Consider the following 55,920-nt stretch of genomic DNA (forward strand, 5'->3'; position numbering starts at 1 on the left):
CGCCGCCCCGCCCGCCCCGGTATGACCCCGGCCTCCTTCGGAACGTGGTCCGGGCCACATCCGACCGGGCGCCCCGTCCGCCCGGAGTGTTCCGGCACCCCCGGGGGCACCCGAGGGCCATGGACGTACTCAGCCGCCCTTTGATCGACCGCACCCTGCCGCTGCTGGCCGAGGGTTACGCCTGGCTGCCCAACCGGATGCGCGACACTCCCGGCCCCGTGGTCCGCACCAGGATCCTGGGCCGGCCCGCGCTCGCCCTGCGCGGCCCCGAAGCGGTGCGGTTCTTCTACGACGAACGGAACGTGCACCGGCACCGCGCCATCCCCGAACCCGTACTCGCCACCCTGTTCGGCCACGAGGCGGTGCACACCCTGGACGGCGTCGCCCACCGCACCCGCAAGTCCCTGTTCCTGCCACTGCTCGAACCCGGCCGGATCGCCGGCCTCGTCGACCGTGTCACCGCCGCCTGGGACGAGGCCGTACCCGCCTGGAGCCGGCGCGGCTCGGTCGTGCTCTTCGACGAGGCGAGCACGGTGCTCGCCACCGGGGCCCACCGGTGGGCCGGCATACCCCTGGACGACGCCGACGCCGAGGCGACGGCCCGCGACATGACCGCCATGGTCGACGGCTTCGCCACCGCCGGACCGCGCCATCTGAGGGCCCGGCGCGCCCGCTCCCGGCAGGAGGAACGGCTGGGTCGGCTGGTTGGGGACGTACGGTCCGGCACGGTCACCGCCCCCGCGGGCTCGGTCCTCGACCTGGTGTGCCGGCACCGCGACGCGGACGGCGAACCGCTCGACGAGAAGACCGCCGGGGTGGAACTGCTCAACGTCGTCCGCCCGACGACCGCCGTCGCCTGGTTCGTCGCCTTCACCGCGCACGCCCTGCACAAGTGGCCCGAGCACCGCGCGCCCCTGGCGGACGGCGACATGCGGTTCACCGCCGCGTTCGCCCACGAGGTGCGCCGCTTCTATCCGTTCGTGCCGTTCCTCGGCGGCCTGGCCGCCCGGGACCTGTACTGGCGAGGCGAGTGGGTTCCGGCCGGCGGGCTGGTGATGCTCGACGTGTACGGGCAGAACCACGACGAGTCGCTGTGGGGCGATCCGTACGCCTTCCGCCCGCAGCGCTTCCTCGAACGGTCCGCGGAGCGCGACGAACTGATCCCGCAGGGCGGCGGGGACCCGGGCGCCGGCCACCGCTGCCCCGGCGAGGGCATCACCGTCGGCGTGCTGGAGGCGCTCGCGGTGCGGCTCGCCCGGACGGAGTACACGGTGCCGGAGCAGAACCTCACGATCCCGCTGCACCGGGTCCCGACCCGCCCGCACAGCGGCGTACTCCTGTCCGGCGTACGCCCGCCCGCCGTCGCCCCGTGATCCCGTCGCCCCCTCGGCACGCCGAGGGGGCGACGGGATCACGTCGGGGAGAAGCGGCGCGCCTCGTCCGGCGCCGGCGGGGGACCGGTCACACCGTCACAGCCGTTGCCACAGCGCAGGGGTGCCGGCGGGCGCCCACGCGTCCTGCGCCTGGTGGGTCTGCAGGCACTGGTAGCGCACACCGTCACGGGTCACCGTGGCACCCACCTCGTAGACCCGGCCCGCGGCCCACGCCTGCGCTCCGTCGTCCTGGCCGCCCGGCGTGGTCCGCGCCGCGGCGGCGGTGGTCAGGGTGAGACCGAAGTCGCCGAGGATCGGGTTGACCGGCTGGTAGAACGTCGTACCGCCGTCGGTGCAGTCGCCGGATCCGCCGGAGGTGACGCCCTGCGCCTGGGCGCCCGCCACGAACGGCCCGCCGGAGTCGCCCGGTTCCGCGCACACCGTCGTCCTGGTCAGCCCGTCGACCGTGCCCTCCGCGTAACGGACGCTGGTGTCGTGCTGTTCGATGACTCCGCAGTGCCAGCCGGTGGTCGAGCCGGAACGGCACACCGACGCCCCGACGAGCGCCTGCGCCGAACCGGTGACCTGCACCTTCTGGCCCTCCTGCGCCCTGACGTCCGGCGTGGGCGTCCACTGGGCGTCGGTGGCCACCCACGCCATGTCCTCGCCGGGGAACACGGAGGCCCGGAAGACGCCCTGCGCGGTGCGGTCGTACCCGGTGGTGGTCGCGCCGGCCCTGCCGCAGTGACCGGCGGTGACGAACCCGCCCTGCTCGCCCTCGGTGACGGAGAAGCCCACGGAGCAGCGCGCGGAGCCGTCGACGTGGAAGGCGTCGCCGCCGGTGATGTCCTGCAGCAGGCGCGGCCGTGCCGTCGTCGTCCGGATGCCGATGTCCTCGCTCTCCAGTCCCGCGGCCCTGACGAAGGCGGCGCCGGCCTCCTGGCTGATCGCCTGCACCATGACTTGGTTCTTCGGCACGTCGACGTACCAGACGGGCGTGTCGAGGGACCGGGCGCGCTCGGCCGCCGCGTCCAGCTTCGCCTTGGCCGCCTCCAGTCCGGCCAGCGTCCGCCGCACCACCTTGGCCGTGGCGCCCTGGGCCTCGATGGCCGGCACGTCCCCGGCGGCGGTGGTCGCGACCGTGAGCTCCTCGGACGTGGCGCCCTGCACCCAGGCGCCGGCGAACCGGTCGCCGAGCGCGTTGCGCAGCCGGCCCGCGCGGGTGCCCGCCTCGGCCTCGTTGACCAGCCGCTCGGAGGCCTGGGTTTCGTCCAGCCGCAGATCGCGCCGGAGGGCGGCGAGCAGGTGGGGCGACGGCCGGTCGGCGCCGAGGGTCTGGGCGGCGCCGGGCGCCGGCTCCGCCGCGGGCATGGGGCCGGCCGCCGCGGCACAGGGGAGTCCGACGAGGACGAGGATGCCGAGCGCCGTGAACGCCGACCGGCGTGCGGCCCGGGCGTGTCTGAGGACCATTCGGTGCGTCTCCTTCGTTCGTGGTGCGGAGCTGCGGAGGGGACTCAGTCCTTGCCCGTGGCATCCGGCACGATGCCAGGACACGCCGGGATTACCGCGTTCGGGACACGTGCGGACGCCAAGTGCAGTACACGTGTACGACTTCGGACACCCGGACGGGTCAGGCCGGCGTCAGACCGGGTGAGCCCACCTCGGTGACGAAGGAGGCGGCCGTGGAGACGGGGGCGCCGGGCGTCGTGACGACCGGGACGATCCGGTAGTCGGCCCGGGCGTTCTCCCGGCCCAGCTCGACGCGCACATAGCCGCGCCGGCCGTCGTAGAACCTCAGGTGGGGGTTGGCCCGCAGGTAGGTGTCCCAGTTGGCCGGGTGCTCCACGCCGTCACCGCCGCTGGTGACGGAGGTGCAGGTCAGCTCCGTGCCCAGGACGGCGGAGCCGGGGTCGTCGAAGTCGTCCTTGATGTCGAAGGCGTACGCGACGTGGACGTCGCCGGTGAGGACCAGCCAGTTGGCGACACCGGCCGCCTTCGCGCCCGCCACCAGACGGCCGCGACCGGCGCGGTAGCCGTCCCAGGCGTCCATGGAGACCTTCGCCTCGGCGTTCAGGTCCAGTCTGCGCTGCGAGAAGCACACCTGCTGGGGCATCACGTTCCACAGCGCCGTCGACGTGCCCCACCCGTCGAGCAGCCAGCGCTCCTGGGCGTCCCCGGTGAGGGTGCGCGCCGGGTCGTCCGACTCGGGGCCGGGAACGTGCGGGGCGTCGCCGTAGGCCTGGTCGGAGCGGTACTGGCGGGTGTCGAGGACGTCGAACTGGGCGAGGCCGCCCCAGTGCAGCCGGCGGAACAGCCGGGCGTCGGGGCCCTTGGGGAGCTGGTCGGCGCGCAGCGGCTGGTTCTCCCAGTAGGCGCGGTAGGCGGCGGCGCGGCGGGGCAGGAACAGCGCCGGGTCGCTGTCGTTCTCGTCGATCGCGCCCGCGTAGTTGTTCTCGGTCTCGTGGTCGTCCCAGGTGACGACGAACGGGTGCGCGGCGTGCGCGGCCCGCAGGTCGGGGTCGCTCTTGTAGAGCGCGTAGCGCATCCGGTAGTCCGCCAGCGTCGTCGCCTCGCGGTCGAACACGGTCGGCAGCGCGACCTCGGTGTAGCCGCGGGCGCCGCCCGCGGAGTCGACGGCGTACTCGTACAGGTAGTCGCCGAGGTGGAACACCACGTCGACGTCCTCCTGCGCGAGGTGCCGGTGCGCCGTGTAGTAGCCGTCGTGGTACGCCTGGCAGGCGACCGCCGCCAGTCTCAGGCTCGCGGTGTCCGCGCCGGCCGGAGGAGCGGTGCGGGTACGGCCGGCGGGGCTGATCCAGGTGCCCGTGCGGAACCGGTAGTAGTAGTGGCCGCCCGGGGTCAGGCCCTGTACGTCGACGCGCACGCTGTGCCCGTACTCGGGGTGGGCGAGGGCGGTGCCCCGCTGCACGAGCAGGGAGAAGGACTCGTCGGCGGCGACCTCCCAGGAGACCTCCACCTGCTGCTGTCCGAGGCCCCCGTCCGGTTCGAAGGGGGCCGGGGCCAGCCGGGTCCAGATGAGCACCGAGCCGGGCAGCGGGTCCCCGGAGGCGACGCCGAGCGTGAACGGGTCCCGGGTGATCCGGGCCGCGGCGAGCCGGGGCGTGGCGAAGGCGCCGCGCGCGGGGAGGCTGGTGGTGAAGGCGAGGGCGGCGGCCGCGGCGGTGACGGTGAGGAAGCGGCGGCGGGCCGGATGCCGTGCGGCAGCGCGCAGTTCGGCGTCGTGCGGGGTGGGGACGAGGTCGGACGGCGGTCCGGTACGGCCCGACGGCGCCATCGGGTGTCCTCTCGTACGGGTCGGGCGGGTGGACGGAGGGCGCAGGCCGACGACGGCGCGGACAGGCGAGCGCGGCCGTGCCCCGGGCGCGTGTGTGGCGACTCGGGCCACGGGACACGGAGCCTGCATGCTAAGCGGACAGAATGCGCGAAACGTGCGCGCCTTGCCGGGCGTTCACACGGGAGGCGGTACGCGGGCCCGGTCCGGGACAGAGAAAAGCGCCGCCGGTGCGACCGGCGGCGCTGGGGCGTCGGGTCAGACGGTCGTCGCTCCCGAACCGGCGCCCGCGCGGTCGCGGACCGGCAGATGGTAGACGTGGAAGGCGCGGCCGATGACCGGCTGGGCCACGTTGCGCACCTTCACGCCTCCCGTCGTCATGCCGTGCTCGCTGCCGGCGTGCGCGTGCCCGTGCACGGCGAGGTCGGCGCCGGCCGTGTCGATCGCCTCCGCCAGCAGGTAGCTGCCCAGGAACGGATAGATCTCCAGCGGCTCCCCGGCCAGGGTCTCCGGCACGGGGGAGTAGTGGGTGAGGGCGATCCGGACGTCGCAGCCCTCCTGGTCCAGTTTCTCCAGCGAGGCCCGCAGACCGTCGGCGCACCGGCGGGAGACCCGGACGAACTCCTTCATCACCGGCTCGCCGAACTCCCCGGCGCTCGCCCCGACGAATCCGCCGCCGAACCCCTTGGTGCCGGCCACCCCGACGCGTGCGTCGCCGGCCCGCACCACCGCCGACTCGCCCTCCAGGACATGGGCGCCGGCGTCCCGCAGGACGGCCGTGACCTCGTCCTGCCGGTCGTCGTGGTGGTCGTGGTTGCCGAGCACGGCGATCACGGGGACGCCCAGGCCCCGGATCTCGTCGGCCACCACGCGGGCCTCCCCGACGGTGCCGTGCCGGGTGAGGTCCCCGGCCAGCAGCAGCAGGTCGGCGCACCCGGGCAGGGTGTCGAACGCGGGGCGCAGCGTGCCCCGGGTGTCGGGCCCCATGTGGATGTCGCCGACGGCGGCGATCCGGATCATGACAGCTCCTCCGCGTGATCGGGCGACGCGGTCTCGCTGACCACGATGTCGCAGTGCACCTCGAGTCCGGTGAGCTCCTCGCGCACCGTGCCGAGGACCTCCTCGCGGCAGTGGGCCGAGGGGACGGTCCCGGTGACCAGTACGGCCCCGCCGCGGACCTCGACCCGCACGCCGAGTTCGCCGAGCTCGCCGGAGGCGAGACGGTCCTGGAGGTGGGCGATGCGGTACTCCGGGCCCGCTGCCGCCGGTGCGCCGCCCGCCGGTCCGGCGTCGTGGGTGTTCATGAGCGCTCCTTCCGCGGACGTTCAGATGACGTTCAGGCGTTCCAGGAGGAAGAAGAAGGCGGCCGGCATGGGATCGTCCCCGCAGTCGCGCCGCACCCGCTCCCAGTCGACCTTCTCGCGCAGGGCGCGGGCGATGGGCAGGACGGCCCCGAAGTCGCAGTGGTGCTCCGAGAAGGCGGCCAGCAGGCCGGTCAGCAGGTCGGTGGGCGCCAGGACCGGCATGCGCACCGACTCCACCGGCAGTTCCGGCGCCCGCCGGAGCATCTCGGTGGAGACGGGCCGGTGCGCCAGTTCGAAGATGAGGTCGACGTCCTGGCCGAAGCAGGTGGCCTTGATCAGCCAGTCCTCGGGAGGGGCGTACACCGTCAGCCCGGCCTCGCGGAGCGTGGCGGCCACCGACTCGGCGTCCTCGGGCCGGACGCAGAAGTCGACGTCGTGCTGGAGGTTCCCGCTGCCGCCGTGGGCGTGGACGGCGACGCTGCCGGCCAGCGCGAACAGGTGCCCGCCCCGTTTGAGCACCGCGCCGACCTGCTTGGCCGCCTCCAGGATCGCCTGATTGCGGTCGCGGGGCAGTTCAGGGTCGTCCTCCTGGGCGCGTGCGCCGCTCCGCACGGCGTGCGCCGGCACCGGTCCCGGGGGGTCCGTGGCCAGGCGGAGCTCCCGGGACCCCGAGGGCCGGGCGGGTGTGGCGTCCTCGCCGTTCTCCGTCATGACCACTCCCTTCGGGGACCGGGCGGTCCGCACGGCCGCCGGGTGCCCGCCCCTAGTACCCGGCGTACCCGTTCCGACACGGGCGCGGGCGAAAGGCGGAGCCCGGACCGGGGTGCCGCACGGCGGTCTCGCAGCCATGGGCGTACAAAAAGAGCATTTACGATGATAAGGGCGGAATATGGATCAAAGGGCGGGGAAGGTGATGGGTGCCCGTGCGGGACCCGCTCATGGAGGCCGACATGGACCAGGACACGTCTCGTCCGTCCGATCTTCCGCAGCCCCTGCGGGCCGTCACCTCGGGCCTGCGGCGACTGCCCGGCATCGAGCAGGCGGGGAGGGTGGCCGGCGGCGCCCTGGACGCGATCGGCGCGGTGTCCCCGCGCGGGCGCCGGATGGCCGTCTACGCCGGAGCCGGTGTGCTCGGCGCGACCGGCGTCGTCGAATGGCCGGTGGCGCTGACCGGCGCGGCCGTCGCCTGGCTCACCCGGCCGCGCCCCGTACGGCCGGACGGCGGGCAGGACTCCGGGGCGCCGGCCGGCGCGGACGGACGGCACGGAACACCGGCCGGGAACGGCACACCCGGCGACCGGCAGCCCGCGGGGCCCGGCGACCGGCTCGCCCCCTTCCGCGACCGCGACGACCGGGCGGAGCGCCCCGTGCGCGAACAGCCCGCCAAGGTGGGCGACACCTCCACCGCCTCGGCCCTGAAACAGGTCGCCGGCGCCACCCGGCGCCACGGCACGCACCCCGACCCCCGACCGGGCCCGGGCGCCGCCCCCGGACAGCCGCGCGACGCCCGGCACACCGGCTGAGCCGCGGCCGACGGGATCCCCGCAGATGCTCACACGTTTCGACGTCGCCCCCCTGGCCGGGGCCGTGGCGGGAGCCGCCGCAGACGCCGCCCGCGGCACCGCACAGGGCATGACGTCCGCCCACGACACGACGCGCCGCCTCGGCCACGTCGCCCGCAACGCCCTCGGCGGCGACCGGCACTGGCGGGCCGGGCACCGCGTCCACCTGGCCCTGCGGCACCAGGACGGCGCCGTCGCCCCGCTCGCCCGCGAGGTCGCCGCCGAACTGCTCGACCACCCCGACGTGCTGTCCGCGTACTGGGACGAAGGGCTGGCCCGGCTCGTGGTGACCGCCGTGACGGACGCGGCCGGCGACCGCGTGGGCGAGCGTGCCGTCGCGCTCGCCGCCCGCCTCGGACTGACCGAGGACGCCGGCCCCGAGGACGAGGGCGACCCGGTCCACCCCGGCGACGCCCGCGAGGTGCGGGTCGCCGCCGCCGCGCTGCTGCTGGACGCCGTCGGCGCGGCCGGCGCTCTGGCGGGCCGGTCCCTGCGCCTGCCGCCGACCCCCAAGCCGGTCACCGCCGCCGTCACACTGCTGCGCGAGAACCCCCGCTTCCGCGCCCTGCTGCGGCAGCGGTTCGGCCGCGGCGGCGCGGAACTCCTTCTCGCCGCCGCCAACGCCGCCGCACACGGCGCCGGGCAGTCCCCCGTGTCACTGGTGCTCGACGGACTGCTGCGCCTCGGCCAGCTGACCGAGGCGGCCGCCCGGGCCGCCGCCTTCGAATCCCTGCACGACGACGTCTGCCTCGAACGGCGCACCAGCCTCCCCCGCCCCACCGGCATCCGCCCGCCCCTGCGGGTGACACCCGCCCAGGCGTACGCGGCACACGCCGGCACCGGCAGTGTCGCGGGCGCGGCCGCCACCCTCCTCGTCACCCACGACACCCGGGAGGCGGCCGAAGCCGTCCTCGCCGGATCCCCCAAGGCGGCGCGCTACGGACCCGCCGCCTTCGACGCGGTCCTCGGCACCCATCTCGCCAGGTCCGGTGTCCTCGTCCGCGGCGGGGACCGGCTGCGGCAGCTGGGGATCGCCGACTCCCTGGTCCTGCACGCCGACGCCCTGCGCGGCCGGGCGCGGCCCGCCGACGGCGCGTCCGCGGGGTTCGAGGATCCCGTCGACCCCTGCGCCGAAGCGGTCCTCGACGCGGCCCGCCGGGCCGGGCTGCACGTCGTGGTCGCCGGCGGCTTTGGCCTGAAGGACATCACCCGCCTCGCCGACGAGGTCGCCCCCGCCGGCCTGCCGTTCGGCGACGTCGTACGGGCGCTGCAGAACGACGGGCACATCGTGGTGAGCGTCGCCCGCGTGGCCGCGCACGGCGCCGGCGACGTGGCGGACGGGCTGCCCGCCGGCGATGTGGCGATCGCCCTCACGGACGCGCGCTCGGCGCTCGCCTGGGGCGCCGACGCGCTCGCCCCGAACGGACTGACCGACGTCTGGCGCCTGCTGACGGCCGTCCCGGCGGCCCGCCGGGTCGGCCGCCGCTCGCAGACCCTGGCCCGGGCCGGCGCCGCCCTGTCCGGTCTGATGGTGGCCCGCGGCGGTACACCCGGCGGCCGGCTGTGGCAGCGGCTCACCCGGCACGCCCCGGTGAACGTCGCGGCGGCGGGCGCCCTGCTCAGCGGCTGGACGGAGGCCCTGCGGGTGGCCCGTGCCACGCCGCCGGAGCCCCGGCTGCACGTGCCCTGGCACGCCCTGGAACCGCACGAGGCGCAGGAGCTGCTGCGCGACACCCGTACCGGGGCCGAACCCGGCGGACTCGCCCTGCTCGCCGAACGCTCCCGGCAGCGGGCCGCGCGGCTCGCCCGCACGCCCGCGGCCGCCCCCGCCCGCTGGACCTGGCAGGCGGCCGGCGCCGTCCGCCGCGAACTCGACGACCCGCTCACCCCCGTCCTGGCCACCGGGGCGGTCGCCTCGGCGCTGCTCGGCTCGCTCGTCGACGCGCTGCTCGTCGTCGGGGCCATGGACATCAACGCGGTCGCGGGCGGCCTCCAGCGGCTGCGCGCCGAACGGGCGCTCGCCCGGCTCGCCGCGCACCAGCGACCCAAGGCCCGCCGCCAGGTCGCCCACGGCCGTACGGTCACCGTCGACGCCGCCCGGCTGCGGCCGGGGGACCGGATCAGCCTCGGCGTCGGCGACGTCGTACCGGCGGACGCCCGGCTGCTGGAGGCGGACGGGCTGGAGGTCGACGAGTCGTCGCTCACCGGCGAGTCGTTGCCCGTCACCAAGGACCTGGCCCCCACCCCGGGCGCGCCGGTCGCCGGGCGGACCTGCATGGTCTTCGAGGGCACCACCGTCGTGGCCGGCCGCGCCGACGCGCTCGTCGTGGACACCGGCGACCGCACCGAGGCGGGCCGCGCCGTCGCCCTGGCCGCCCGCACCCCGCCGCCCGCCGGAGTCCAGGCGCGCCTGCAGGAACTGACCCGCAAGGCCCTCCCGGTGACCCTCACCGGCGGTGCGCTGGTGACCGGCCTGTCCCTGCTGCGCGGCAGCCCGCTCCGGCGTGCCGTCAGCGGCGGTGTCGCCGTGGCCGTCGCCGCCGTCCCCGAGGGGCTGCCGCTGGTCGCCACCGTCGCCCAGACGGCCGCCGCCCGCCGGCTCTCCCGCAGGGGCGTGCTGGTCCGCACTCCGCGCACCCTGGAGGCGCTCGGCCGGGTCGACACCGTCTGCTTCGACAAGACCGGCACCCTCACCGAGAACCGGCTCCGCCTGGTCCGGGTGGCCACCGCCGACGGCTCCGTCCTCGCCCCGCACGCCGAGGACGCCGCAGCGGTCGTACGGTTCGCCGCGCGGGCCTGCCCGCAGGAGGAGACCGGCGAGGGTCGCCGGGTCGCCCACGCCACCGACGAGGCCGTCCTCGATGTCGCCCCGCCCGATGCCGACTGGACCGCCGAGGGCGAGCTGGCCTTCGAGGCCAGCCGCGGCTACGCGGCGGCCGTCGGCCGGGACGGCGACGCCGCGCTCCTCGTCGTCAAGGGCGCCCCCGAGACGGTGCTCCCCGCCTGCCGGGACCTTCCCGAAGAGGTGGCCGACACCGCCCACACCCTGGCGGGCCAGGGGCTGCGCGTCCTCGCCGTCGCCCGGCGCCCCCGCCGGGGGAGCGACGTGGACGCCGAACTCGACGCGGACCTCGCCGACCTGGAGTTCGCCGGACTGGTCGCCCTGGCCGACGTACCCCGCGACACCTCGCGGGAACTGCTCACGGAGCTGCGCCGGGTCGGCATCCTGCCCGTCATGCTCACCGGCGACCACCCGGAGACCGCCCGCGCCATCGCCCTGCAACTGGGCTGGCCCGAGGAGACGGAGGTGGTCACCGGGGACGACCTGGTCGCCATGGGCCGTTCGGACCGGGTGCGCGCGCTGCACGGCGCCGGAGTCGTCGCCCGGGTCGCCCCGGAGCAGAAACTCCACGTCGTCGAGGCCCTGCAACAGGCCGGCCGGGTGGTGGCGATGGCGGGCGACGGCGCCAACGACGCCGCCGCCATCCGCGCCGCCGACGTCGGCGTCGGCATCGAGGCCCGCGGCTCCGCCGCCGCCCGCAACGCCGCCGACCTGGTGCTCACCACCGGCGACCTGTCCGTCCTGGTGGACGCCGTCGGCGAGGGCCGCGCGCTGTGGCGCAGCGTCGCCGACGCGGTCAGCATCCTCATCGGCGGCAACGCGGGCGAGGTCGGCTTCAGCGTGCTGGGCACCCTGCTCGCCGGGTCCTCGCCGCTGTCGACCCGTCAGCTGCTCCTGGTCAACCTGCTCACCGACATGTTCCCCGCCATGGCGGTGGCGGTGACGCCGAGCGACGACCCGTCGACGGCGGCGCACGCCGCGAGCGGCCCGATGGGCCTCGACGTCCTGGGCGCGCCCCTGCTGCGCTCCATCCGGCGCCGGGGCGTCACCACCTGCCTCGGCGCGGTCACCGCCTACCTGATCGGCCGCCTCACCCCCGGCACCGAACGCCGCTCCACCACGATGGCCCTGTGCGGGGTGGTCGGCGCCCAGCTGGCGCAGACCCTCTCCGGGCGCCGCCACAGCCCTCTGGTGTGGACGACGGCCCTGGGCTCGGCAGCCGTGCTCGCCGCCCTCGTCCAGACCCCGGGCGTCAGCCACTTCTTCGGCTGCGTCCCGCTCGGCCCCGTCGCCTGGGCGGGCGTCGCCCTGGCCATCACCCTGTCGGTCCTCGCCCCGCGCCTGGAACGCCTCCGGGCGGTACACCACCTGTACGAAACCGCGGCCCGCCTCGCCCTGCGCCTCGGCGACGCCGCCGAACGGGCCCGCCACCTCCCGCACACGGGCCTCGCCCGCCCGGTGGCCTGACGGTCCGTCCCACCCCGGCGGATCCGCCTCCGTGCCGCCGGACTGGAAGTGCGGGGCGGTCCCGGAACCCGACCGGGGCCCGCAGGCGGGCGCGGGCGCGCCCGGCGCCGAGCGAGAAGGGTGAGGACCGGCGTGAAGGGTTACGTCTTCCACGGCCCCGGGCGGTCCGCCTGGGAGGAGGTCCCCGACCCGGCCGTCGAGGAACCCGGCGACGCCATCGTGCGCGTCGACGCCGTCACCATCTGCGGCACGGACCTGCACATCCTCAGGGGCGACGTGCCCGAGATCCGCCCAGGCACCGTCCTGGGCCACGAGGCGGTCGGCGAGACCGTCGGGACCGGCGGCGACATCCGCGCGTGCGCCCGGGGGACCGCGTCCTGGTCTCCTGCATCTCCGCCTGCACTGCCGGGAGGGCGTGTACGGCCAGTGCCGGGGCGGCGGGGGCCGGGTCCTCGGCCACCTCGTCGACGGCACCCGGGCCGAATACGTGCGTGTCCCGTACGCCGACCTGTCGGTGCACCCGCTGCCCGGTGCGGTGGCCGACGAGGACGCCGTGCTGCTCGCCGACATCTTCCCCACCGCCTACGAGGTGGGCGTGCTCAACGGGCGGGTGCGTCCCGGTGACACGGTCGTCGTGGTCGGTGCCGGGTCCGTCGGGCTCGCCACCGCCCGGCTGTTCGGACCCGAACGCGTGGTCGCCGTGGACGTGGCGGCCTCCCGGCTGCAGGCCGCGACGGAGCTCGGGGCCGAGGCCGTCGCCGACGCCGGTGAGGGCCCCGAGCGGCTGATCGCGGACCTCACCGGCGGGCTCGGCGCGGACGTCGGACGTGGTCGTCGAGAGCGGGCCACCCCCGTCCCCGCCGTACTGGCCGAGGACGCCGTCGGGCTGTCCGCGTCGGTGACGGAGAGCGGGGACGGCGGCGTATGGGCCAAGGTGCGGTGGACCGCTTCCGACGGCACCGACCGCACGGGCCGCGCGGAGGTCGAACCGGGGAGCCCGGCGGGCACGGAGGTCACCGTGTGGACGGACCCCGCGGGTAGGCCGGTCCCCGCACCGCCCGAGGGCGCGGAAGCACGGTTCCGGACCGTCGTGGCCGGCACCACGGCCGCCGGGGGGCTGGTCCTGCTCGGCGGCCGGCTGGTCCGCGCCCGGCTGCACCTGCGGCGCCTGGCCGAATGGGAGGCCGAGTGGCGCCGGGTGGAGCCGAGGTGGCGCAAGCGCATGACGGGCTGAGGCGACCTCGGAACGGGGCGGCCACCGCCGGGGCCTCGGCGGCCGTGCCCGACGGGTCCGGCCTCCAGACCGCCGGGTGGGCCGAAGTATCTGCCGTGGACGGCAGCGGTCCCGGCCCGAAGGCCGGGACCGCGAGGGCCGTCGTGCCGGGCGGAGCCGGGACGACGGGAGGGGCGGGGCGCCGCCTTGCGGCGGTCAGACCTCGCCGCGCCAGGTGCCCGTCTCCAGACCGCGCCGCTCGATGAACTCCTTGAACCGCTTCAGGTCGCCGCTGACCTGCCGCTTGACGAAGCCGAGCTTGTCGCCCGCGCTCTCGGTCACACCCTGCGGGTCGAAGTCCATCTGCAGCATCACCTTGGTGGTGGTGTCCCGCAGACGGTGGAAGGTGACGACGCCGGCCTGCCTCGCCTCGCCGCCGACCGTGGTCCAGGCGACGCGCTCGTCAGGGATCTGCTCGGTGATCTCGGCGTCGAACTCCCGCTCCACGCCCCCGACCCTGGTCACCCAGTGGGTCAGCGTGTCGCTGCGCTGCTCGATGCGCTCGACGCCGTCCATGAACTCCGGAAAGCTCTCGAACTGGGTCCACTGGTTGTAGGCGGTGCGGACGGGGACGTCGACCTCGATGGATTCCTCTACCTGCGACATGCGCCGGCTACCTCGCTTTCCGATGGGGAACGGAGGTGCGGGTACCTGTTTGCGCGCCGGACAATCCTGACGACCCGTCACACCGACCGCCGAGGAGTCACGCCCCCTCGCGGCGGCAGTGCAGGAAGAGCTGTGGCTCCGGCCGGGCGTCGGGGTGGGCCGGGGTGAACACGACGCTCTCCTGCGACTCCACCGTCAGGCCCGCCGCGCGCACCAGGGCGACGACGTCCTCGGCCGCGAAGCTGGTGACGCGCACGTCCTGCCCCATGAAGACGCCTTCGAACTCCTCGACGTCCAGCGGTACGGTGGCCAGCGCCAGCAGGCCGCCCGGCCGCAGCGCCCGCGCCAGCCTGCGCACCAGCTCCGACTGCTGCGCGCGGGGCATCTGCAGCAGCGCGAAGTACACGCAGACCGCGTCGAGCGAACCGGCCTCGAGCGGCGTCCGGCGGATGTCGGCACACCGGAACTCGGCCTCCGGAACCTGCCGGGAGGCGATCTCCACCATCACCGGGGACACGTCGACGCCCAGCACCCGGTGACCCGCCCCGGCGAGCGCGGCGGCCGTGGGCCGGCCCGTCCCGCTGCCCACGTCCAGCACCCTGCTGCCGGGCGCCAGCCCTTCGAGCAGCCGATCCAGCGACGCCCGGTGCGCCGAGGAGGAGGCGAACGCCTTCTCGTACTCGCCGCCCAGCGCGTCGAACACCGCCGCCGGCGACCCGTGATCCTCGTCGACCAAGACACACCCCGTCTCCGCGTACCGATGCCGGGTATCGTGCCATCCCCGTCCCGCGATCACAACGGGACGCCGACCGCGGCGGCTTGCGGACACGCGGACCGGCACGGCGGGGTCGGGGTGTGCCGACCCGGCTGATCGTCCACCACACGCCCTCGCCGAACTGCCAGGCGATGTCCGAGGCCGTCCTCTCCGGCGCCGGCGCCCCGGAGATCGGGGACGTTCCGGGTGGTGCGGCGGGCGGCGCCGCCCGCCACCGACGTCCTGGATGCCGACGGTCACCTCCTCGGCACCCCGGCGAACCTCGGCTGCATGTCGGGGGCGCTCAAGCACTTCTTCGACCAGGTGTACCACCCGTGCCTGGACACCACCCGGGGCCGGTCCTTCGGCTACTACGCGCACGGCGGGAACGACGCCACGGGAGCGGTGCGGGGCATCGAGTCGATCACGACGGGGCCCGGCCGGCGCCGCGCCGCCGACGGCGTGACCGTCACCGGCGAGCCGGACAGGGCCGCCGTCGAGCGGTGCTGGGAGCCGCTGGGCGCCACGGTCGCAGCGGGCCTGATGGACTGATCCGCGGGTGCCCTCAGGTCTCGTCCATGCGCCGTCGGTCCTGCTCGTCCCAGGCGCGGGTGTCGCGCGGCTGCATGTACGGCTCCGCCTGGGGCGGATGGCCCCCGGCGATGGCCCGCTGCCGGGCGATCTCCGCGTCGAACTCCAGACCCAGCAGAATGGCCAGGTTGGAGATCCACAGCCAGATCAGGAACACGATGACACCGGCCATCGTGCCGTACGTCTTGTTGTACGAGCCGAAGTTCGCGACGTAGAGGGCGAACCCGGCGGAAGCGAGCAGCCAGATCACCAGCGCCAGGAAACTGCCCGGGGTGATCCACCTGAAGCCCTTGACCTTGGCGTTCGGGGCCGCCCAGTACAGCAGCGCGACCATTATGGTGACCAACAGGACCAGCACCGGCCACTTGGCGATCGACCACACGGTCAGCGCGGTGTCGCCCAGCCCGAGCAGATCGCCCGCCTGACGGGCGAGGCCACCGGTGAACACCACGATCAGCGCACTGATCACGGCCATCACCATCAGTACGACCGTCACCCCGATCCGTACCGGCAGCACCTTCCAGACCGGACGCCCCTCGGGAATGTCGTAGACCGCGTTCGAGGAGCGCATGAAGGCCGCCACGTAACCCGACGCCGACCAGACGGCCAGCAGCAGACTGACGATCGCCACGACCGAACCGATGCCCGCCCGGCCCTGCAGTTGCTCCACCGCCTGGGTCATGATGTCGCGGGCCGCGCCCGGGGCGGTGAGCTCCTGGAGGTTCTCCACCACCTTGTCCGTGGTCGACCTGCCGGTGAGGCCCAGGATCGACACCAGGGCCAGCAGCGCCGGGAAGAGCGACAGCACGCCGTAGTACGTCAGCGCCGCGGCCCGGTCGATGAGCTCGTCGTCCTTGAATTCGCGCAGACTGCCCTTCAACGCCGCGCCCCACGCCCCTTTCGGCAGCTTGGCCGGCGTGTTCGGCGCTGCCTGCTCCACCGCGTCGCTGGGTCCGGGGTCGTCCGTCGTACCCTCGTCGGCCCGCGGGCCGTTCCGTCCCGGGATATGCAGCTTCATGCGTCCCGGGTAACCAGGGACCGGCGAGCTAAGCCCGGGCCCCGGCCTGTCGGGAAAGGAGTTGTGGGAGCGCTCCCAAGTGGGCAGGATGCCAGGCGTGACCGAGCCCCCCAGGATCCGCCCGTACCGCCGCGAGGACCGGCCGGCCCTCGACGGCATCTGCATCCGCACCGCGCACAACGGCCAGGACAGCCGGCCCCACTACGCCGACCCCGGTGTCTTCCCCGACACCTTCGCGGCGCCCTACGTCCATCTGGAGCCGGAGCTGGCCTTCGTGCTGGACGACGGCCGGGGCCGGGCGGTCGGCTACATCGTCGGCACCGCCGACACCGTCCGCTTCGCCAGGGCCTTCCGGGCCGCGTGGCTGCCCCTGGTCGCCGACCGCCACCCCGAGCCGTCCGGTCCGCCGACCACCCCGGACGAGGCGATCGTCCGGCTCCTGCACCACCCCGAGCGGATGGTCGTCCCGGAACTGGCCGACTGGCCGGCCCACCTGCACATCGACCTGCTGCCCGAGTGGCAGGGGCGCGGCTACGGACGGCAGCTGATGCGGACCTTCCTCGGGGCGCTGCGGGACGGGGGAGTGCCGTCCGTCCACCTCGTCATGGCGAAGGCCAACAAGCCCGCCCGGGCCTTCTACGACCGCATGGGCTTCGAGGAGATCGACGTTCCGATGGACGACTCGGTCGTCTGCCTCGGCCGTACGACGCACGACCTCGGCGTGCTCTGAGGGGCCCGGTCCCGTCCCCGTCGAACGTGTCGAACGCGCCACGGGGGAGCGGAAGCGGCGTGAATGCGCATTGCGGCTCCGCTTCGAGGGGCGCAGCCTGTGCACTGGGAGCGCTCCCACAACGGGTGCGGATGCGCTCCCCACCCCCACGGCCCCCACGACGGAAAGAAGGAGCCCATGACTTGGCATGGTCATGACGCATTACCGTTCCGGTCCCGTCTGTCTCTCGCCCTGAGCGTCGTCGTCGCCGCGCTGCTCTGTCTGATTCCCTGGAGCGGTACCGCCGTCGCCCACGGCTCGGTGGTCGACCCCGCCTCCCGCAACTACGGCTGCTGGCTGCGCTGGGGGAGCGACTTCCAGAACCCGGCGATGGCCCAGCAGGACCCGATGTGCTGGCAGGCGTGGCAGGACAACCCGAACGCCATGTGGAACTGGAACGGCCTCTACCGTAACGGCTCCGCAGGCGATTTCCAGGCCGTCGTCCCCGACGGCCAGCTGTGCAGCGGCGGGCGCACCGAGGGCGGACGCTACAACTCCCTGGACACGGTGGGCGCCTGGAAGACGACGAACGTGAACGACGACTTCACCGTCAAGCTGTACGACCAGGCCAGCCACGGCGCGGACTACTTCCTCGTCTACGTCACCCGGCAGGGCTTCGACCCCGCCACCCAGCAGCTGGGCTGGGACGACCTCCGGCTGGTGACCCGCACCGGCGCGTACGCGCCCAGCCAGAACTACTCGATCCCGGTGAGCACTTCAGGTCTCAGCGGCCGCCACGTCGTCTACACGATCTGGCAGGCCTCGCACATGGATCAGACGTACTTCCTGTGCAGTGACGTGGACTTCGGCTGACCCGTCGGCGCCTCACCGCTCCTGTCCCCGGTTCCCCGCCGGACCGCATGACCCCGGCGGGGAACCGGGGTGCGCGGGGCCGTTGTCCCGGGGATTCGCGAAGAAACCGTGAGCCCTTCGAGCACCCTGTGGCCCACCTGCGTGTGGGGCGTGGGAATCCCCTGCCCACTTCCCGCAACAGAAGCGCAGGAGTACTGCCTCGGCGCGCAGCATACGCAGACGCCCCAAACAGCGTGCGACCCTCGCCGTATTCGCCTTGATCCTGGGTGGCGGCGGGATGACGGCGGCCAACGTCCACGCCTCCGCGACGGAGGAGGGCGGACAGGGCGACGGCCGGGCGCAGGTCCTCTCGGGCGCCACGATCGACTGTCCGGACGTGGCCACCGAGCCGACCTCGGTGCCGGGAGAGGAGCGGGCGGAGGTGGACAGGGAACTCCGGGCCGCGGGGCGGAACCGGCTCACCGGTCCGGGGTCCCGGTGAGGACGTCCGGTTCTCCGCCCGGGGAGGTGCCGGCCCGCTCGGGCAGGGCACGGGGCCGGCGCAGTCGTACGGGTACGCGCAGCGCGCCGGACCCCAGGGCGACCCCGGCGCCGACCAGGGCGCTGCCCACCGCCTGAGCCGCGCCGTAGGAGCCGGTGCCGACGAGCGGCGCGGTGCACGCCGCCGCCACCGGGATCAGACCGGAGAACAGGGTGGCCCGCTCGGCGCCGATCCGCTGCATGCCCGTGTACCAGCACACGAAGCCGATGACGGTGACCACCACCGCCTGCCACAGCAGCGCCGTCGCCTCGACCCCGTCCGGGCGGCGCAGCCACGCGGACCCGTCGAGCAGCAGCCCGACCGCCGCCGACTCGACCGCGGCGACACCGCACACCGCGGCGGACAGCAGACGGGGCCCCAGGGGCCGCAGCACGGGCACGGCCAGTACGGCGAACCCGACCTCCCCGACCAGCGCGCACAGTGAGAAGGCCAGGCCCGCACCGTCCGTACGCCCCCAGCCCTGCACGGCGAAGGCGCCGACGGCCACCGCCGACGCACCGTACAGCACCGCCCGCCTCGGCCGTCGGCCGCCCTGCAGAGGGACGAGGACGGCGACCACCACGGGCGCGCAGCCCACGAGGACGCCGGGCACCGCCGGCTCCGCGGTCCGCTCCGCGGCCAGGACGGCCAGGTTGAACCCGACCATGCCGACCGCGGCGAGCAGCGCCAGCCGGGCCCACCCGCGGGGCGGGAGCGACCGCAGTTTCGCGGCGGAGCCCCGGCCCGCCAGGGGCACCAGCAGCAGACAGGCCAGTGCGTACCGCAGGAACTGACCGCCCGCGTACGGGTAGTCGCCGAGGACGCTGTTGGCGGTGAAGGAGCCTCCGACGAGGACACAGGCGAGCGCGGCGAGCAGGGCCCCGCGCGTGGTGACGGCGTTCATGGCACCGACGCTAGGAAGGACGGCGGCCCGTCGAGAGGTCCACTTCCGCCCCGTCATCGGGGACCAATCCGGCCGGGGACCACACCTTCGCGCACACCATCGCCTCCGGGACCGCCGCGCGGGCGGGCCCGCGGCAGCTTGCCGGCCGCCTGCCGCACCCGGCCCGCCGCCGGGTGCGGCGGGCCGACGGCATCACCGTCCTCCTGCTCTGCCCACCCGCGCTCCGCCCGGCCGAGGACCGGCGGCCGGGCGGCGGTCAGCGGCCGGGCCGCCGGTCGTACGCCGTCAGCAGCAGCGCCACGTCGTCCGGGCGGTCCTCGGTCCGGCGGGCCGTTCCGACCAGCCGGTCGGCGAGCTCCTCCACCGCGTCGGTGCGGCTGCGCGCCAGACAGCGCCGGACCACCTCGATGCCCGTCTCGATGTCACCGCCGGGTGTCTCGACGAGCCCGTCCGTGTACAGCGCGAGGACGCTGCCGGGAGCCAGGGTGAGCGCCGTGACCGGGTAGACGGCCTCCGGCTGCACCCCGAGCAGTACGCCACCGGGCAGGTCCAGGCCCTCCGTGTACCCGTCGGGGTGGCGCAACAGGGGCGGGGGGTGACCGGCCCGGACGGCCAGGGCGCGGCCGGTGGCCGGGTCGAGTTCGATGTAGCAGCAGGTGGCGAAGAGATCCGTCTCCAGCTCCGCCAGCAGCCGGTTGGTGTGGGTGATGACCTCCTGCGGCGGCCGCCCGCTGGCGGCGAAGGCGTGCACCGCGCTGCGCAGCTGCCCCATGACGGCGGCGGCGCCGACACTGTGCCCCTCGACGTCGCCGATGACCAGCGCCACCCCCCGCCCCGTCCTGATCACGTCGTACCAGTCGCCCCCGATGGCCATGCCCTGGGTGCCCGGCAGGTAGCGGCCGGTGGTGAGCAGCCCGTCGATGGCGGGCAGCCGGTGCGGCAGCAGCCCCTCCTGCAGCCCCCGCGCCACGGCGGACTCGGCGTCGTACAGCCGGGCCCGCTCCATCGCCTGCGCGGTCAGACCGCCCAGCGCGGTCAGTGCGGCGCGTTCCTCGGGGGTGAACCGGTGCGGCGCGTTCCAGCCGAGGATGCAGGAGCCGACCGGATGGCCGGAGGCGATCAGCGGCAGGAACGCCCAGGCGCTCATCAAGTCGAGGAGGAGCCGGGGGTAGGCGTTGACCAGTGCCTCCGGCGACTCGAAGAAGAGCGGGAGCCGGGTGGTCAGGGCGTGCACGCCGGGCAGGTTCGCGTTGAGCGGCACGCCTTCGAAGCCGTCGAGGAAGTGCTCCGGATAACCGGACTCCCACAGCAGGTGCATCCGGCTGTCGCGGATCGTGTACAGGGCGGTCTCCTGCGCGCCGAACGCGGGCAGCAGCTGCTCGGTGACGGCCAGGCAGACGTCCCTGACGGTGACGGCCTCGGTCAGCACACTGGCCATCCGCACCACGTGGTGGAGCGCTCCCGCGCGGGCCGTCCCGACCAGCTCCGGCGCCGCCGCGGTGTCCGGGCCGGCCGGCGCCAGGGAGCGGCCCGGCTCGGCCCCGGCGGGAGCGCTGGTGAGGAAGACACGGCCGGTCAGCCCGTGCACCCCGGGATAGAGCACGAACCCCAGCCAGACGCCGTCCGGGGCGTGCACCAGGTACGACACCGGCTCCTGCGACAGCATCGCGGCCCGGTAGCGGTCCTCGTAGGCCGGATCGCGCAGCCAGGGGAGCACGTCCCACGGGTAGTGGCCGAGCATGTGGTCCAGGTCGCAGCCCAGCAGTTCCTGGCAGCGGCGGTTGGCGTAGAGGATCCGGCCGTCCTGGTCCAGGGAGAACACCCCGTCGGGCAGCCGCTCGGCGGCCTCCGCCGCGGTGGCCCCGCCGACCGCGTCGACGAGGGCGCCCACCAGCAGCCGGGAGGCCCCCTCCGCCCGTACGACGTGCCCCCACAGCTCGACCGGCCGGTAGCGGATCCGCCCGCCGCCCCCGGCCTCGTCCAGCACCCTGAGGTGCCGACCCCTGATCTGCCCGGTGTCCACCGCCTCCCGCCGGCCCGCCCGCAGTTCGTACAGGTCGTCGGGGGACACCCGGCCCTCGACCTCCGCCATGGTGCCGCCGAACTCCCCCCGGACGACACCCAGCAGGGACAGCGCGTCGTCGTCCCCGGACCAGCGGTCGCTGTCCAGGTCCCACTCGACCATGCCGACCGACACGGCCCCGAGGGAGGGGGCGGGCAGCTTCACGCCGACCGGCTGGTCGTCGTAGTCGATGCCGTACGCCACGGCGTCCGCACCCTCCCGGCCGGGCATCCGGCGGGCGAACCCGGTGAGGCGCTCCTCCATGTCCCGTCCCGCGGCGTGCAGCGCCGCCCGCACCGTCCGCTCGTCCACCGGCTCCCGGGCGGCCGACCGCAGGACGGACAGGACGCCCACGGGTTCGCCGTCGACGTGCACCGGGTGGAAGGCGGAACCGAACGAGTACGGCAGCCCGGCGGTGAACTGCGGGAAGCGCAGCATCATGGCCCGCTCGTCCGGCAACCACATGCTCTCGCTCCTGCGGTACGCCTCGGACATGGGCAGCGCGCCGCCCACGGGCACCCGCCACCAGGTCATCAGCAGCGACCGCGGGACGCCGGCCACCACGCACAGCACCAGCGAGCGCCGGTCCCGCGAGCGCAGGTACACCAGCCCGCCGTATCCGTCGATGCCCTGGACCGCCGCCACCACGGGCTCGGCGAGCGCGTCCTCGATCCGGGGCACCGGACGCGCCCTCCGGAGCCCCTCCGCGCTCTCCCCGGCACCGCGGCCGGGCGCGCCCGCCGACCGCTCCCCGCGCGGTGCGGCGGCTGCATCATCCATGTCGCGTCCTCCTGGTGCGGACGCACGGGACATCTGTTCGCTCCCATCAGGATGTGCCATGCCGGACGGTCCGGCGCGGCGGAGCCGCAACCTTCGGGGCATCCCGCTCGTCTCACCCGATACCAGAAGGATACGAGCCCAGGAGGCTGAAAATGCTACGAATTCCGCACACCAGAATGATCTGTGCGAGCCTCGTGCTCGTGGGCGCCACGCTGACCACGGCGGCGGCCTCGGCCGTGGCCGCCCCGGCGGCCACGACCACGGCGTGCCCGACCGGCTGGGGCAGCCTGCCCAAGTCGGGCCCCGACAGCACGGCCACGCCGGTGCGGGACGTCAGGACCGGGCGGCACGACTGCTACGACCGCATGGTCGTCGACCTGCCCGGTGCCGAGCGCGACGGCCTCGGCTACTCCGTCCGGTACGTCGACCGCCTCCACCAGGACGGATCGGGCCGGCCCGTCCCCGTCTCCGGCGGCGCCGTCCTCGAGGTACGGGTGGCCGCGCCCTCGTACGACCCCGAAAGCGGCGAGCCCACCTACCCCGCGCGGGCCGGAGACCCCCTGCCGGGCGTCGATCTCACCGGGTACCGCACCTTCAGGGACGCACGGTTCGTCGGCAGCTTCGAGGGCGAGACCCAGATCGGGCTCGGCACGCGGGCGCGGCTGCCGTTCCGGGTACTGCAGCTCGACGGCCATCTCGTGATCGACGTCGCCCACGGCTGGACCGGCGGCCGCTGAACGACCGCAGGGCGGTCACTGCTCCAGGACGCCCGTCTCACAGACCCGGCGCGCCACCTCGCGCAGTTTGGTGTTGGTGCGCTGGGACCGGGCGCGCAGGAACTCGAAGGCCTGGTCCTCCGTCACCCGGTGGCGACCCATCAGGATGCCCATCGCCTCGCCGATCAGATGCCGAGTGGCGATGGCGTCCTGCAACTGGGCGTCGGTCCGGGCGGTGGAGAAGGCGACCGCCGCGTGGGAGGCCAGCAGCCAGCCGGCCGTCTCGCTGTCCCCGGTGAACGCGCCCGGCTTGTGGGAGTACATGTCGAGGGCCCCCAGCTCCTCCTCCCGGGTGTACAGCAGGAAGCCCATCATGCTGCCCACCCCGAGCTCCCGGCAGCGCGGTACGAAGGACGTCCGGCGTTCGGGGTCCGCGGTGAAGTCGGGGATGCGGAAGAGGCGTTCGGCCCGGTCGGGCCGTGCCGCGTCCAGGCATGGGCCTTCGCGCAGCCGCTCCTGGAGGCGGTCGCTGTCGATCACGAGCTGCGCGGTCGGCGCCAGCGAACTCACCCGGTCCCCCCGCAGGACGAGGATCCCGGAGGCGTCGCAGCCGTCGACGAGCTCCACCGCTTTGCGCGTGATCTGCTCCAGCGTCGAGTCGAGGGTGTGCTCGGCCAGCAGGTCACGCGCCATGGAAGCCATCTGCCGCGCGAAGTTCCGCCAGTCCACCGTCCGCCTCCCCGGGTGCCGCAGTCAGCACACACCGCCCCTGCCCCGCGCCGATGCGCGGCACGCCGGTGAACGGCCGGATCCGGGGCAGACGGCGTAAGTGATCTTCGGGAGCCCCGTGACACCCGAGGCGCACGTCCTGCCGGCCGCGCGAGGGAGGAACACCAAGGTGACCATGTACCGGCGCCGTACGCGTCCGGAGTACCGCGGGCGCCGCTTCGACCTGCGGGCGACGGCCGTGTTCTTCGGTCTGCTCGCCACGGCCCTGATCGTCGCCGGCTTCGCGGCGCGCGCGCTGGCCGGAGTCGTGCAGCGACGCCCGGTGTGGGCCGTCGTCCTGCTGTGCGTGGTCGCCGCGATCCTGCTGGCCCACGGACGCAGACGGCGGCGGCTGTCCGCGGCGAGGATCGCCCGCCGGGCGGGCGAGGCCCTGGAACGGGGCACGTCGACGGCGCTCGACGCCCTGGACGACCCCGCCCCGTCCCCCCTCGGGCCCGTGATCCCCGCACCGGCCGGAGCGTACGACGACGTCCTTCCCACGGTCGTCGCGCCCGTCGCCCCGGGCGTCGCCCACGACGCCCTGAGTCCCGAGCAGTTCGAGGCGGCGATAGCCGACCTGTGCGTACGGGACGGCTGCGCGCGGGTGGAGGTCGTCGGGGGAGCGGGGGACCTGGGCGCCGACGTGACGGCCCTGACCCCCGACGGCCGCCGTCTCGTCGTCCAGTGCAAACGCTACGGCGAGGACAACAAGGTGGGCTCGCAGGATCTCCAGCGCTTCGGCGGCACCTGCTTCACCGTCCACGAGGCGGACGTCGCCCTCATCGTCACCACCAGCGACTTCACCGCGCCGGCCGTCGAGTACGCCGAGCAGTGCGGCATCGTGTGCGTGAACCGCGACGCCCTGCTCGCCTGGAGCGAGGGGCGGGCGCCGGGACCCTGGGCGGCCGGCGCGGACGGGGCGGAGGCGTAGGCCCCGTTGTCGGTACCGGATGCCATCCTGCCGGTATGGACGAACTGGAGTTCATGCGCGGCCGGGTCTACGGGGCGGACCACGACGACCCGGGCCCGCGCGACGGGCGGTCGTACGTGGAGCTGGCCGGGGGCCCGCTGGACGGTCTGCTGCTGGACGTCACCGACCGCGGCGAGGCGGAGCTGAGGCACGGCGTCGGCCTGCCCACCGAGATAGGCCGCTACGGCGCGGGCGGCCGCGCGGTGTACGTGCCCCGCGGCACCGACGCCCGGGTGTACGACTGGCGGGGCGACGTTCCCTAGCCGTCCGGCCGGGTACGGGGCAGGTGTGGCCCCGGACGCCGGCGGGCCGTCCGGGCGCGCGAGGAAGTGGGGTGAGCCATGGGACTGCTGACGGAAGGCGGCTCGGCGCTGCGCGACCGGATCGGTCGAGCGATCTTCTTCCGGGTCGCCGGCCCGGACGGCCCGGACAACCGCGCACGCATCCACGGCACGCCCGGCCCGCGCTGGTTCGGCCCCGACCGGCCGGTCAGGAGGGTGCACGGGGACGCGTCGATGTTCATCGGCGGACTGTCGGCCCTGCTGCTGCAGTCGCTGCACCCGCTGGCCATGGCCGCCGTCGCCGGGCACTCCGGGTTCCGCGGTGACCCCTGGGGGCGACTCCAGCGCACCAGCACCTTCCTCGCCACCACCACGTACGGTACCGCCGACAGTGCCCAGCGGGCCGTCGACCGGGTGCGGGCCGTCCACGAGACGGTGCGCGGCACCACCGCCGAGGGCGAGGAGTACCGGGCGTCCGACCCCCGTCTGCTGTGCTGGGTGCACATCGCCGAGGTCGACATGTTCCTGCGCGCCCACCAGCGCTACGGCGCCCGTCCCCTGGACGACGAGGGCTGCGACGCGTACGTCGCCGACATGGCGCGCGTCGCCACCGCGCTCGGCGTGCCCGACCCGCCGGTCGACCGCGCCGGACTCGCCGAGCGGCTGGCCGCCTACCGTGCCGAGCTGCGCGCCACCCCCGAGGCGCGCTCCACCGCCCGCTTCCTGCTGCTCAACCCGCCCGTCCCGCTGCTCGCCCGGGTGCCGTACGGCGTCCTCGCCGCCAACGCCGTGTCCCTGCTGCCCGGCTGGGCCTCCCGTGCGCTGTGGCTGCCCCGCATACCCCCGGCCGAGGACGTCTGCGTACGCCCCCTGGGCACCGCGGTCACCTCGGTCATCCGCTGGGCCCTGCCCCCCACCCGCGACACGCCGGCCTGACACCGGCCGCGTTCACCGTGGGCAGTCGTGCCCCCGGTGCCTCGAAGGCCTGGGAGGCACTCCCAGGGCGACGGGGGTCCCCCGCTCGAGCGGAGCCGGGAGTGGGGGAGGCGCCCCGCAGGCGCCGGGCTGCGCGGCCCCGGCCCGCGCCGGCCCCGGGGCAGCCTGCACCGCCTTGATGCGAAGCCGCCGGTTGACCCCGGTCAGAAGGGGCACTCAGTGCTGACTGACGTCACGCACGGACACGGGAGGTCGAAGTGGCGGTTCGCCATCATCTGGTCAGAACGAGCCCGCAGTCCGTCTGGGCCGTCCTGGAGGACGGCACCCGGTACGCGGACTGGGTGGTGGGCACCTCCTCGTCGAAACCGCTGCGCGGCCAATGGCCGCAGCTCGGCTCGGCGATCGGCTACGAGGTGCGGCTCGGGCCCCTGAGCCTGTCCAACGAGACCGTCGTCAGGCGCTGTCTGCCGGGTGAGGCACTGGAGCTGGAGGCCAAGGCCGGCCCCCTCGGCACGGCCCGCATCGCCGTCGAGCTGCGGTCCTGGGGCGACCACTGTCTGGTCATCGTGGACGAGCACCCGCTGAAGGGCGCCGGCGGCACGGCGCACAACGCGGTCGTGGACGTCCTGCTCCAGATCCGCCACCGCGCCATGCTCGCCAGACTGGCGAAGATCTGCGAGGCCGACGCGGCCGAGGCGGAGCGGAACCGGTCCCTCGGCCAGGTGGTGTCGCCGCCCCCCGGAGAGGCAGACGCCCGTGCCTGACGCCGTGGTGATCGGGGCCGGCCCCAACGGGCTGGTCGCGGCCAACCTGCTCGCCGACGCAGGCTGGAGCGTCGAGGTGCTGGAGGAGCAGCCGGAGCCCGGCGGAGCCGTGCGCCACGACCGGGGCACCGACCCCGAGTTCGTCAGCGACCTCTGCAGCTCCTTCTACCCGCTCGCCGCCGCCTCCCCGGTCGTCTCCGGGCTGCAGCTGGAGCGTCACGGACTGCGCTGGAGCCATGCCCCGCACGTGGTCGCGCATCCCCTGACCGACGGCCGGTGCGCGGTCCTCGACCGCCGTGTCGACGTCACCGCCGACTCGCTGGAGGCCTTCGCACCGGGCGACGGGGGCGCCTGGCGTCGTCTGCACGACATGTGGGAAAACCTCCGGCCGGATCTCCTGAACGCCTTGTTCACCCCCTTCCCGCCCGTCCGCTCCGGGATCCGGCTGGCCGTCAGACTGCGCGGCACGGGCGGGCTGCGCATGGCGCGCACCCTGGTCCTGCCGGTGCGCCGCATGGCGGAGGAGGAGTTCCGGGGCGAGGGCGGAGGGCTGCTGCTGGCCGGGAACGCGCTCCACGCCGACCTGGCCCCGGAGGCCGCGGGCAGCGGCGGCTTCGGCTGGCTGATGTCGATGCTCGGGCAGACGTACGGCTTCCCCGTGCCGGCCGGCGGCGCCGGAGCCCTCACCGAGGCCCTGGCCCGCCGTCTCGAGACGCGCGGCGGGGTGCTGCGCTGCGGCAGGCGCGTCGACCGGATCCTCGTGCGCGACGGCCGGGCGGCGGGGGTGCGCACGGCCGACGGCGAGGCGTTCGCGGCCGACCGCGCCGTCCTGGCGGACGTGGCGGTGCCCGCCCTGTACCGGGAACTCCTCGGCCCCGAGGACGTTCCCGCCCAACTGCTGTCCGACCTGCGGCGCTTCCAGTGGGACTTCGCCACCTTCAAGGTCGACTGGGCGCTGGACGGGCCGGTCCCCTGGCGGTGCGAGCAGGCCGCGGGCGCCGGCACCGTCCATCTCGCGGACGGCATCGACGAACTCACCCGCTTCGCCGCCCAGCTCGCCACCGGCAGCGTCCCCGACCGCCCCTTCTGCCTGTTCGGCCAGATGACGACGTCGGACCCGTCCCGCTCCCCGCGGGGCACCGAATCGGCGTGGGCGTACACCCATGTGCCCCACGACGTCACCGGCGACGCGGGACCGGACGCGCTCACCGGGACCTGGGACGCCGAGGAGCAGGAACACATGGCCGACCGCGTGGAGCGCCAGGTGGAACGCTTCGCGCCCGGCTTCCGGTCCCGGATCCGGGCCCGGCGGATCCTCGCCCCGCCCGCCCTGCAGTCCCTCGACCGGAACCTGCACGGCGGCGCCATCAACGGCGGTACCGCCGCCATGCACCAGCAGCTGTTCTTCCGCCCCGCCCCCGGCACCGGGCGCCCCGAGACGCCCGTCAAGGGCCTGTACCTGGCGTCCGCCGGCGCCCACCCGGGCGGCGGCGTGCACGGCGCGCCGGGCGCCAACGCCGCACGTGCCGCGCTGCGCCGCTCCCTCGCCCCGGGGCTGGCCGGGGCGCAGCGGCTGCTGGCCCGCCGCGACCGCACCGGCCACCGGCAGCCCGACAAGGGCGGCAGCGGCGGTGGATGACCGGTGCGCACGAACCCATCGACCACGAACCACGGAGACGGGACGATGACCCGACACGACGACGGCCCCGACCCCGCCCACCGGCGCCCCGAAGGCGTGAGCGACGCGACGGTGGAGGCGCTCGGCTCGCTGTCGAAGGCGCTGGAGACGACCGAGCGGGCCCGCGGCCACCTCTACAGCTTCCACCAGCTCACCGGCACCGCCGACCTCGAACTCGACCGGGCGGTCGAGCTGCTGCGCAAGGCCGGGCACCCGGACTGGGCGGAGACGGCGCGGACCCAGGTGCTGGGCCGCAACGTGATCCCCGGGCACTGGACGTTCCAGATCGTGGAGGCCTACGACGGCACGTACTACCGCCCCTTCAAGGAGATCGAGCAGGCCGCCGTCGAGGAACTTGCCGAGGGCCGGGACCACCTCTACGAGGCGGAGATGAAGGAAGCCCGCCGGACCGCCGGCCACCCCGACCACACGGCCCGCCCCGACACCGGCCCGCCGTCCGGCGAAGGGGACGACCGGTGAGCGGCGGCCCGCTGCGGGACCGTACCGTCGTGGTCACGGGCGCCGCGCGCGGGGTCGGTGCCGCCCTGGCCCGCGACCTCGCCGGGCGCGGCGCCCGGATCGCCTTGCTCGGTCACGAGAGGTCCGGACTGGAAGCGGTGGCGGAGGACCTGCCCACACGGAGCTGGGTGTGCGAGCTCGACGTCACCGACGAGGCCGCGCTGGAACGGGCCGCCGGGCTGGTCAGGGCGCGCCTCGGCGCCCCCTCCGTCGTGGTGGCCAACGCCGGTGTCGCGGAGGGCGGCCCGTTCGTCACCTCGGACCCGGCCCTGTGGCGCCGCGTGATCGACGTCAACCTGACGGGCAGCGCGGCCACGGCCCGCGCCTTCCTGCCGGATCTGCTGGCGACGAAGGGCTACTACCTCCAGGTCGCCTCGCTGGCCTCGATCGGCGCCGCCCCGATGATGAGCTCCTACTGCGCCTCCAAGGCGGGTGTGGAGGCCTTCACCCACTCCCTGCGCGCCGAGGTGGCGCACCACGGCGTCGCCGTCGGCATCGGCTACCTGAACTGGACCGACACCGACATGATCCGCGACGCGGACCGTCACCCCGTGCTGCGGGAACTGCGCGGCCACATGCCGCCGCCGGCCCGGCGCCTGTACCCGGCGGACTACGTCGCCGCCCGGCTCGCAGCGGCGGTGGAACGTCGCAGCACGGCCGTCTACGTGCCCCGCTGGCTGCGTCTGGCGCAAGCGGCGCGCGCCGCGCTGCCCCCGGTCGTGCTGCGGGTGGCCCGCCGGGAACTGGCCCGGCTGGAGGCCGAGGACCCGCTGAGGCACACCGGGCTCCTCGGCGCCGGCGGCAAGGCCGACCGGACCGCGGACCGAACACACCCGTGACCTGGCCGGGCCGCCCGGTCAGCCCGGGAAGCGCCCGGTGGAACGCAGCGACCAGCGACGCTCCGCGTAGGCCAGGTCGTCGCGCCACAGCCGCCCGGCGGCGGCCCGCACCAGCGGGCGCAGCAGGGGCGCGGCACCGCGCGCCAGGGCGAAACCCGGACGGTCGGACCCGGCCACCACCGCCTCGACGACCGCCGTACGGGGCCGCCCCCGGTCGTCCGTGCCCAGGGGGGTGGCGTGGGACTCGACCACGGAGCCGGCCCCCTCGCCCGCTGTGATGCGCATGACGACCGTGCGCGGTTCGGGCGCGGTGAACTCGGCCCGCACCGGCACCACCAGACGTCCCGCCACCTTGAAGGACACGTCCACGGTGAAGGTGTCCTCGCTTCCGTCCGAGCCGTCCGGCGCGCCGGCCACGGTGAGGTCGACGAACGAGTAGGGGTGGAACCAGGCCCCGTGCCAGGGATCGAGGCGGTTGGCGACGACGTCCTCGGGTTCACATGTGCCCGTCCCGGTGTACACGGCCGTCAGGGCCCGCTCCGGCCGCACCGGTACCACCGGCGCGTCCCGCGGCGCTTCGCCGCCCACCGCGTCCAGGCGGACCCACAGCAGTACGCCGTCGTCGTGCACCGGGAACGGCTCCCACCCCGCGAAGGGATCGCCGTCCAGGGTCAGCCCGTGCCAGTGGCACACCAGCGTTCCGCAGCGGACGGGACTGTCCCGCAGCGGCGCGCCCAGGTGCGGGCAGATCCCGGGGCCGGCCACCGGCCGGCCCCGGACGTCCCGCCAGAGCACCACCTCCTGTCCCGCCACGGTCCGCGCCAGCGGGCGGTCGGCGCGCAGGCCGCGGGAGGCGCCCACCACGTACCAGTTGCCGGACGGACGCGCCTGGGCCCGTTTCAGCGCCCCGGCGATGACGGCCGGCCGCGCCTCCCGCCAGGTGGGATGCTGCCGGTCCCACGGCACCGCACGCCTGCGCAGGGACAGCGGCAGACGCCGGCGCCCGCCCGCGGATCCGGTGTTCATGCGACCTCCTCGGAGACAGCCGGGTACGGATCGGCCCGACGGACGTGCGGGGGACCGTCGCCGTCACGGGCGCGCAGCCGGGCTGCGACCACCCGGGCGAGCCCGTCGGCGGCGACCACGGCGCGCCGCCGGCGGGGGACCACCGCCCGGCGGTGCAGCACCGACCAGCCGTCCCGGGCCACGGCGTCCAGGATGCCGCCGTACAGCACGAACGCCGTGCGGATGCACGGCCGGGACACCGGTTCCAGCATCGCGAGCCCCGGTGCGGCCTCCCGGTACACGCCCCGGGTCAGCGCCTCGAACTCCCTCAGCGCCGAGGTGACACGCCGGTCGCGGCGGCCCGTCTCCCGGCTCCAGCGCAGCAGCGCCCGGTGGACGCCGTGCGCGGCGAGCAGGTCCGCGGGCAGGTAGACGCGTCCCCGGTCGAGGTCCTCGCCCACATCGCGCAGGAAGTTGGTCAGCTGGAAGGCCACCCCGAGCGCGGCCGCGTGCGGCTCGGCCGCCGCGCGCGGGACGACCGTGCCGAGGACCGGCAGCATCTGCAGCCCGATGACCGCGGCGGAGCCGTGCATGTACCGGCGCAGCTCCGCGTAGTCGGCGTAGTCGGTCACCACCAGGTCGGCGCGCATGGCGGCCATGAAGTCGGTGAAATGGGCGTGGTCGATGCCGTAGCGGCGTGCCGTGTCGGCGAGGGCCAGCACCACCGGCTCGGCGCTGTCGCCGTCCTGCAGGCCCTTGTCCAGTTCGCGTTCGAGCGCGGACAGTTCGGCGTCCCGGCGCGCGGTGTCCGCGCCGGCGCCCAGCGCGTCGACGATGTCGTCGGCCCAGCGGGCGAAGCCGTACAGGGCGTGCACGGCGGGGCGCCGCTCGCCGGGCAGCAGCCGGGTGGCGAGGAAGTACGTCCTGCCGTGCCGGGCGTTGAGCACCCGGCAGCGGCGGTAGGCCTCGCGCAGCGCCGGATCGCCGACGCCCGCCGCGTCCAGTTCACGGTCGGTCATACGGAAGCCTCCTGCGTCGCGGTGAGGGGGACGCGCGGTCGTCCCGGGCCGCCGGTGATCCGTGCCGCGGCCAGCTTCCCGGACAGCAGCACGGTCGGAACGCCGACGCCGGGGGTGGTGCCGCAGCCGGCCAGCACGGCGTTCTCGGTGCCGCGGACCAGGTTGCGGGGGCGGAACGGCCCCGTCTGGGCGAAGGTGTGGGCCGCGGAGAACGGAGTGCCGGCCGCGTGGCCCTGCGCGTGCCAGCCCGCAGGCGTGACCACGCACTCCGTCCCGACGGCGGCCCCCAGGCCGGCCAGGCCGCGCCGCTCGAGCTCCCGCAGCAGGTCGTCCCGGTAGCGGGGGGCCAGGTCCGTCCACGCGGCGGCGTCCGGGCCGATGTCGGTGTTGGGGCACGGAGCGAGGACGTAGTGCAGATGACGCCCCGGCGGGGCGAGGTCCGGGTCGGTGGCGGTGGGCCGCGTGATGAGCAGCGAGGGATCGCTCATCAGCCGGCCGCCGCGGGTGAGTTCGCCGAACGTGCTGCGCCAGGCGGCACCGAAGGAGATGGTGTGGTGGGCGAGCTGCGGCCAGGTCCGGTCGGTGCCGAGGTGCAGCACGACCGCGGACGGGGAGTGCCGAAGCCGTACGGGGCGCCGTGGCGAGCGGCCCAGGAGCCGGTAGGCGACGGGAAGGTCGGGGGTCAGGACGACCGCGTCGCAGGGGATCCGGCCCTGGTCGGTGATGACGGCGGTGACCCGGTCGCCGGAGCGCTCCAGGCGCCTCACCTCGTGGCTGAACCGCAGGTCGGCGCCCGCGTCGACGGCGGCGTCCGCCATGGCACGCGGCAGCGCGTGCATCCCGCCGCGCGGGAAGTACACCCCGGCGACGGTGTCCATGTAGGCGATGACGGCGTAGGCGGCCAGGGCCCTGGCCGGCGGGACGCCCGCGTACAGGGCCTGGAAGGAGAAGACGCGGCGCAGCCGCTCGTCCCGCAGGAACCGCCCGATGCGCGCGTCCAGCCGCCCGAAACCGCCCAGCGCCGCCAGCCGGGCCAGGTCGGCGTTGAGCAGGCCCAGCGGGGAGTCGAAGTTGGCGTCGATGAAGCGGCGCATCTGCGCCCGGTACAGCCGTCCCAGCCAGTCGCGCAGTCGCAGGTACCCCGCGGCCTCACGGGCGCCGGCGAACCGCTCGACCTCCGCGGCCATCGCGTCGGCCCCCGTGTGCACGTCGAGGCTGCTGCCGTCGGCGAAGCGGGCCCGGTACGCCGGGTGCAGCGGGATCAGCTCCACGCGCTCGCGCAGACTGTCGCCGACGGCGGCGAACGGTTCGTCGGCCAGGTCGGGCATGGTCAGCACGGTGGGTCCGGTGTCGATCCGGTAGCCGTCGAGGTCCAGGCGTCCGGCCCGCCCGCCCGGCAGCGCGTCCCGCTCGACGACGGTGACCCGCCGGCCCGCGCCCAGCAGGTGCAGCGCCGCCGACAGCCCGGCCAGCCCGGCCCCCACGACGACGACATGGTCCGTACGGCCCGTCACGGTGCGGGTCACCGGCCGGCCTCCCGGCCGCCGGCCGCCCGCGCGGGTTCCGGCCGGGCGCCGTGGGGGTGGGTGTCCCGCACGGGACCCTCGCCCGCCGCGGAGGCCAGCAGCAGCCGCAGCCGCTCCCCGCCGTGCGGATCGAGCAGGGCGCCGTCGACGTGCCGCAGTCCCTGGGCCACCAGACGGTCGATCATCGCCTCGACCGCGGCCCGCGCCCCGGTGCCGACCAGAACCTCCCGCACCTCCTCCAGTCCCTCCCCGGTGAGCGCCTCGTGGCCGAGCGAGCGCTCGAGCACCTCCAGGGCGCGGCGGTCGCCGGCGGCCGCGGCACGCGTGTGGGCGAGCGCGGCCAGACAGGTCGGTTTCCCCTCACGGATGTCCCCGCCCGCCGGTTTGCCGGTGCGCCGGGGATCACCGAACACGTCGCTGAGATCGTCGCGGAGCTGGAAAGCCGTGCCCACGCAGCGTCCGGCCGCGCAGAGGGCCGCCGTGGTGCCGTCGTCCGCACCCGCGAGCGCGGCCCCGAGGGCGATCGGCCGCTCGACCGAGTACAGGGCGCTCTTGAGGCGGGCGGTGCGCAGCGCGCGCGGCAAGGACCGCGAACCGGTCGCCTGCCCGTGCAGGTCCAGGTACTGGCCGGCCACCATTTCCGTGCGCATGTCGCTCCAGAGCCGGTGCACCGTCCGCGCGGTGCCGCCGTCCAGCGGTACCTCGGCCAGGAGGTCGTCCGCCCAGGCGAGCGCCAGGTCGCCGGTGAGGACGGCGGTCCCGCCGCCGAGGCGCTCGGCGCGCCCGGCCGGCGCCGCGTCGGCGTACTGGGCGGCGACGTCGACGTGGACGGCGGGCCGCGCACGGCGCAGCACGGAGCCGTCCATCACGTCGTCGTGGACGAGCGCACAGGTCTGCAGCAGTTCGAGTGCCGCGCCGATCCGCAGGGCCGCCGCGACCGGGGCGGGGCCCTCCCCGCCACAGGCGCGCAGCGTCCACCACAGGAAACGCGAGCGGGTGCGCTTGCCGCCCGCCCGGGTGAAGCGCGCGACGCGTCCGGCCACGTCGGCGCCGAACAGGGGGTCCAGGTCGCGCGCGCGGTCCACCCGGTCGGCCAGCACATGGTCGAGGACGCGTCCGACCGCACCGGCCACGTCCCGGTCCACGGCGGACACGTCCTCGTTCCACGGCGGGAGCGCCGTACGCGTCGCGTCGTGCCGCGCCTCGTCGGGCCGGGGCCGTGGCGACGCCGGACCTCCGACGAGCCGAGGCCCCGCCGTGTCGTGATTCTCCGCCTGCGTAGGGCGCATCCCGGTTCCTCTCGTCCTGAACACCGATCGTCGCGTGCCCGATGTCCTTCCGCTCGCGCACCGCGCGCGGATGCGGTACGAGCCGGAACGGTCCGACGAACTGCCGCCGCATGCCTTCCCCCTGCGCACCCGGTCCCACCGGTGGCAGTTCGTCACACGTTCGAGTGACCTGAATCCGATCGGGCACACAAGCAGGAATGCTGACGAGGCGCGTGTGCCGAGGAGAGGGAGGAGAGTGCCGTCGTGCTGGACGCCGAGGTGGTGATCGTCGGGGCGGGCGCCGCCGGCCTGTCCCTGGCCCACCGTCTGGCGCGGACCGCGCCGGATTGCCGGGCGCCGTCGGTCGTCCTGGTGGACGCCCCGCCCGGGCCGCTGCGGCCCCCGCGCCGCACGTGGTGCTTCTGGGAGGAGGGCGCCGGCCGCTTCGACGCCGCCGTCACGGCGACCTGGCGGCACCTGCGGGTGCGTCCCCCCGGCGGCCCCGCGCTCGAGGAGGACATCACTCCGCTGCGCTACAAGATGATCCGGTCCGACGACTTCGAGCAGCTGGTCGCCCACGACCTGGCCGCCGCCCCGGCCGTACGCCGACTGGAGGCGACCGTCGACGCCGTGGAGGACGTGGCCGGGGGAGCACTCGTCCACCTGCGGGACGGCGGCGGCCGGACACGCGCCCTGTGGGCCCGCTGGGTGTTCGACTCACGCCCCCCGGGCAGCCTGCCGGCCGCCCGCACCACGCTGCTGCAGCACTTCCACGGCTGGTTCGTGCGCACCGACCGCCCGGTCTTCGACAGCCGGACCGCGGACCTGATGGACTTCCGCACCCCTCAGCCCGCCGACGGACTGTCCTTCGGCTACGTCCTGCCCGTCGGCCGCCGCGACGCACTGGTGGAGTACACCGAGTTCTCCCGGCGCCCCCTCACCGCCGACGGCTACGAGTCGGCGGTGAGGCAGTACACCGAGGAGGTGCTCCGGCTGGGGGAACTGCGGGTCCTGTCCACCGAGACGGGCGTCATCCCGATGACCGACGCCGCGATCCCCCGTCAGGTCGGTGCCTGCGTCTTCCGCATCGGCGCGGCGGGCGGCGCCACCCGCCCCTCGACGGGCTACACCTTCGCCGGGATCCAGCGCCAGACCAGCGCCGTCGCCGCCGCCCTGCTCCGGGGCCGCACCCCTGTGCCGCCCCCCGCCCACTCCGCCCGCTCCCGGGCCATGGACGCCGTCCTGCTGCGTGCCCTGGACAGCGGCCGGGCCGACGGACCCGCGCTGTTCTCCCGCCTCTTCGCCCGGGTGTCCGTGCGGCGGCTGCTGCGCTTCCTGGACGGCCGCACCCGGTTGCACGAGGACCTCGCCGTTGGCCTGCACGCCCCGATCGGCCTCATGCTCCGCTCGGCGCTGGACCTGTCCGTGCTGCCCCGCCGCCCGTTCGACGGCCCCTGACCCGCACCGCCCGCACCCGCCCCCGACCCTTCTGCCCCGGGAGACCGCATGACCCTGCTGCGCGACGAGGACCTCGCCGCCGCGTTCGACCACGCCGCCCGCGGCTACGACACCCTGGTGGCCGCCAACCCCGGTTACCACGCCCATCTCCGCCGCTCGGTACGCCGCCTGGGGCTGCCGCGGCGGGGCGGGGGACTGCGCGTCCTGGACCTCGGCTGCGGCACCGGCGCGTCGACCGCCGCACTCGCCGCCGTGCTGCCGGACGCGCGGATCACCGGCGTGGACGCCTCCGCAGGCATGCTCGAACGGGCCGCCGCCAAGGCCTGGCCGGACGGGGTGACGTTCGTACGGGCGCCGGCGGAAGGACTGGCGGAGGCCGGGGTGGAGGGGCCGTTCGACGCGGTGTTCGCGGCCTACCTCTTCCGCAACGTCTCCGATCCCGACGCCGTGCTCGCCACCGTGCGCGAACTGCTGGCCCCCGGCGGGAGACTGGGCGTGCACGAGTACACGCTCGGCGGGCGGCGCGTGGACCGCGTGGTGTGGACCCTGGTGTGCCGCGGCATCGTCCAGCCGGCGGCCACCGTGTTCGGGGACGCCGGACTCTACCGCCACCTGTGGCGCAGCGTCGTGGAGTTCGACACCGCGGGCCGTTTCGCGGACCGGCTGCGCACGGCCGGCTTCGAAGCGGTGCGCGCCCTGCCCCTGCCGGGGTGGCAGACGGGCATCACCCACACCTTCGTCGGCCGACGGCCCCGCACGGGGAGCGAGGACGAGGGATGACCCCCTTCCGCCACCCGGACGCCACCCGGCACGGCCGGGACCGCCGCGCCCGCGTCCTCACGGCCCCGCCCGGGGCCCGCAGGATCGAGGGCGCCCGTCCGACGACCGCCGTCGTCGGCGGCGGCATCGCCGGTCTGGCGGCCGCGACCGCGCTGGCCGAGCGCGGCGTGGCCGTGACGCTCTACGAACGCGAACCCTTCCTGGGCGGACGGGTCGGGGGCTGGCCGGCCGGCCTGGCCGACGGCACCCCGGTGACCATGAGCCGGGGCTTCCACGCGTTCTTCCGCCAGTACTACAACCTGCGCGGTCTGCTGCGCCGCACCGACCCCGGTCTGGAGCGGCTCACCGGCCTGCCGGACTACCCGCTGCGGCACGGCGACGGCCTGCGGGACGGGTTCCGCCACGTCCCGCGCACCCCGCCGTGGAGCGCGCTCGGCTTCGTCGCCCTCAGCCCCTCCTTCCGCATGCGCGACCTGCGCCGCATGAGACCGCTCCCGGCCCTCGAGCTGCTCGACGTGCGCGTGCCCGAGGTGTACGAACGCCTGGACGGCATCAGCGCCCACGACTTCCTCGACGCCGTGCGCTTCCCGCCCAGCGCCCGCCACCTGGCCTTCGAGGTGTTCTCCCGCAGCTTCTTCGCCGACCCCCGGCAGCTGTCGGCCGCCGAGATGGTCCTGATGTTCCACATCTACTTCCTCGGTTCCGCCGAAGGGCTGCTGTTCGACGTACCCGACGCGCCCTTCCCCGCCGCCCTGTGGGAACCCCTGGCCGGCTACCTGCGTCGGCACGGCGCCCGCATCCGCACCGCCACGGCCGTCGAGCACGTCGCCCCCACGGGGGACGGCGGCTACGCGGTCGCCACCGCCGGGGAGGAGAGCCGTCACGAGACCGTCGTCCTCGCCCTGGACACCGCGGGACTGCGTTCCCTGGTGGCCCGCTCCGGCCGGCTGGGCGACGGTCCGTGGCGGGAACGCGTCGCGCGTCTGCGCAACGCCCCGCCGTTCCTGGTCACCCGCCTGTGGCTGGACCGGCCCGTCGCGTCCGACCGGCCCGCCTTCCTGGGCACGAGCGGATACGCCGGCCTCGACAACATCAGCGTGCTGGACCGCTACGAGGACGAGGCGGCCCGCTGGGCCGCCCGTACCGGGGGCTCCGTGGTCGAACTCCACGCGTACGCGGCGCACCCCCAGGACCCCCGCGAGGCCGTGCAGAAGACGCTGATCGACCAGTTGCACCGCGTCTACCCGGAGACGGGCGGCGCCGGGATCGTCGACGTCCGCCACCTGTGGCGGTCCGACTGCCCGCTGTTCCCCGTCGGGGGGTACGCGGACCGGCCCACGGTGCGCACACCGGGCCCCGGCCTCGTGGTGGCCGGCGACCTGGTGCGCACCGGCCTGCCGGTGGCGCTCATGGAACGCGCCGCGACGACCGGCTTCCTCGCCGCCAACGCCCTGCTGGAGCGCTGGGGAGTGCGAGGACAGACCCTGTGGACGGTGCCCGACCGGGGGCGCGGCGCCCTGTTGCGGTCCCTGGCGGCACTGGGGCGGCGGCCGACGGACTGACGGGGAAGCGGCGGCCGGTCGCCGGGATCGGCCGCCGCGCCCGGACCGCCGGCCTCCCGCCCTCGTCGCGGCGAGGTGGTCGAGGACGTGGGTCTGCCGCAGCAGGCGTCCGAGGACGCGGGGCCGGTCGTCCAGGTACAGGCCGGGCGGGCGGCACTGCTGTGCCGGCGGACCATGAGCAGCGCGGCCAGGCCCAGCGGATCGATGCCCGCCAGGCCGCGCGGCGGACCGGCCCGGTCAGGTGCGCCACCACGACGGCGATCGGCTCCGGGAACCGGGTCCTCAGGTCCGTCAGCGCCTGTCTGACCGGGCGGCTGCGGAACCGGACCGCTCTCGTGCGCTCCTGGTCCACCAGGTGCGGCGGGGCGTCGGCCGTCTGCCGGCCGCCGTGGGACGGGACGGACCGGCATCCAGTGCGGCGGCCGCGCCGCGGGCGTCCGGGTTCCCGCCCGTCGGCGGCCGGGGCCCGTGCGAGCCGCCCGTGCTCGCCGAAGACCCTTCCCTCGGCGGGCACGGGCGCCCCGACGACCGGGGCCCGCGGTCCACAGCAGCGTGTGCGGCCGTTCGCCGCTCCCGGCGGGGTCAGGCACCGCGGGGACGGCGGTGCGGGGGCGGTGCGGGGCCGGGGAGAACGGCGGTCACCGGGCGGGGCTCCTTACGGGGAGGACCGACCGGTCCTGCCGCCTGCCGTGCACGGGGGCGGGTCAGTGCTCCGTGTCCTCCGGCAGCCGGAAGCAGGCCGTGACGGTCTTGCCGTGGGGGCAGGGGCGGGCCTCCCAGGTGTCGGCCAGGGCGTCGACCAGGAGCATGCCGCGTCCGCCGACGCGTTCGGTGCTCGGTTCCCGCGGCGCCGGCAGGGTGGTGGACCTGTCGTGCACCGAGATGTGCAGACAACGGCTGTCCCACGACATGACCAGCTGCGCGGTGCTGTGGGCGTGTACGTGCGCGTTGGTGACCAGTTCCGAGACGGTCAGCAGCACGGCGTCCGCCGTCTCGGGAGCAGCCGTGTCCCAGCCCAGCGCGACGAGGTGCTCGTGCGCCCAGTCGCGGGCCGTCTTCACCCCGCGGTCCATCGGCAGTGAGCGTGCCCAGCCCACCGTGCGGACCGACGATTCCTTCATGGAGGTCCTTCCCGGTCGTCGCCACGCGGCCCGGACGGGTGGGTGCCGGACCGCGTGGAAGCAGGGGAGGAGAGGGTCAACGGTGGCCGCCGCGGAACCGGCCCAGCAGACGCTGGGCCTGGGCCCGGCGCCGGGGGTCGGAAGCCGCCCGCCGCACCTGCTCGGTCGTCCGCCGCCCCTGCGGGCTCCTGGCGAACCGCTTGATGCGCTCGACCATGCTCGGCATGGGTGCTCCCTTCGGTGGGTCCCGTTCGTCCTTGCTGTCCTCCGGCTACCCCCTGCGGGCGGAGTCAGCCCTGCGGGCGGCCGGGTGAGGGCTCGCGGCTCCTTCAGCGGCTCGGCCACCGCGGCTCCCGGGCCGAACGTCCACGCCGCCTTCTCCCGGGCCGTACGGGCCGTCGGCGGCACACGGATCCGGTGCGTGCGGTGGGCGCCGTCCGGCTCGGGCGTGGAGCCGAGGGCCCCGGCCATGACGACCGGCTCCTCCTCGGCCGGTTCGACACGCCGGAGCGCGCCCGTGCCGTCCCGCTGCCGGATCACCCGGAGGGTGTACCTGCGGGTCGACGCCGCCGAGGGCCATGTCTGCGACGACGCCCGGGCCGGTGTGCGGACCGCGCTGGACCCGCTGTTCCCCGCAGCCGTCGGCGCGGGCCCGCCCTGCCGCACGGGGAACCCTTGATCCCGGCCGACGGCGAGGGCACGGTCCGTCGTTGCCCCTGGCCGTCCGCGACCGCCGCATCGGCTGCGTCCACCTCGAAACGCCGCCGCTGTACAGCGTGTTCGCGGGCGGTGTGCCGGATCGGACACCGGCCCCGGCCGGGTGGCGGCCCGCGTACGGGGGAGGCGTTTGCCGCGGCAGTCAGCGGCAAGTCGGTGTCCATGAGTGAACAGGACAAGAACTCGCATCAGAAGACCACGTCCACCCGGTCCGTCGCGACCAAGGCACGGGAGACCGCGGACAAGGCGACCGCCCCCGTCGAGCGGGCGGCAGGCACGGCCGCGGGAAAGGCGGGTGACGTGGTGTCAGGGGGCGCGTCGGGCGCCGGGCGCGCGGCCCAGGCGGCGAGCGGCGCCGCGCAGACCGCGGCCAAGGGGGTCGAGGCGGGCCGCCGCGCGGTCGTCGCCACCTCGGGTCAGGTCGCCGCCGGCGCCAAGACCGCCTGGACCGTCATCGCCAACCGCAGGCTCGTCGCCGCCGGCGCCGCGGCCGGCCTGACCGCGCTGACGGCCGCCTCCTACGCGGTGGGCCGGCGTGCCGAACGCCACACCCACGGCCCTCTCACCCGGCTGACCGGCGGCCGGATCTGACGCCGGGCGCCGGGGCGGGACGGTGCGGAGCCGGGTCCCGCTCGCGCGGTGCGGCCCCGAAGGGAAAGATGTCTCCGCAAGCGAAGAACCAACCCATGCGGAGGAGTGGGCACATGCAGCACGAGCGAGCGGGCGGCCCGGCCGGCCCCGAGGACCTCGTCGACGTCGCTCGGCTGGTCACGGCGTACTACGCGCTGCACCCCGACCCCGACGATCCGGGACAGCGCGTCACGTTCGGGACGTCGGGACACCGCGGCTCGTCCCTGGCGGCCGCGTTCAACGAGGACCACATCGCCGCGACCAGCCAGGCCATCTGCGAGTACCGCGCCGAACAGGGGACCGACGGCCCGCTCTTCCTGGGTGCCGACACCCACGCGCTGTCCGAACCCGCGCGGGTCACCGCGCTGGAGGTGTTCGCGGCCCACGGGGTCACCGTGCTCATCGACAGCGCCGACGGCTACACCCCGACCCCGGCGGTCTCGCACGCGATCCTCGCCCACAACCGGGGCCGCACCACGGGCCTCGCGGACGGTGTCGTGGTCACCCCGTCCCACAACCCGCCCGCCGACGGCGGGTTCAAGTACAACCCGCCGAGCGGCGGCCCCGCGGGTTCGGACGCCACCGGCTGGATCCAGGACCGGGCCAACGACATCATCCGGGGCGGCCTCAAGGACGTCCGCCGCGTCCCGTACGCCCGCGCCCTCAGCGCCCCCGGCACCGGCCGTTACGACTTCCTCGGCACCTATGTCGCGGACCTGCCCAGCGTGCTGGACCTGGACGCGATCCGCGAGGCCGGCGTACGGATCGGCGCCGACCCGCTGGGCGGGGCGTCCGTCGCCTACTGGGGCCGGATCGCCGAACAGCACCGCCTCGACCTCACCGTGGTCAACCCGCTCACCGACCCCACCTGGCGGTTCATGACCCTGGACTGGGACGGCAAGATCCGGATGGACTGCTCGTCGCCGCACGCCATGGCGTCCCTCATCGGGCAGCGCGACCGCTTCGACATCGCCACCGGCAACGACGCGGACGCCGACCGGCACGGCATCGTCACCCCGGACGCCGGTCTGATGAACCCCAACCACTACCTCGCCACGGCGATCGGCTACCTCTACGCGCACCGCGAGCAGTGGCCGTCCGACGCCGGCGTCGGCAAGACCCTGGTGTCCTCCGCGATGATCGACCGCGTCGCCGCCGACCTGAAGCGCGAACTCGTCGAGGTGCCCGTCGGTTTCAAGTGGTTCGTGGACGGGCTGGCCGGCGGCGCCCTCGGCTTCGGCGGTGAGGAGTCGGCCGGCGCCTCCTTCCTGCGCCGGGACGGCTCGGTGTGGACCACCGACAAGGACGGCATCATCCTGGCGCTGCTCGCGTCCGAGATCACGGCCGTCACCGGCAAGACGCCCTCCGCGCACTACGCCGCGCTCACCTCCCGCTTCGGCGAGCCCGCCTACGAGCGGATCGACGCCCCGGCGACCCGCGAGGAGAAGGCCCGCCTCGCGAAGCTGTCCCCCGCCCAGGTCACCGCGGACACCCTGGCCGGGGAAGCGGTCACCGCCGTGCTCACCGAGGCGCCGGGCAACGGCGCGTCCATCGGCGGCATCAAGGTGACCACCGACAGTGCCTGGTTCGCCGCCCGTCCCTCCGGTACCGAGGACGTCTACAAGATCTACGCCGAGTCCTTCCAGGGCCCCGACCACCTCCGCCGGGTGCAGGAGGAGGCCAAGTCCGTGGTCCTCGCGGCGCTGGGCGGCTGAGCCGTACCCCGAGGGGACACGCCCCGGTCACCGGCCACGCCGGCCGGGGCGTGTCAGCCGGCCCGGACGACGGCGCCCTCCCGCGGCGCACCACCGTCGACGCGCGGCCGGGTCCGCTGCGGTGCGGAGGGCTCCCCGGGTGCGGTGGCCCGGATGGCCCGCTCGTTGTCGGTGAGGAACCGCTGCCGGACGTCCTCGGGCAGCGACGACGTACCGTCCCGTTCCGCCGGCGTTCCGCCGTCGTCCGGCCGCTGCGCGGCCACGTCCGTCCGTTCCTTTCGAGAACCCCGCCAGGGTGACCGCACAGCGTGAAAAAGAATGAACAGCGGCCCGCCGAACCGGACATACGGCTGGGACGGTGCAGACGCGGTCGGACGAGGGCCCGCCCGGGGCGCGGGGCGACCGGCCTTCACACGGCCTGGAGGACGACGCCGTGACACTCCTCCCGCGCGGCCGGTTGCCACCGGGACGCGGAGCCCGCCCCGCCGGGTGAGCGGGCGGCGATCACCGCGGGGTACAAAGGACACATGCCTCAGGACGAGCCCTCCGGCGGGGCCAGGGACGACGTCGAGGCGGTCACCCGTGCGGTGTTGACCGCCTCGCGACTGCTGGTGGCGGTGTCCGCGCGGTCCCTCGCCGCGGTCGAGGACCGGGTGACGCTGCCGCAGTTCCGGATGCTGGTGGTGCTCTCCACCCGCGGTGCCACCAAGCTGGTCACGCTCGCCGACCTGCTCCACGTCGCCCCGTCCACCGCGATGCGCATGGTCGACCGACTGATCGCGGCAGGCCTCGCCGACCGGCAGACCAATCCCGCCAACCGCCGGGAGACCCTGCTGCGGCTCACCGACGAGGGCCGGCGCACGGTCGAGGACGTCACCGCACGGCGCCGTGCCGAGATCGCCGCGGTCGTCGAGCGGCTGGCTCCGGGACAGCGGGCGGCGCTGGTCGACGCCCTCACCGCGTTCAACGAGGCCGGCGGCGAGCCCCCCGCCGCCGGACCGCAGCCGTACCCGCTCGGATGGGCGGTGGACGGCGGACCGTGACCGGCACCACCCGAATCCGCATGTCGGGCTCGTATGTGAAGGACGACCCCGGACGGCCGACGCGTCCACGCACCCGGGACGGTGACACTCCATGACGTCAGCAGGCAGTGAGACCCCCGGCGAGGAGACCCCGCTCCCGCGGTCCCGGGTGATCGTTATGATGCCCACATCGTTCAAACGAACATCCAGGTGCGGGGAGGGGCCTCATGCGGGAGCCGGTCGAGCTCAGGAGGCAGCGGATCCTGGCGGCCGTCGAGTCCCGGGGTTCGGCGCGGGTGGCCGACCTCGCCGCCGAACTCCAGGTGTCGGTGGTGACGGTACGGCGGGACGTGGAGGAACTGGCGCAGGAGGGGCGGCTGCGGCGCGGCCACGGCGTGGTGCGCTCCCCCCTCGCCGCCCAGGATCTGCCGGCGGCCCGGGCACCGGCGCCGGACGGCGAGGTGGTGGCCGTCGTCGTCCCGGAGCGGCACACCTACCTGTACGAGTCGTTGCACGGCGCCCGTTCGGTGCTCGAGGCGGCGGGCAGGCGGATCGCGCTGCACATCGCGCCGCAGGTGACCGGCGCCGAGCGGCCGCTGGTGGAGCGGGCCCTCGCGGACGGCGCCGCGGGCCTGCTGCTGGCTCCCCGCTGGCGCACCCGGGCCGACGAGGAGGGCGACTACGGCTGGCTCGCCCTGCTGGACGTGCCCGCGGTGCTGATGGAGCGGCGTCCCCGGCCGGGCAGCGCGCTGCACGCGATGGACTCGGTCTGCTCCGACCACGCCCACGGCGTCCATCTCGCCGTGCAGCACCTGGTGGGACTCGGTCACCGGCGGATCGTGTTCGCCACCCGGGACGACAGCCCCACCGCGCGCACCCTGCGGTCCGCGTGCGCCCGGATCGCCGACGCGCATCCGCTGGTGGAGCGGTGGGCGTGGGCGCTGTGCGCCCCGGAGGCCGGTCACGACGGGCCGTACACGGCTCAGGAGACGGCGGAGCTGCCCGCGCTGCTGCGCGAGGTGGGGGCCACGGCGGCGGTGCTGCACGGGGACGTGGACGCGCTCATGCTCGTACAGCGGCTGGCAGACAGCGGCGTGCGCGTGCCGGAGGACTGCTCGGTCGTGGCGTACGACGACGTGGTGGCCGGGCTCGGGACCCCGCCGCTGACGGCCGTCGCCCCGCCCAAGGCCGACGTCGGCCGGGCCGCGGCGGAGCTGCTGCTCCAGCGGCTCGCCGCGCCGCGCGGCGGCGGGGGGCCGGTGCGGCGGATCGAACTGCTGCCGGCGCTGAGCGTGCGCGGATCGACCCGGGCGTGTGCGGGCGCAGCCGACCGACCTGAATGATCGTTTGAACGTTTCATTTTCTTCTGATCGATCTATTGACCGTTTGTCGGTCGGGCGTTGAGGATTCCCGTGTCCCGAACAGCCGTGTCCCCGGACACGCAGGAGCCGCGGGAGGCGCCATGCCCGGACGACCCAGCCGCCGGTCCGTGCTCGCCGCGACGGCCGCCGTACCGCTGACAGGAGCCGTGAGCGCCTGCAGCGGGGGGAACGGCGTCTCGTCGGCGCGCGCGGGCACCCCCACGCGCCTCACCTTCTGGTCCGCCCTGCGCGGCAGCCAGGAGGTCGTCGACGCGTTCAACCGCACCCACCGGACCGTCCAGGTCGAGTTCCAGCAGATCCCCTCCGGCGGGCAGGGCGGCTACGCCAAGCTGAGCAACGCCGCCCGGGCCGGCAACGCCCCCGACGTCGCCACCATCGAGTATCCGCAGGTCCCCGGGTACGCCATCGACGGCGTCGCCCGCGACATCACCGACCTGGTCGCCGAGCGCCTGCGCCGCAGACTGCTGCCGCAGGCGCTCGGACTGACCACCTTCGAAGGCCGGGTGTTCAGCGTGCCGCTGGACGTCGAGCCGATGGTGATGCACTACCGCGCCGACCTGTTCGACGCGTACGGGCTGCGGGCCGCGCGCACCTGGGACGAGTACGCCGAACAGGCCGTGACCGTCCGCCGCAAGGCGCCCGGCCGGCGGCTGGTGCTGTTCCCCACCGACGGCATGACCCAGTTCGCCGCGTACGCCTGGCAGGCCGGTGCCCAGTGGTTCGACACCTCGCGCGGCGCCTGGAACGTCTCCCTCGCGGACGCCCCCTCCCGGAAGGTCGCCGGTTACTGGCAGCGGCTCATCGACCGCGGCGACGTCTTCGTGAACGCGGTCGAGAGCCGGCAGTCGGACGCCCAGATCGGAGGCGGCCTGGTCCTCACCCGGCTCAGCGGCGCCTGGGACGCCGGCGCCCAGATGAACGCCCGGCCCGGACAGAAGGGGCAGTGGCGGATCGCGCCGCTGCCGCAGTGGGACACGGCCGGCCCCTCCGTCGGCACGCACGGCGGCTCGACCTTCGCGGTCACCAAGGACAGCCGGCACCCCGAGGCCGCCATGGAGTTCATCGAGTGGCAGGTCTCCCACCCCGACGCCCTGCGCGCCCGCCTGTCCAGCGGCACCAGCAGCCAGTACCCGGCGGCACCCGGCCTGGTCGCGGTGGGCCGCGACGCGTTCGACCGGTCGTACTACGGCGGACAGGACATCTACGCCCTGTTCGAGCAGGAGGCCGAGAAGATCGGCGGGAACTGGCTCTGGGGACCGCGGATGAGCGCGACGCAGAAGGTCATGCAGGACGCCTTCGCCCGGGTCGGCGGGGGCCGGGGCACTCTCGTCGAGTCCCTGCGCACCGCCCAGGAGGGCACCATGCCCGACCTCAGGGCCCTGGGCCTGTCCACCAGCCAGCACAGCACCTGAGCCGACGGAAGGCAGGTGACACCCCATGACCACGACCACCCGCTCACGGGTGCCGACCGGCGCGACCCGCGCCGCCCCTCCGGCGTCCTCCACCTCGCAGGCGCGCGCCCGCAGAGCGGCCGGACGCCGGCGACTGACCGCGTGCGGCGTCCTGATGGCGCCGTTCCTCGCCCTGCTGGTCACCGTCTTCCTGATCCCCGTCGGCACCGCCGTGTACCTCGGCTTCTACAGCGACGACCAGCCCGGTCTCGGCTTCGGCCCCGAGCGCACCGTCTTCGTCGGCCTGCGCTCCTACGCCGCCGTCCTGACCGACCCCACCTTCCTCGGCGGGCTCGGCACCGTCGCCCTGTACTGCCTGATCTACCTCCCGCTCATGGTCGTCGGCGCGCTCGCGCTCGCCCTGCTGCTGGACTCCGGCGTGGTCCGGCTGCGCGCCCTCGCCCAGCTCGGCCTGTTCCTGCCGCACGCGGTGCCCGGCATCATCGCGGCCCTGATCTGGCTGTACCTCTACACACCCGGCATCAGCCCGGTGATCGAACTGCTCGCCCGGGCGGACGTCACCATCGACTTCCTCGGCATCCACACGGTCGTCCCGTCCATCGTGAACATCGCCCTGTGGAGCAACCTCGGCTACAACACGGTGGTCTTCTACGCCGCCCTGCGGGCCGTGCCCCGCGAAGTGATCGAGGCCTCCGTGGTGGACGGCGCCGGACCGGTGCGCACGGCGCTCCAGGTCAAGACGCCGCTGGTGCGCGCCTCCATCGTCATGGTCGCGATCTTCACCCTGATCTGGGCGCTCCAGCTCTTCACCGAGCCCATGCTGCTCAGCCAGTCCTCCCCCATGATCAGCTCCCGGTTCTCGCCGAGCATGTACATCTACGACGCGGCCTTCACCCGCAACAACTACGGCCTCGCGGCGGCCGCCTCGGTCGTCCTGCTCGTCTGCACCATCGCCCTGTCCTACGCCGTCACCCGCTTCACCAGCCGCGCCGACGTCCCGGAGGAGGCCCGATGAGCGCCGCCGACAGCTCCCTGCTCCGCCCGAGACTGCTGGGCCGCGCCACCGTCAACGCGGTGGTCGCGATCTCCGTCCTCTACACGCTGCTGCCGGTGCTGTGGCTGGTCCTGGCCGCCTCGAAGGACCGCGACGCGCTCTTCGGCAGCGACCTGCTCTCCCTGAGCGACTTCTCCTTCGTGCAGAACCTGCGGGACCTGTTCGCCATGGACGGCGGCCTGTACGGCCGCTGGTACGTCAACAGCCTGCTGTACGCGGTGCTCGGCGCCGCCCTCGGCGCGCTGGTGAGCGTCGCCTGCGGCTACGCCTTCGACAAGTACCGCTTCCGGCACAGGGAGAAGCTGTTCGGCCTGGTCCTTGCGGCGGTCATGGTGCCCCAGACGGTGCTCGCGCTGCCGCTGTACCTGATGGCTTCCGAGACCGGCCTGGTCAACACCTTCTGGGCGGTGTTCGTCCCGGTGCTCTTCAACCCGTTCGGCGTGTACCTCGGCCGTGTCTTCAGCCGGGGCTACGTGCCCGACGAGGTGCTGGAGGCGGCGCGGGTGGACGGGGCCGGCGAGCTGACCACCTACGTCCGGGTGGCGCTCAGGATGCTCGGCCCCGGCCTGGTCACCGTCTTCCTCTTCCAGCTGACCGCGATCTGGAACAACTTCTTCCTGCCCATGGTGATGCTGTCCGACCAGGACCTGTATCCCGTCAGCCTCGGCCTGTACCAGTGGAACAGCTCCGCGTCGGTCTCGCCGGAGTACTACCCCGTCGTCATCATGGGGTCCCTGCTCGCCGTGCTGCCGCTCATCCTCGCCTTCACCCTGCTCCAGCGTTTCTGGCGCAGCGGTCTGACCGCCGGCGCCGTGAAGTGACCCCGCCCGCACAAGGAGTTCCGCCGCCGCCATGACCGAGTCCACGCCCGGCCCCCGCCCCCGCGCCGCACTGGCCATGTCCCCGGACGTCGCCTCGGCGGTCCTCGACCACGAGTCGCTCGCGGCCCTCGCCGAGCGGTGCGACCTCGCACCGCTCCCGGTCCTGGACGATCTGACCACCCCCCGCGCCCGCACCGTGCTCGCCGACGTCGACCTGCTGGTCACCGGCTGGGGCTGCCCGCCCCTGGACGCGGACGTGCTGCGCGCGGCGCCCCGGCTGCGGGCCGTCGTGCACACCGCGGGCAGCGTGCGCGGCCATGTCACCGACGCCTGCTGGGAACGCGGCATCGAGGTGTCCTCCGCCGCCGCGGCCAACGCCGTCCCGGTCGCCGAGTACACCCTCGCCATGATCCTGCTCACCGCCAAGCGGGCCCTGGAGAGCGCGCGGGACTACCGCGCCTCGCGCACCCGGCCGGACTGGCTGCGCACCCCCCGCTCGGTCGGCAGCCACCGCCGCACCGTCGGCGTCCTGTCCGCCTCCCTCATCGGCCGCCGGGTGATCGACCTGCTGCGCCCGCACGACGTCGACGTGCTGCTGTACGACCCGTTCGTCGACGAGGCCGGGGCGAGGGAACTCGGCGTCGAGCGCGTCGGCCTGGCGGAGCTGTTCCGGCGCGGCGACACCGTCAGCGTGCACACCCCCCTGCTGCCCGGGACCCGGGGACTGGTCGGCCGTGAACTGATCGACTCCATGCGCCCCGACGCCGTCCTGATCAACACCGCGCGCGGCGCGGTCGTCGACCAGGACGCGCTCACCGACGCCGTGCTGGCCGGCCGCATCCGCGCCGTGCTCGACGTGACCGACCCCGAGGTCCTGCCGCCCGAACACCCGTTGTGGGAGTGCGACAACGTGCTCCTCACCCCCCACCTCGCCGGCTCCCAGGGCAACGAGTGGCGCCGGCTGGCCGATCTCGCCCTCTCCGAGATCGCGCGCTGGGCCTCAGGAGAGGGCTTCCTGCACCCCGTACGACGCGAAAGGCTGGCCTACCTGGCATGAACGACCCCTTCGAACTGCCCGCCGACGACCACGACATCAGCCCTCGCACCGGTTACACCCGCGCCCACTGGGAAGCCGTGGCGGACGGGCTCCTCACGGCGGCCTGGCGCTGGAGCACCCCCGGCTGCGCGCTGCTGGACCTGCCGGGGCGCCCCTCCCGTTCGGGAGTGCGCTCCGACGGACTCGAGGGCTACGCCAGGACGTTCCTCGCCGCCGCCTTCCGCGTCGCGGGCGCGGACGGGGACGACCCCCACGGTCTGCTGGAGCGGTACGCGAGCGGACTCGCCGCCGGCACCCGCACCCCGGGCCGCGACGACACCGAGTCCTGGCCGCTGGTCCTCGACCATGACGTGCAGGGCCAGCCCATGGTCGAGTCCGCGTCCGTCGCGCTCGGCCTGAGGCTGACCGCCCCCTGGCTGTGGGAGCGGCTCGACGCCGGTGTGCGGGACCGCGCGGAGGAGTGGCTGAGGGGCGCGCTGCGGCACACGCCGGCGCCCAACAACTGGTACCTCTTCCCGTACGCGGTCGCCGGGTTCCTGGAGTTTGTCGGGCGCGGCGACGCCGAGACGGCGGCGGTCCGGCAGCGGGCGCTGGAACTGCTGGAGGGCTGGTACCAGGGCGACGGCTGGTACGCCGACGGGGACGGACGGGCCTTCGACCACTACAACGGCTGGGCCCTGCACCTCTACCCGGTCCTCGACGCCCATCTCGCGGGCGGCCGGGAGGCGTCGGCCCACCACGGCGAACGGCTGCGCACCCACCTGGAGGGCCTCGCCCTGATGTTCGGCGCGGACGGGGCGCCGCTGCACTTCGGCCGGTCGCTGACGTACCGCTTCGCAGCCTCGGCGGCCGTCGCGCTGGGCGCCGTGACCGGTCACACCCCGCTGGCCCCGGGCGCCTCCCGCCGCATCGCCAGCGGCAGCCTGCGCCACTTCCTGGACCGGGGAGCACTGACCGCCGACGGCCTGCTGAGCCTGGGCTGGTACGGCCCCCACGAGGCCGGTCTGCAGAGCTACTCGGGCCCCGCGTCACCGTACTGGGCGTCGAAGGCCTTCGTCGCGCTGCTCGCCCCCGCCGACCACGCGTTCTGGACGGCCCGCGAGGAGCCGGCCCCGGTGGAGGAGTCCGACCGTGTGCTGGCGCTGCCGGCGCCGGGACTGCTCCTCCAGGCGACGCGGACCGACGGGATCGTACGGCTGCACAACCACGGCAGTGACCACGTGCGCCCGCACGAGGGCGAGACGGCGGCCGAGGACGACCCGCACTACGGGCGTCAGGCCTACTCCACCCGCACCGGTCCCACCGCGCCCGGGAACGTCGCCGACAACCACCTGTCGGTGGAGACCGGCGGCCGGCGCAGTGTGCGCCGCCGCATCCACCCCCTGGGCGCGGGCCACGGCGACGGCTGGGGCTGGGCCGCCTCATGGCACCGGCCCGTCTTCGCCGGTGGCCCGCCGATGGTCCCGGGTCTGCGGGTGGAGAGCGTCACGGTGGCGCACGGCCCCTACGAACTGCGGGTGCACCGGGTGGTGGGGGCGCCGGAGGGGTCCCGTCTCACCCACACCGGCTGGGCCACGGGCCCCGAGGAGTCACTGACCTCCGCCCTGTACGGTCCGTACGGCTGGGACGACCCGTCGGCCGAGCCGGTCCGAGCCCCGCAGGGCACGGCCTGGACCCGCTGGGCCCACGTCCCGCGCCTCACCGGCGCGTGCGGAGGCACCACCGTGCACGTCGCCCTGGTGTCCCTCACCGCGGACGCGGACGCCGCGCCCCTGCCGGAGGCCCTCGAAGAGGTCCGGGTGGACGACGGGACGGTCGAGGTCGTCTGGGCCGGCGGCACGGCCCGTACCCGGATCGCCTTCGAGCCGGTGGAAGTGGGTCACATACGGCGGTGAGCGGTGGGGACGGCGTCAGGACCGCGCGTCGTCCCCGGTCTCCGGGTCCCGCCCGGCGCCGTCGGGCGTGCTGTAGAAGACCGACGAACCCTGCTTGGTGCGCTGGGCCTGGTTGCGCGCGACCAGGCCCTCCAGGGTGCTGCGAACGACCGTGGTCTTGACGGCGCGTCCGGGGTGGGCCTGCTCGAGCGCGGTGGCGACCTCCGCCGCCGAGCGGGGCTCCTTCTGCTCACCCAGGTGCCGGCGGACGAGCTCGACCAGCTTGGGGCCGTCCGCCTTCGCGGCGGCCGGCTCGCGTGTGGACCTCCCCGGGGGGACGGACTTCTCCGACGGGCCCGGCTTCCCGGACGTGGCGCGCGCGGCCGTCTTCCTGGCCCGCTTCGGCTGCTCCGCGCCCGGCCCGGCCCCTGGCGTGGCCTCCGACTCGGCGTCGCCCTTCTTGCGCGGTGCCGGCACGGTCGCGTCGCCCGGTGCCGGCACGGTCGCGTCGCCCGGTGCCGTTCCGGCCGCCGGGGCGCTCCCGGACTCGGGCGTGACCGCCGTCCCGGCGGGCGCCGGGACGAGGCCCAGCGCCTGCTGCATGTTCACCAGCAGGGTGTGGTCGTGCTGAAGCACGGCCAACTGCTCCTGCAATGCAGCGATCTCCGCGGTGACCCGCTCCTGTTCCTTGACGTTGCGTTCCAGGTCGCCCGCGAGCTGGGCGGAGTACTGCGACGTGAGGTCGGTCGCGGCCGTCGAGTTCTCGGACATGACGTGCCCCTTTCTGCCTGTTGGTTCCCCCGGTGGCCAGCCATGGTACGGCCGGGCGCGGTTGACCGTTTCTTCTGAGCGGTCATCGGTTGACGTTCTCACGTGGCACGAGGGACGGCACGGCCCCGGGGGACGTGGTGCGTACGCCGTCGACCAGAGGTGCGCGAGCCGGGGACTCCCCTCCGGAACTCGCAGGAAGTCAGCCGCCCGACGCAGAAGCCGTACTTGGCTGTGGCAGTCCGTGGCGGGAACACCGACTGCCCGGCCGGCCACCCGCCCCGGCACCCGTCGTGCACCGAGGGCTTCATGAGACGGAAGCGCTTCGACCTGCGGACGATCACCGGCCTGTTCCTGGCCGGCCCTGTCGCCGTAGCACTCCCGCCCGGTACGGCCACCGCCGCAGCGAAGGCCGCGCGTGGCCCCGGTCCGGCGCTCGGCAGGAGCGTCACGGCCGGCGGCCCGCCCGTCCGCCGGCCGCCCGTCGGCGGACACCACCGGCGGAAGCCGAGTGAGCCAACGGGAAGGCCCGGCAGGCGCGTTCCCGCAGCCGGCCCGGGCCGGCCTCGGTGGCACCGTCGAGGCCGACCGGATCGTTCTGAAGCCGTCCACCGACCGGGAGGCCCGCACCCAGCCCCTCGCCGTCGAGGGCGGCACCGACGGCCCTCCTCCACCGGCCTCTCCGGTTCCGCCGCCCGCCGCTTCGGCCTCGAGGGCGGGAGCACCGTCGCGGTGGACCTCACGGCCCGCGACGTGCGCCACATCCAGGTCAGGGTGAGCGCCAGCACCGGCTGGAACGCCGCGCAGTTGTCCGAGGCCGAGGTCCACAGCGGCGGGGACGGCGGCAACCCGGAGGAACCGCCCGTCGACGGAACCGACCTGGCGCTCGGCGAACCCGCCGAAGCCTCCTCCACAATTCACTCGTTCGTGGCAGCCAACGCCAACGACGGCCGGATCGGCAGCCAGTGGGAGTCCAACGGCCACCCCGTCGGCCCCACGGGGCGCCGACGCCGGCCTCAGCGGTGTCGTCGTCAGGCCCGACCCCGACCCCGCTTGGGCGAAGCGCACCCAGAGCAGCGAGACCTCGGCCGTGAGCGGTCGTCGGACACCTTCGCCTCGCCCAAGGCCCGCGCCGACCACACCCTCGACCCCGGCGCGAAGGACAACACGGTCACCAGCCCGGTCACCGGCCGCTACGCCGACGTACGGCTGAGGTGCGGTCACAACTCCGGGGAGCGGTGCCGGACGCCCGGACCACCGGTGTCGCCGTCGACGAGTCCAGCAACGGGCCCGGCGTCCTCGCCGTGGGCGGTGCCCGCGACAGTGCCCCGCTCACGGGCGTCGCCATCACCCGTCCGGCAGAAGAGGACGTGGTGATCGAACCCGGCTCGCCGTTCGTGGCCAACCGGTGGCGCCGCCCCGCACGGTGCTCGGTCCGGCGGAACCGCACCCTGCCCGGCGCGGTTCCGCCACCCGGACGGGCCCTTCGCCGCGCTCTTCCCGGGCGGGGCAGATGGGGGACTTCGGCGGACTCGCGCGAGGAGCTGACGTGTTTCCGGGAAGTCGAGGTCAGGCTGAGTGCATGGCTTCATCGATCGACTGCCCGCCCCGTCCGTGTCACCGTGCCGGACGGCAGGCCGGCACCCCCGCCCGTGTGCGCGGCCGGGTGGTGTCCGCGGCTGTCGTCCTCGTCGTGCTGGCGGCGCTGAGCGGGTGCGGGGAGGACACCGGAACCGCGGTGCGGGACGTCCCGGTGAGCGGGGTGCCGGACACGGCCCGCGTCGCGCCCGGCACCGCCGACGCCGAGCCCGGCACCACCGACACCGCACAGGGCCGGGCCGGAGCGGAGACACGAGCGCCCGCCCGGATTCCCGGCCTCGGGCCCCGGACCCGGGCGTGGATCCCCGCGAACGCCCGCCAGGTGGTCGTCGTCACGGGCCGTGGCAAGGACGCCAACCGCTCCCGGGTCGTGTTGTACGAGCACACCGGTTCCGGATGGGAGGGCGGCCCGGCATGGCCCGCGCACAACGCCCTCAGGGGCTGGACCGACGACCACCGGGCGGGCGACCTCCGTTCACCCATCGGCGTGTTCACCCTCACCGACGCCGGGGGGCTGCTGCCCGATCCCGGCACCCGGCTGCCGTACGACCAGTCGCAGGGGTTCGCGGTCGGCGGCACCGGCTTCGAGGGAGAGCCGCTGGAAGGCTCCTTCGACTACGTCATCGCCATCGACTACAACCGCGTGCCGGGTACGTCCCCGCTGGACCGGACCCGTCCGCTCGGCGCCGACCGGGGCGGCGGCATCTGGCTGCACGTCGACCACGAGGGGCCGACCCAGGGCTGTGTCAGCCTCTCGGAGCGCCACATGGAGGAGCTCCTGCGCGCCCTCGACCCGGACCGGCACCCGGTGATCGTCATGGGCGACGCCGACTCCCTGCGGGAGTGAGCGGCCCGCCCGGCCGCGGGGGCCGGGCGCGACGCCGGATTCCCGACACGGCCACGACGGCGGCGAGAGCCGGGAGCCGGGCTCACGTTCGTACCGTTCGTCCTCGTCGCCCTCCGGGGGGACGGTCAGGGGTGGCGGGGCGAGGGGGATCGGTCCGTGTTCCGCGGTCGGTCGTCCTCGTCCCGCGGAGGAGGGGCCGTCGCCTCCCCCGCCGTCAGATGCTCCAGCACCTCGACCAGTTCCTGGCACGCACGCTCCACCGAGCGCCTGGTGTTGCGCTGCTCGGTGATCACCGCGGACAGCAGCAGGGAGGTCAGGGCCATCGCCCCGTTGAAGGCCTGGAGGTTGACCATGACCTCCACGTCGGACAGGTGCTGGAACGGCCCGGCGCGGTCGGCCGCCGCGCTGGTGGCCAGAACGGAGCAGAACAGGGCGCACAGCATGCTGCCCGGGAGCTCGAACCGCAGCGCGGCCAGGATCAGCAGCGGGTAGATGACGAACAGCAGACTGGCCGGGCTGAAGGTGATGAGGGGCACCAGACAACCCGCCACCACCAGGCCCACCGCCTCCTTCCACCTCCCCGGGTACGCCGGGGCGCGCACCCGGGGAAGAAGCAGCAGCACCGGAGTGATGAGCAGGACGCCCATCGCGTCACCCACCCACCAGGCCAGCCACACCCTCCACACGCTCCCGGCCGGGAGGTCGCCCGTGCCGACGAGAAGGGCGACGCCGGTGGTCGAGCTGATCAGCATGGCCCCGAAGGCGCCGAGGAACACGAGGCTGAGACAGTCCCTCGGTGTCGCCGATCGACAGACCGATCCGGCCGTCGGGCATGGTGAAGGCGTCGTACCAGTCACCGCCGACGTCGAGTCCCCGGTACGCGGGCGCGTACCGCACGGCCAGACGCACACCGTCGGCGACGGGCAGCCCCCTCGGCAGCATGCCGCGCTGCAGGGCGACGGCCAGTTCGACCCGGGAGCGCTGCATCTCCGCCAGCGCGCGCGCCTGTGCCGTCAGCGTCCCGAGCCTGACCAGAAGCTCGTCGCCGTCGTCCGTGGAGCCGGTGCGGGACATGGACCACTCACTCGGGCGAGGACCTCCGCGCATGGCAGCCGCCCCCGATGGACAAAGGTCTCATTTATATGCAAAGGATGATAATCGGAAGCGGTTCGGCCGGGCCAGTCCATATCCGGGTCCCACTGGATGTCCGGCACCGGCTCGCCGACGGCCCGAGGCTCCCTCTTGCGCCTCACGGGCGCTGACGGTGGCAGGGACGCGGCGGAGGCGGCACGGGCCGTGACCGGGACCCGCATGATCCCCGTCGTCAAAGCGGTCGCCGAGGCGGCACGGGGAACGCCGCGGTCCCGCGAGCACACCCGCTCGCGGGACCGCGGCATGTCGGGAGCCGTGATCAGCGGTGGCTACCAGGGAGGTGTGGTCGCCGCCTGGCCTCCCCAGGATTCCCTGCGGTTGCCTCCCGTCCGCTCCCACCACCAGTGCTCGAGCGTTCCGTCGGCCGCGGCTCCGTACACGTGCTGTACGTCGCCGACCACATGTGCCACCGGGTCGGAGTGCACCGTCCCGGACATCACCGCGTACCGCACGCTGTAGGAGGGGTCCCACCACCAGTGGGCGAGGGTGTCGTTCGCGGTCCGAGCGAAGACGTGCCGCTGGGCGCCGTGGACGAACGCGACCGGCCGGCCGCCCAGGGGCTCCGGCGTGGACCACGCCTCCCGCTCGACGACTTGTGTACCGGCCTCCCACGACCAGTGCGAGAGCCTGCCGTCGGCGTCACCGGCGAACACGTGCTGCTGCCCGTCGTGGACGAACGCCGTCGGTGTGCCCCGCGCGGTGCCTCCCCAGGACTCGTGCCGCACCCCGG

General features: G+C 74.8%; 49 protein-coding genes and 6 pseudogenes (1 of these 55 only partly in view). 32 read left to right on the forward strand and 23 right to left on the reverse strand.

The window, feature by feature from the left end; translation table 11 throughout:
• Positions 1-119: 119 nt before the first annotated feature.
• Entirely contained in the window at positions 120-1,373 is a 1,254-nt protein-coding gene (locus tag KYY02_RS19025) for a cytochrome P450 (RefSeq protein WP_371239366.1), read from the forward strand.
• Between the two features lie 96 nt (positions 1,374-1,469).
• Here KYY02_RS19025 and KYY02_RS19030 read toward each other — a convergent pair whose 3' ends face one another.
• The 5 genes from KYY02_RS19030 to KYY02_RS19050 all read right to left on the reverse strand — a co-directional run bounded on the left by KYY02_RS19030 (position 1,470) and on the right by KYY02_RS19050 (position 6,680).
• On the reverse strand, positions 1,470-2,843 hold the full coding sequence (locus tag KYY02_RS19030) for a trypsin-like serine protease (protein WP_371239368.1): 1,374 nt from the start codon (positions 2,841-2,843) through the stop codon (positions 1,470-1,472).
• Between the two features lie 160 nt (positions 2,844-3,003).
• A complete protein-coding gene (locus tag KYY02_RS19035) occupies positions 3,004-4,668 on the reverse strand; it encodes an alkaline phosphatase D family protein (protein ID WP_371239370.1) in 1,665 nt (554 codons plus the stop codon).
• Positions 4,669-4,923: 255 nt separating this feature from the next.
• The gene (locus KYY02_RS19040; protein WP_371239372.1) at positions 4,924-5,685 is read right to left on the reverse strand and encodes a metallophosphoesterase family protein; all 762 of its coding nucleotides are present in this window, start codon (positions 5,683-5,685) and stop codon (positions 4,924-4,926) included.
• Positions 5,682-5,969 (reverse strand): BON domain-containing protein, encoded by a 288-nt coding sequence (locus KYY02_RS19045; protein ID WP_371239374.1) that lies wholly within the window; start codon positions 5,967-5,969, stop codon positions 5,682-5,684. Before KYY02_RS19045 ends, KYY02_RS19040 begins: the two co-directional genes overlap by 4 nt.
• Before the next feature lie 21 nt (positions 5,970-5,990).
• Positions 5,991-6,680: a nucleotidyltransferase family protein gene (locus KYY02_RS19050; RefSeq protein WP_371239376.1), complete on the reverse strand. Its 690-nt coding sequence runs from the start codon at positions 6,678-6,680 to the stop codon at positions 5,991-5,993.
• A gap of 212 nt (positions 6,681-6,892) precedes the next feature.
• On the opposite strand from KYY02_RS19050, the gene KYY02_RS19055 reads away from it, so the two are divergent.
• The 4 genes and pseudogenes from KYY02_RS19055 to KYY02_RS33970 form a co-directional block, all read left to right on the forward strand.
• Positions 6,893-7,492: a hypothetical protein gene (locus KYY02_RS19055; RefSeq protein WP_371239378.1), complete on the forward strand. Its 600-nt coding sequence runs from the start codon at positions 6,893-6,895 to the stop codon at positions 7,490-7,492.
• Positions 7,493-7,517: 25 nt separating this feature from the next.
• On the forward strand, positions 7,518-11,840 hold the full coding sequence (locus KYY02_RS19060; protein ID WP_371239380.1) for a cation-translocating P-type ATPase: 4,323 nt from the start codon (positions 7,518-7,520) through the stop codon (positions 11,838-11,840).
• Between the two features lie 132 nt (positions 11,841-11,972).
• A pseudogene (locus KYY02_RS19065) lies at positions 11,973-12,663 on the forward strand (alcohol dehydrogenase catalytic domain-containing protein); the annotation flags it as partial.
• A gap of 18 nt (positions 12,664-12,681) precedes the next feature.
• Positions 12,682-13,074, forward strand: a pseudogene (locus KYY02_RS33970) (Rv1733c family protein); the annotation flags it as partial.
• 195 nt (positions 13,075-13,269) lie between these two features.
• Here KYY02_RS33970 and KYY02_RS19070 read toward each other — a convergent pair.
• Together KYY02_RS19070 and KYY02_RS19075 are read right to left on the reverse strand one after the other, a co-directional pair.
• Positions 13,270-13,719, reverse strand: a complete 450-nt coding sequence (locus KYY02_RS19070) for an SRPBCC family protein (RefSeq protein WP_371239382.1) — start codon at positions 13,717-13,719, stop codon at positions 13,270-13,272.
• 97 nt (positions 13,720-13,816) lie between these two features.
• Positions 13,817-14,455: a class I SAM-dependent methyltransferase gene (locus tag KYY02_RS19075; RefSeq protein ID WP_371239384.1), complete on the reverse strand. Its 639-nt coding sequence runs from the start codon at positions 14,453-14,455 to the stop codon at positions 13,817-13,819.
• Between the two features lie 119 nt (positions 14,456-14,574).
• On the opposite strand from KYY02_RS19075, the pseudogene KYY02_RS19080 reads away from it, so the two are divergent.
• A pseudogene (locus tag KYY02_RS19080) lies at positions 14,575-15,025 on the forward strand (flavodoxin family protein).
• A gap of 13 nt (positions 15,026-15,038) precedes the next feature.
• Here the strand turns inward: KYY02_RS19080 and KYY02_RS19085 are convergent.
• Positions 15,039-16,082 (reverse strand): YihY/virulence factor BrkB family protein, encoded by a 1,044-nt coding sequence (locus tag KYY02_RS19085; RefSeq protein WP_371239386.1) that lies wholly within the window; start codon positions 16,080-16,082, stop codon positions 15,039-15,041.
• 97 nt (positions 16,083-16,179) lie between these two features.
• Between KYY02_RS19085 and KYY02_RS19090 the strand changes: the two genes are divergently transcribed.
• The 3 genes from KYY02_RS19090 (at position 16,180) to KYY02_RS19100 (ending at position 18,145) form a co-directional block, all read left to right on the forward strand.
• Positions 16,180-16,812 carry a GNAT family N-acetyltransferase gene (locus KYY02_RS19090; protein ID WP_371239388.1) on the forward strand — a complete coding sequence of 211 codons (633 nt, stop codon included), beginning with the start codon at positions 16,180-16,182 and terminating at the stop codon, positions 16,810-16,812.
• Positions 16,813-16,989: 177 nt separating this feature from the next.
• Positions 16,990-17,664 (forward strand): lytic polysaccharide monooxygenase auxiliary activity family 9 protein, encoded by a 675-nt coding sequence (locus tag KYY02_RS19095; RefSeq protein WP_371239390.1) that lies wholly within the window; start codon positions 16,990-16,992, stop codon positions 17,662-17,664.
• A 277-nt stretch (positions 17,665-17,941) separates the two neighbouring features.
• Positions 17,942-18,145, forward strand: coding sequence for a hypothetical protein (locus KYY02_RS19100; protein ID WP_371239392.1), 204 nt, complete (start codon positions 17,942-17,944; stop codon positions 18,143-18,145).
• Here the strand turns inward: KYY02_RS19100 and KYY02_RS19105 are convergent.
• Both KYY02_RS19105 and KYY02_RS19110 read right to left on the reverse strand, forming a co-directional pair.
• Positions 18,123-19,088: a DMT family transporter gene (locus KYY02_RS19105; protein ID WP_371239394.1), complete on the reverse strand. Its 966-nt coding sequence runs from the start codon at positions 19,086-19,088 to the stop codon at positions 18,123-18,125. The genes KYY02_RS19100 and KYY02_RS19105 overlap by 23 nt on opposite strands.
• A gap of 256 nt (positions 19,089-19,344) precedes the next feature.
• Positions 19,345-21,930: a SpoIIE family protein phosphatase gene (locus KYY02_RS19110; RefSeq protein ID WP_371239396.1), complete on the reverse strand. Its 2,586-nt coding sequence runs from the start codon at positions 21,928-21,930 to the stop codon at positions 19,345-19,347.
• A 176-nt stretch (positions 21,931-22,106) separates the two neighbouring features.
• On the opposite strand from KYY02_RS19110, the gene KYY02_RS19115 reads away from it, so the two are divergent.
• Positions 22,107-22,667, forward strand: a complete 561-nt coding sequence (locus KYY02_RS19115) for an AMIN-like domain-containing (lipo)protein (protein ID WP_371239398.1) — start codon at positions 22,107-22,109, stop codon at positions 22,665-22,667.
• A 15-nt stretch (positions 22,668-22,682) separates the two neighbouring features.
• Here KYY02_RS19115 and KYY02_RS19120 read toward each other — a convergent pair whose 3' ends face one another.
• Positions 22,683-23,375 carry a GAF and ANTAR domain-containing protein gene (locus tag KYY02_RS19120; RefSeq protein WP_371239400.1) on the reverse strand — a complete coding sequence of 231 codons (693 nt, stop codon included), beginning with the start codon at positions 23,373-23,375 and terminating at the stop codon, positions 22,683-22,685.
• Positions 23,376-23,544: 169 nt separating this feature from the next.
• Here KYY02_RS19120 and KYY02_RS19125 point away from each other — a divergent pair, with 169 nt between their 5' ends.
• The 7 genes from KYY02_RS19125 (at position 23,545) to KYY02_RS19155 (ending at position 29,401) form a co-directional block, all read left to right on the forward strand.
• Positions 23,545-24,345, forward strand: coding sequence for a restriction endonuclease (locus KYY02_RS19125; RefSeq protein WP_442538154.1), 801 nt, complete (start codon positions 23,545-23,547; stop codon positions 24,343-24,345).
• A gap of 35 nt (positions 24,346-24,380) precedes the next feature.
• Positions 24,381-24,647 (forward strand): hypothetical protein, encoded by a 267-nt coding sequence (locus KYY02_RS19130; RefSeq protein ID WP_371239402.1) that lies wholly within the window; start codon positions 24,381-24,383, stop codon positions 24,645-24,647.
• Positions 24,648-24,725: 78 nt separating this feature from the next.
• Positions 24,726-25,601: an oxygenase MpaB family protein gene (locus KYY02_RS19135; protein ID WP_371239404.1), complete on the forward strand. Its 876-nt coding sequence runs from the start codon at positions 24,726-24,728 to the stop codon at positions 25,599-25,601.
• Positions 25,602-25,858: 257 nt separating this feature from the next.
• A complete protein-coding gene (locus KYY02_RS19140; RefSeq protein ID WP_371239406.1) occupies positions 25,859-26,365 on the forward strand; it encodes an SRPBCC family protein in 507 nt (168 codons plus the stop codon).
• Entirely contained in the window at positions 26,358-28,004 is a 1,647-nt protein-coding gene (locus KYY02_RS19145; protein ID WP_371239408.1) for a phytoene desaturase family protein, read from the forward strand. Before KYY02_RS19140 ends, KYY02_RS19145 begins: the two co-directional genes overlap by 8 nt.
• 45 nt (positions 28,005-28,049) lie before the next feature.
• Positions 28,050-28,523, forward strand: a complete 474-nt coding sequence (locus KYY02_RS19150; protein ID WP_371239410.1) for a hypothetical protein — start codon at positions 28,050-28,052, stop codon at positions 28,521-28,523.
• The gene (locus tag KYY02_RS19155) at positions 28,520-29,401 is read left to right on the forward strand and encodes an SDR family oxidoreductase (protein ID WP_371239412.1); all 882 of its coding nucleotides are present in this window, start codon (positions 28,520-28,522) and stop codon (positions 29,399-29,401) included. Before KYY02_RS19150 ends, KYY02_RS19155 begins: the two co-directional genes overlap by 4 nt.
• A gap of 18 nt (positions 29,402-29,419) precedes the next feature.
• Here KYY02_RS19155 and KYY02_RS19160 read toward each other — a convergent pair whose 3' ends face one another.
• From KYY02_RS19160 to KYY02_RS19175, 4 genes are read right to left on the reverse strand one after another with little or no spacing between them, the layout of a single operon-like run.
• Positions 29,420-30,427: a DUF5914 domain-containing protein gene (locus KYY02_RS19160; protein ID WP_371239413.1), complete on the reverse strand. Its 1,008-nt coding sequence runs from the start codon at positions 30,425-30,427 to the stop codon at positions 29,420-29,422.
• Positions 30,424-31,425 (reverse strand): phytoene/squalene synthase family protein, encoded by a 1,002-nt coding sequence (locus KYY02_RS19165; RefSeq protein ID WP_371239415.1) that lies wholly within the window; start codon positions 31,423-31,425, stop codon positions 30,424-30,426. The genes KYY02_RS19160 and KYY02_RS19165 overlap by 4 nt, the downstream gene beginning before the upstream one ends.
• Positions 31,422-32,951, reverse strand: coding sequence for a phytoene desaturase (locus KYY02_RS19170; protein WP_371239417.1), 1,530 nt, complete (start codon positions 32,949-32,951; stop codon positions 31,422-31,424). Before KYY02_RS19170 ends, KYY02_RS19165 begins: the two co-directional genes overlap by 4 nt.
• Positions 32,948-34,240, reverse strand: coding sequence for a polyprenyl synthetase family protein (locus tag KYY02_RS19175; protein ID WP_371239419.1), 1,293 nt, complete (start codon positions 34,238-34,240; stop codon positions 32,948-32,950). The genes KYY02_RS19170 and KYY02_RS19175 overlap by 4 nt, the downstream gene beginning before the upstream one ends.
• 243 nt (positions 34,241-34,483) lie before the next feature.
• Here KYY02_RS19175 and KYY02_RS19180 point away from each other — a divergent pair, with 243 nt between their 5' ends.
• The 3 genes from KYY02_RS19180 to KYY02_RS19190 are packed head-to-tail and all read left to right on the forward strand — an operon-like array spanning position 34,484 to position 38,019.
• The gene (locus KYY02_RS19180; protein WP_371239421.1) at positions 34,484-35,677 is read left to right on the forward strand and encodes a lycopene cyclase family protein; all 1,194 of its coding nucleotides are present in this window, start codon (positions 34,484-34,486) and stop codon (positions 35,675-35,677) included.
• Between the two features lie 48 nt (positions 35,678-35,725).
• A complete protein-coding gene (locus KYY02_RS19185) occupies positions 35,726-36,457 on the forward strand; it encodes a methyltransferase domain-containing protein (protein ID WP_371239423.1) in 732 nt (243 codons plus the stop codon).
• On the forward strand, positions 36,454-38,019 hold the full coding sequence (locus tag KYY02_RS19190; protein WP_371239425.1) for an FAD-dependent oxidoreductase: 1,566 nt from the start codon (positions 36,454-36,456) through the stop codon (positions 38,017-38,019). Before KYY02_RS19185 ends, KYY02_RS19190 begins: the two co-directional genes overlap by 4 nt.
• Before the next feature lie 704 nt (positions 38,020-38,723).
• Here the strand turns inward: KYY02_RS19190 and KYY02_RS19195 are convergent.
• The 3 genes and pseudogenes from KYY02_RS19195 to KYY02_RS19205 all read right to left on the reverse strand — a co-directional run.
• The gene (locus KYY02_RS19195) at positions 38,724-39,140 is read right to left on the reverse strand and encodes an ATP-binding protein (RefSeq protein ID WP_371239565.1); all 417 of its coding nucleotides are present in this window, start codon (positions 39,138-39,140) and stop codon (positions 38,724-38,726) included.
• A 76-nt stretch (positions 39,141-39,216) separates the two neighbouring features.
• Entirely contained in the window at positions 39,217-39,366 is a 150-nt protein-coding gene (locus tag KYY02_RS19200; RefSeq protein ID WP_371239567.1) for a hypothetical protein, read from the reverse strand.
• A gap of 158 nt (positions 39,367-39,524) precedes the next feature.
• Positions 39,525-39,611, reverse strand: a pseudogene (locus KYY02_RS19205) (DUF6745 domain-containing protein); the annotation flags it as partial.
• Here KYY02_RS19205 and KYY02_RS19210 point away from each other — a divergent pair.
• The 3 genes from KYY02_RS19210 (at position 39,610) to pgm (ending at position 42,202) form a co-directional block, all read left to right on the forward strand.
• Complete coding sequence (locus KYY02_RS19210) at positions 39,610-39,819, forward strand: hypothetical protein (RefSeq protein WP_371239581.1); 210 nt, start codon at positions 39,610-39,612, stop codon at positions 39,817-39,819. The pseudogene KYY02_RS19205 and the gene KYY02_RS19210 sit on opposite strands and share 2 nt — an antisense overlap.
• Positions 39,820-40,019: 200 nt before the next feature.
• Positions 40,020-40,448, forward strand: a complete 429-nt coding sequence (locus KYY02_RS19215; protein ID WP_371239427.1) for a hypothetical protein — start codon at positions 40,020-40,022, stop codon at positions 40,446-40,448.
• 113 nt (positions 40,449-40,561) lie between these two features.
• On the forward strand, positions 40,562-42,202 hold the full coding sequence (pgm, locus tag KYY02_RS19220) for a phosphoglucomutase (alpha-D-glucose-1,6-bisphosphate-dependent) (RefSeq protein ID WP_371239429.1): 1,641 nt from the start codon (positions 40,562-40,564) through the stop codon (positions 42,200-42,202).
• Between the two features lie 53 nt (positions 42,203-42,255).
• On the opposite strand, the gene KYY02_RS19225 is transcribed toward pgm, so the two are convergent.
• Complete coding sequence (locus KYY02_RS19225) at positions 42,256-42,465, reverse strand: hypothetical protein (RefSeq protein WP_371239431.1); 210 nt, start codon at positions 42,463-42,465, stop codon at positions 42,256-42,258.
• Positions 42,466-42,729: 264 nt separating this feature from the next.
• Between KYY02_RS19225 and KYY02_RS19230 the strand changes: the two genes are divergently transcribed.
• The 7 genes from KYY02_RS19230 (at position 42,730) to KYY02_RS19260 (ending at position 50,845) form a co-directional block, all read left to right on the forward strand.
• The gene (locus tag KYY02_RS19230) at positions 42,730-43,245 is read left to right on the forward strand and encodes a MarR family winged helix-turn-helix transcriptional regulator (protein WP_371239433.1); all 516 of its coding nucleotides are present in this window, start codon (positions 42,730-42,732) and stop codon (positions 43,243-43,245) included.
• A gap of 206 nt (positions 43,246-43,451) precedes the next feature.
• Positions 43,452-44,567 (forward strand): substrate-binding domain-containing protein, encoded by a 1,116-nt coding sequence (locus tag KYY02_RS19235; RefSeq protein ID WP_371239435.1) that lies wholly within the window; start codon positions 43,452-43,454, stop codon positions 44,565-44,567.
• Positions 44,568-44,686: 119 nt separating this feature from the next.
• Complete coding sequence (locus tag KYY02_RS19240) at positions 44,687-46,018, forward strand: ABC transporter substrate-binding protein (RefSeq protein WP_371239437.1); 1,332 nt, start codon at positions 44,687-44,689, stop codon at positions 46,016-46,018.
• Between the two features lie 25 nt (positions 46,019-46,043).
• Positions 46,044-47,033 carry a carbohydrate ABC transporter permease gene (locus KYY02_RS19245; protein WP_371239439.1) on the forward strand — a complete coding sequence of 330 codons (990 nt, stop codon included), beginning with the start codon at positions 46,044-46,046 and terminating at the stop codon, positions 47,031-47,033.
• The gene (locus tag KYY02_RS19250) at positions 47,030-47,893 is read left to right on the forward strand and encodes a carbohydrate ABC transporter permease (RefSeq protein WP_371239441.1); all 864 of its coding nucleotides are present in this window, start codon (positions 47,030-47,032) and stop codon (positions 47,891-47,893) included. Before KYY02_RS19245 ends, KYY02_RS19250 begins: the two co-directional genes overlap by 4 nt.
• Positions 47,894-47,924: 31 nt before the next feature.
• Positions 47,925-48,950, forward strand: coding sequence for a hydroxyacid dehydrogenase (locus KYY02_RS19255; RefSeq protein ID WP_371239443.1), 1,026 nt, complete (start codon positions 47,925-47,927; stop codon positions 48,948-48,950).
• The gene (locus KYY02_RS19260; protein ID WP_371239445.1) at positions 48,947-50,845 is read left to right on the forward strand and encodes a DUF2264 domain-containing protein; all 1,899 of its coding nucleotides are present in this window, start codon (positions 48,947-48,949) and stop codon (positions 50,843-50,845) included. The genes KYY02_RS19255 and KYY02_RS19260 overlap by 4 nt, the downstream gene beginning before the upstream one ends.
• Before the next feature lie 15 nt (positions 50,846-50,860).
• On the opposite strand, the gene KYY02_RS19265 is transcribed toward KYY02_RS19260, so the two are convergent.
• Positions 50,861-51,595, reverse strand: a complete 735-nt coding sequence (locus KYY02_RS19265; RefSeq protein ID WP_371239447.1) for a hypothetical protein — start codon at positions 51,593-51,595, stop codon at positions 50,861-50,863.
• A 729-nt stretch (positions 51,596-52,324) separates the two neighbouring features.
• Between KYY02_RS19265 and KYY02_RS19270 the strand changes: the two genes are divergently transcribed.
• Entirely contained in the window at positions 52,325-52,969 is a 645-nt protein-coding gene (locus tag KYY02_RS19270; protein WP_371239449.1) for a hypothetical protein, read from the forward strand.
• A gap of 205 nt (positions 52,970-53,174) precedes the next feature.
• Positions 53,175-54,038: a L,D-transpeptidase family protein gene (locus KYY02_RS19275; RefSeq protein WP_371239451.1), complete on the forward strand. Its 864-nt coding sequence runs from the start codon at positions 53,175-53,177 to the stop codon at positions 54,036-54,038.
• Between the two features lie 125 nt (positions 54,039-54,163).
• On the opposite strand, the pseudogene KYY02_RS19280 reads toward KYY02_RS19275, so the two are convergent.
• The 3 genes and pseudogenes from KYY02_RS19280 to KYY02_RS19290 all read right to left on the reverse strand — a co-directional run.
• A pseudogene (locus tag KYY02_RS19280) lies at positions 54,164-54,832 on the reverse strand (MASE1 domain-containing protein); the annotation flags it as partial.
• A pseudogene (locus KYY02_RS19285) lies at positions 54,828-55,112 on the reverse strand (serine/threonine-protein phosphatase); the annotation flags it as partial. The pseudogenes KYY02_RS19285 and KYY02_RS19280, both read right to left, overlap by 5 nt.
• A 347-nt stretch (positions 55,113-55,459) precedes the next feature.
• On the reverse strand, positions 55,460-55,920 hold the final stretch of the coding sequence (locus KYY02_RS19290) for an exo-alpha-sialidase (RefSeq protein ID WP_371239453.1). It continues 1,795 nt past the right edge of the window; 461 of the gene's 2,256 nt are visible here — the last part of the coding sequence; its start codon lies off the right edge, out of view; it ends in the stop codon at positions 55,460-55,462.

The sequence above is a fragment of the Streptomyces pimonensis genome, from assembly GCF_041380215.1.
In the GTDB taxonomy this organism is placed as follows: domain Bacteria; phylum Actinomycetota; class Actinomycetes; order Streptomycetales; family Streptomycetaceae; genus Streptomyces; species Streptomyces pimonensis.

Excerpts from the sequence above, each read along its gene's own strand:
- KYY02_RS19025 (WP_371239366.1), top strand. The coding sequence starts at position 120 with ATGGACGTACTCAGCCGCCCTTTGATCGACCGCACCCTGCCGCTGCTG.
- KYY02_RS19030 (WP_371239368.1), bottom strand. The coding sequence starts at position 2,843 with ATGGTCCTCAGACACGCCCGGGCCGCACGCCGGTCGGCGTTCACGGCG.
- KYY02_RS19035 (WP_371239370.1), bottom strand. The coding sequence starts at position 4,668 with ATGGCGCCGTCGGGCCGTACCGGACCGCCGTCCGACCTCGTCCCCACC.
- KYY02_RS19040 (WP_371239372.1), bottom strand. The coding sequence starts at position 5,685 with ATGATCCGGATCGCCGCCGTCGGCGACATCCACATGGGGCCCGACACC.
- KYY02_RS19045 (WP_371239374.1), bottom strand. The coding sequence starts at position 5,969 with ATGAACACCCACGACGCCGGACCGGCGGGCGGCGCACCGGCGGCAGCG.
- KYY02_RS19050 (WP_371239376.1), bottom strand. The coding sequence starts at position 6,680 with ATGACGGAGAACGGCGAGGACGCCACACCCGCCCGGCCCTCGGGGTCC.
- KYY02_RS19060 (WP_371239380.1), top strand. The coding sequence starts at position 7,518 with ATGCTCACACGTTTCGACGTCGCCCCCCTGGCCGGGGCCGTGGCGGGA.
- KYY02_RS19070 (WP_371239382.1), bottom strand. The coding sequence starts at position 13,719 with ATGTCGCAGGTAGAGGAATCCATCGAGGTCGACGTCCCCGTCCGCACC.
- KYY02_RS19085 (WP_371239386.1), bottom strand. The coding sequence starts at position 16,082 with ATGAAGCTGCATATCCCGGGACGGAACGGCCCGCGGGCCGACGAGGGT.
- KYY02_RS19095 (WP_371239390.1), top strand. The coding sequence starts at position 16,990 with ATGACTTGGCATGGTCATGACGCATTACCGTTCCGGTCCCGTCTGTCT.
- KYY02_RS19100 (WP_371239392.1), top strand. The coding sequence starts at position 17,942 with ATGACGGCGGCCAACGTCCACGCCTCCGCGACGGAGGAGGGCGGACAG.
- KYY02_RS19105 (WP_371239394.1), bottom strand. The coding sequence starts at position 19,088 with ATGAACGCCGTCACCACGCGCGGGGCCCTGCTCGCCGCGCTCGCCTGT.
- KYY02_RS19110 (WP_371239396.1), bottom strand. The coding sequence starts at position 21,930 with ATGGATGATGCAGCCGCCGCACCGCGCGGGGAGCGGTCGGCGGGCGCG.
- KYY02_RS19115 (WP_371239398.1), top strand. The coding sequence starts at position 22,107 with ATGATCTGTGCGAGCCTCGTGCTCGTGGGCGCCACGCTGACCACGGCG.
- KYY02_RS19130 (WP_371239402.1), top strand. The coding sequence starts at position 24,381 with ATGGACGAACTGGAGTTCATGCGCGGCCGGGTCTACGGGGCGGACCAC.
- KYY02_RS19135 (WP_371239404.1), top strand. The coding sequence starts at position 24,726 with ATGGGACTGCTGACGGAAGGCGGCTCGGCGCTGCGCGACCGGATCGGT.
- KYY02_RS19150 (WP_371239410.1), top strand. The coding sequence starts at position 28,050 with ATGACCCGACACGACGACGGCCCCGACCCCGCCCACCGGCGCCCCGAA.
- KYY02_RS19160 (WP_371239413.1), bottom strand. The coding sequence starts at position 30,427 with ATGAACACCGGATCCGCGGGCGGGCGCCGGCGTCTGCCGCTGTCCCTG.
- KYY02_RS19165 (WP_371239415.1), bottom strand. The coding sequence starts at position 31,425 with ATGACCGACCGTGAACTGGACGCGGCGGGCGTCGGCGATCCGGCGCTG.
- KYY02_RS19175 (WP_371239419.1), bottom strand. The coding sequence starts at position 34,240 with ATGCGCCCTACGCAGGCGGAGAATCACGACACGGCGGGGCCTCGGCTC.
- KYY02_RS19185 (WP_371239423.1), top strand. The coding sequence starts at position 35,726 with ATGACCCTGCTGCGCGACGAGGACCTCGCCGCCGCGTTCGACCACGCC.
- KYY02_RS19190 (WP_371239425.1), top strand. The coding sequence starts at position 36,454 with ATGACCCCCTTCCGCCACCCGGACGCCACCCGGCACGGCCGGGACCGC.
- KYY02_RS19195 (WP_371239565.1), bottom strand. The coding sequence starts at position 39,140 with ATGAAGGAATCGTCGGTCCGCACGGTGGGCTGGGCACGCTCACTGCCG.
- KYY02_RS19200 (WP_371239567.1), bottom strand. The coding sequence starts at position 39,366 with ATGCCGAGCATGGTCGAGCGCATCAAGCGGTTCGCCAGGAGCCCGCAG.
- KYY02_RS19210 (WP_371239581.1), top strand. The coding sequence starts at position 39,610 with ATGACGACCGGCTCCTCCTCGGCCGGTTCGACACGCCGGAGCGCGCCC.
- KYY02_RS19215 (WP_371239427.1), top strand. The coding sequence starts at position 40,020 with ATGAGTGAACAGGACAAGAACTCGCATCAGAAGACCACGTCCACCCGG.
- pgm (WP_371239429.1), top strand. The coding sequence starts at position 40,562 with ATGCAGCACGAGCGAGCGGGCGGCCCGGCCGGCCCCGAGGACCTCGTC.
- KYY02_RS19230 (WP_371239433.1), top strand. The coding sequence starts at position 42,730 with ATGCCTCAGGACGAGCCCTCCGGCGGGGCCAGGGACGACGTCGAGGCG.
- KYY02_RS19235 (WP_371239435.1), top strand. The coding sequence starts at position 43,452 with ATGCGGGAGCCGGTCGAGCTCAGGAGGCAGCGGATCCTGGCGGCCGTC.
- KYY02_RS19240 (WP_371239437.1), top strand. The coding sequence starts at position 44,687 with ATGCCCGGACGACCCAGCCGCCGGTCCGTGCTCGCCGCGACGGCCGCC.
- KYY02_RS19245 (WP_371239439.1), top strand. The coding sequence starts at position 46,044 with ATGACCACGACCACCCGCTCACGGGTGCCGACCGGCGCGACCCGCGCC.
- KYY02_RS19250 (WP_371239441.1), top strand. The coding sequence starts at position 47,030 with ATGAGCGCCGCCGACAGCTCCCTGCTCCGCCCGAGACTGCTGGGCCGC.
- KYY02_RS19255 (WP_371239443.1), top strand. The coding sequence starts at position 47,925 with ATGACCGAGTCCACGCCCGGCCCCCGCCCCCGCGCCGCACTGGCCATG.
- KYY02_RS19260 (WP_371239445.1), top strand. The coding sequence starts at position 48,947 with ATGAACGACCCCTTCGAACTGCCCGCCGACGACCACGACATCAGCCCT.
- KYY02_RS19265 (WP_371239447.1), bottom strand. The coding sequence starts at position 51,595 with ATGTCCGAGAACTCGACGGCCGCGACCGACCTCACGTCGCAGTACTCC.
- KYY02_RS19275 (WP_371239451.1), top strand. The coding sequence starts at position 53,175 with ATGGCTTCATCGATCGACTGCCCGCCCCGTCCGTGTCACCGTGCCGGA.